At 68.2% G+C, this 54473-nt stretch carries 54 protein-coding genes (2 of these 54 running past the window's edge); 17 read left to right on the top strand and 37 right to left on the bottom strand.

Features of this window, described 5'->3' with window-relative positions; all coding sequences use genetic code 11:
• On the top strand, nt 1–2055 hold the 3' portion of the coding sequence (locus H8R02_RS02410; RefSeq protein WP_187079743.1) for a site-2 protease family protein. It extends 81 nt beyond the left edge of the window; the window shows 2055 of its 2136 coding nt (coding positions 82–2136); its start codon lies off the left edge, out of view; its stop codon occupies nt 2053–2055.
• A 41-nt stretch (nt 2056–2096) separates the two neighbouring features.
• Here the strand turns inward: H8R02_RS02410 and H8R02_RS02405 are convergent, their stop codons facing one another.
• Nucleotides 2097–3734, bottom strand: a complete 1638-nt coding sequence (locus tag H8R02_RS02405) for an AMP-binding protein (protein ID WP_187079742.1) — start codon at nt 3732–3734, stop codon at nt 2097–2099.
• Complete coding sequence (locus H8R02_RS02400) at nt 3731–4207, bottom strand: MarR family winged helix-turn-helix transcriptional regulator (RefSeq protein WP_187079741.1); 477 nt, start codon at nt 4205–4207, stop codon at nt 3731–3733. Before H8R02_RS02400 ends, H8R02_RS02405 begins: the two co-directional genes overlap by 4 nt.
• 144 nt (nt 4208–4351) lie before the next feature.
• Between H8R02_RS02400 and H8R02_RS02395 the strand changes: the two genes are divergently transcribed.
• Nucleotides 4352–5617: a class I SAM-dependent methyltransferase gene (locus H8R02_RS02395; RefSeq protein WP_187079740.1), complete on the top strand. Its 1266-nt coding sequence runs from the start codon at nt 4352–4354 to the stop codon at nt 5615–5617.
• Nucleotides 5617–5940: a DUF1840 domain-containing protein gene (locus H8R02_RS02390; protein WP_187079739.1), complete on the top strand. Its 324-nt coding sequence runs from the start codon at nt 5617–5619 to the stop codon at nt 5938–5940. The genes H8R02_RS02395 and H8R02_RS02390 overlap by 1 nt, the downstream gene beginning before the upstream one ends.
• Here the strand turns inward: H8R02_RS02390 and H8R02_RS02385 are convergent.
• The 9 genes from H8R02_RS02385 to H8R02_RS02345 form a co-directional block, all read right to left on the bottom strand.
• On the bottom strand, nt 5937–6923 hold the full coding sequence (locus tag H8R02_RS02385) for a Bug family tripartite tricarboxylate transporter substrate binding protein (RefSeq protein ID WP_187079738.1): 987 nt from the start codon (nt 6921–6923) through the stop codon (nt 5937–5939). The genes H8R02_RS02390 and H8R02_RS02385 overlap by 4 nt on opposite strands.
• Before the next feature lie 58 nt (nt 6924–6981).
• Nucleotides 6982–7971 (bottom strand): tripartite tricarboxylate transporter substrate-binding protein, encoded by a 990-nt coding sequence (locus H8R02_RS02380; RefSeq protein ID WP_187079737.1) that lies wholly within the window; start codon nt 7969–7971, stop codon nt 6982–6984.
• A gap of 111 nt (nt 7972–8082) precedes the next feature.
• On the bottom strand, nt 8083–9330 hold the full coding sequence (locus H8R02_RS02375) for a phenylacetate--CoA ligase family protein (protein WP_187079736.1): 1248 nt from the start codon (nt 9328–9330) through the stop codon (nt 8083–8085).
• A gap of 12 nt (nt 9331–9342) precedes the next feature.
• Complete coding sequence (locus H8R02_RS02370) at nt 9343–10146, bottom strand: ABC transporter ATP-binding protein (RefSeq protein ID WP_187079735.1); 804 nt, start codon at nt 10144–10146, stop codon at nt 9343–9345.
• A 16-nt stretch (nt 10147–10162) separates the two neighbouring features.
• Nucleotides 10163–11482: an ABC transporter substrate-binding protein gene (locus tag H8R02_RS02365; RefSeq protein ID WP_187079734.1), complete on the bottom strand. Its 1320-nt coding sequence runs from the start codon at nt 11480–11482 to the stop codon at nt 10163–10165.
• Nucleotides 11483–11510: 28 nt separating this feature from the next.
• Nucleotides 11511–12584 carry a branched-chain amino acid ABC transporter permease gene (locus tag H8R02_RS02360; RefSeq protein ID WP_187079733.1) on the bottom strand — a complete coding sequence of 358 codons (1074 nt, stop codon included), beginning with the start codon at nt 12582–12584 and terminating at the stop codon, nt 11511–11513.
• Between the two features lie 2 nt (nt 12585–12586).
• Nucleotides 12587–13516 (bottom strand): branched-chain amino acid ABC transporter permease, encoded by a 930-nt coding sequence (locus tag H8R02_RS02355; protein WP_187079732.1) that lies wholly within the window; start codon nt 13514–13516, stop codon nt 12587–12589.
• A 2-nt stretch (nt 13517–13518) separates the two neighbouring features.
• Nucleotides 13519–14358: an ABC transporter ATP-binding protein gene (locus tag H8R02_RS02350; RefSeq protein ID WP_255429183.1), complete on the bottom strand. Its 840-nt coding sequence runs from the start codon at nt 14356–14358 to the stop codon at nt 13519–13521.
• 5 nt (nt 14359–14363) lie between these two features.
• Entirely contained in the window at nt 14364–16298 is a 1935-nt protein-coding gene (locus H8R02_RS02345; RefSeq protein WP_187079731.1) for an AMP-dependent synthetase/ligase, read from the bottom strand.
• 106 nt (nt 16299–16404) lie between these two features.
• Here H8R02_RS02345 and H8R02_RS02340 point away from each other — a divergent pair, with 106 nt between their 5' ends.
• From H8R02_RS02340 to H8R02_RS02330, 3 genes are read left to right on the top strand one after another with little or no spacing between them, the layout of a single operon-like run.
• The gene (locus H8R02_RS02340) at nt 16405–17154 is read left to right on the top strand and encodes a Crp/Fnr family transcriptional regulator (RefSeq protein ID WP_187079730.1); all 750 of its coding nucleotides are present in this window, start codon (nt 16405–16407) and stop codon (nt 17152–17154) included.
• A 58-nt stretch (nt 17155–17212) separates the two neighbouring features.
• Nucleotides 17213–17980: a pseudouridine synthase gene (locus tag H8R02_RS02335; RefSeq protein WP_187079729.1), complete on the top strand. Its 768-nt coding sequence runs from the start codon at nt 17213–17215 to the stop codon at nt 17978–17980.
• 3 nt (nt 17981–17983) lie between these two features.
• Nucleotides 17984–18994: an ABC transporter substrate-binding protein gene (locus H8R02_RS02330; protein WP_187079728.1), complete on the top strand. Its 1011-nt coding sequence runs from the start codon at nt 17984–17986 to the stop codon at nt 18992–18994.
• Nucleotides 18995–19004: 10 nt separating this feature from the next.
• Here the strand turns inward: H8R02_RS02330 and H8R02_RS02325 are convergent, their stop codons facing one another.
• From H8R02_RS02325 to H8R02_RS02305, 5 genes are read right to left on the bottom strand one after another with little or no spacing between them, the layout of a single operon-like run.
• Complete coding sequence (locus H8R02_RS02325) at nt 19005–19874, bottom strand: spore coat protein U domain-containing protein (protein ID WP_187079727.1); 870 nt, start codon at nt 19872–19874, stop codon at nt 19005–19007.
• 4 nt (nt 19875–19878) lie between these two features.
• Nucleotides 19879–22257, bottom strand: coding sequence for a fimbria/pilus outer membrane usher protein (locus tag H8R02_RS02320; protein WP_187079726.1), 2379 nt, complete (start codon nt 22255–22257; stop codon nt 19879–19881).
• Nucleotides 22258–22267: 10 nt separating this feature from the next.
• Nucleotides 22268–22996 (bottom strand): fimbrial biogenesis chaperone, encoded by a 729-nt coding sequence (locus tag H8R02_RS02315; RefSeq protein WP_187079725.1) that lies wholly within the window; start codon nt 22994–22996, stop codon nt 22268–22270.
• Nucleotides 22997–22998: 2 nt separating this feature from the next.
• The gene (locus H8R02_RS02310) at nt 22999–23940 is read right to left on the bottom strand and encodes a hypothetical protein (protein ID WP_187079724.1); all 942 of its coding nucleotides are present in this window, start codon (nt 23938–23940) and stop codon (nt 22999–23001) included.
• A gap of 19 nt (nt 23941–23959) precedes the next feature.
• The gene (locus H8R02_RS02305; RefSeq protein WP_187079723.1) at nt 23960–24421 is read right to left on the bottom strand and encodes a hypothetical protein; all 462 of its coding nucleotides are present in this window, start codon (nt 24419–24421) and stop codon (nt 23960–23962) included.
• Nucleotides 24422–24726: 305 nt separating this feature from the next.
• Between H8R02_RS02305 and H8R02_RS02300 the strand changes: the two genes are divergently transcribed.
• The 3 genes from H8R02_RS02300 (at nt 24727) to H8R02_RS02290 (ending at nt 27175) form a co-directional block, all read left to right on the top strand.
• A complete protein-coding gene (locus tag H8R02_RS02300) occupies nt 24727–25392 on the top strand; it encodes a response regulator (protein WP_187079722.1) in 666 nt (221 codons plus the stop codon).
• Nucleotides 25389–26738, top strand: a complete 1350-nt coding sequence (locus H8R02_RS02295; RefSeq protein WP_187079721.1) for a sensor histidine kinase — start codon at nt 25389–25391, stop codon at nt 26736–26738. The genes H8R02_RS02300 and H8R02_RS02295 overlap by 4 nt, the downstream gene beginning before the upstream one ends.
• Nucleotides 26739–26884: 146 nt before the next feature.
• Nucleotides 26885–27175, top strand: a complete 291-nt coding sequence (locus tag H8R02_RS02290) for a DUF4148 domain-containing protein (protein WP_187079720.1) — start codon at nt 26885–26887, stop codon at nt 27173–27175.
• 58 nt (nt 27176–27233) lie between these two features.
• Here the strand turns inward: H8R02_RS02290 and H8R02_RS02285 are convergent, their stop codons facing one another.
• Nucleotides 27234–27482 (bottom strand): hypothetical protein, encoded by a 249-nt coding sequence (locus tag H8R02_RS02285; protein ID WP_187079719.1) that lies wholly within the window; start codon nt 27480–27482, stop codon nt 27234–27236.
• A 169-nt stretch (nt 27483–27651) separates the two neighbouring features.
• On the opposite strand from H8R02_RS02285, the gene htpG reads away from it, so the two are divergent.
• Nucleotides 27652–29535 (top strand): molecular chaperone HtpG, encoded by a 1884-nt coding sequence (htpG, locus tag H8R02_RS02280; protein ID WP_187079718.1) that lies wholly within the window; start codon nt 27652–27654, stop codon nt 29533–29535.
• 89 nt (nt 29536–29624) lie between these two features.
• Here htpG and H8R02_RS02275 read toward each other — a convergent pair whose 3' ends face one another.
• Genes H8R02_RS02275 through H8R02_RS02265 form a run of 3 tightly spaced genes read right to left on the bottom strand, consistent with a single transcriptional unit; the run spans nt 29625 to nt 32258 of the window.
• The gene (locus H8R02_RS02275) at nt 29625–30299 is read right to left on the bottom strand and encodes a molybdate ABC transporter substrate-binding protein (protein ID WP_187079717.1); all 675 of its coding nucleotides are present in this window, start codon (nt 30297–30299) and stop codon (nt 29625–29627) included.
• Nucleotides 30296–31267 carry a tripartite tricarboxylate transporter substrate binding protein gene (locus H8R02_RS02270; protein ID WP_187079716.1) on the bottom strand — a complete coding sequence of 324 codons (972 nt, stop codon included), beginning with the start codon at nt 31265–31267 and terminating at the stop codon, nt 30296–30298. The genes H8R02_RS02275 and H8R02_RS02270 overlap by 4 nt, the downstream gene beginning before the upstream one ends.
• Nucleotides 31268–31289: 22 nt before the next feature.
• A complete protein-coding gene (locus H8R02_RS02265) occupies nt 31290–32258 on the bottom strand; it encodes a tripartite tricarboxylate transporter substrate binding protein (protein ID WP_187079715.1) in 969 nt (322 codons plus the stop codon).
• A gap of 79 nt (nt 32259–32337) precedes the next feature.
• Between H8R02_RS02265 and H8R02_RS02260 the strand changes: the two genes are divergently transcribed.
• Nucleotides 32338–33210, top strand: coding sequence for a fumarylacetoacetate hydrolase family protein (locus H8R02_RS02260; RefSeq protein ID WP_187079714.1), 873 nt, complete (start codon nt 32338–32340; stop codon nt 33208–33210).
• On the opposite strand, the gene H8R02_RS02255 is transcribed toward H8R02_RS02260, so the two are convergent.
• The 10 genes from H8R02_RS02255 to H8R02_RS02210 form a co-directional block, all read right to left on the bottom strand.
• Nucleotides 33211–34212, bottom strand: coding sequence for a serine/threonine protein kinase (locus tag H8R02_RS02255; protein ID WP_187079713.1), 1002 nt, complete (start codon nt 34210–34212; stop codon nt 33211–33213).
• Between the two features lie 26 nt (nt 34213–34238).
• Nucleotides 34239–35678 carry a serine/threonine protein kinase gene (locus H8R02_RS02250; protein WP_187079712.1) on the bottom strand — a complete coding sequence of 480 codons (1440 nt, stop codon included), beginning with the start codon at nt 35676–35678 and terminating at the stop codon, nt 34239–34241.
• Nucleotides 35675–36427, bottom strand: a complete 753-nt coding sequence (locus tag H8R02_RS02245) for a metallophosphoesterase family protein (protein WP_187079711.1) — start codon at nt 36425–36427, stop codon at nt 35675–35677. Before H8R02_RS02245 ends, H8R02_RS02250 begins: the two co-directional genes overlap by 4 nt.
• Before the next feature lie 64 nt (nt 36428–36491).
• Nucleotides 36492–37577 carry a DUF2855 family protein gene (locus tag H8R02_RS02240; RefSeq protein WP_187079710.1) on the bottom strand — a complete coding sequence of 362 codons (1086 nt, stop codon included), beginning with the start codon at nt 37575–37577 and terminating at the stop codon, nt 36492–36494.
• 72 nt (nt 37578–37649) lie between these two features.
• Nucleotides 37650–38066 carry an organic hydroperoxide resistance protein gene (locus H8R02_RS02235; RefSeq protein WP_187079709.1) on the bottom strand — a complete coding sequence of 139 codons (417 nt, stop codon included), beginning with the start codon at nt 38064–38066 and terminating at the stop codon, nt 37650–37652.
• 40 nt (nt 38067–38106) lie between these two features.
• A complete protein-coding gene (locus H8R02_RS02230) occupies nt 38107–38565 on the bottom strand; it encodes a MarR family winged helix-turn-helix transcriptional regulator (protein ID WP_187079708.1) in 459 nt (152 codons plus the stop codon).
• Nucleotides 38566–38621: 56 nt separating this feature from the next.
• On the bottom strand, nt 38622–39068 hold the full coding sequence (locus H8R02_RS02225) for an SRPBCC family protein (RefSeq protein ID WP_187079707.1): 447 nt from the start codon (nt 39066–39068) through the stop codon (nt 38622–38624).
• Between the two features lie 9 nt (nt 39069–39077).
• Entirely contained in the window at nt 39078–39887 is an 810-nt protein-coding gene (locus H8R02_RS02220) for a crotonase/enoyl-CoA hydratase family protein (protein WP_187079706.1), read from the bottom strand.
• Nucleotides 39888–39894: 7 nt separating this feature from the next.
• Complete coding sequence (locus H8R02_RS02215) at nt 39895–40857, bottom strand: hypothetical protein (RefSeq protein ID WP_187079705.1); 963 nt, start codon at nt 40855–40857, stop codon at nt 39895–39897.
• A gap of 21 nt (nt 40858–40878) precedes the next feature.
• Complete coding sequence (locus H8R02_RS02210) at nt 40879–41727, bottom strand: 3-hydroxybutyryl-CoA dehydrogenase (protein ID WP_187079704.1); 849 nt, start codon at nt 41725–41727, stop codon at nt 40879–40881.
• 90 nt (nt 41728–41817) lie between these two features.
• Between H8R02_RS02210 and H8R02_RS02205 the strand changes: the two genes are divergently transcribed.
• Together H8R02_RS02205 and H8R02_RS02200 are read left to right on the top strand one after the other, a co-directional pair.
• A complete protein-coding gene (locus H8R02_RS02205) occupies nt 41818–43413 on the top strand; it encodes a GMC family oxidoreductase (RefSeq protein WP_187079703.1) in 1596 nt (531 codons plus the stop codon).
• 116 nt (nt 43414–43529) lie between these two features.
• Nucleotides 43530–44234: a hemerythrin domain-containing protein gene (locus H8R02_RS02200; protein ID WP_187079702.1), complete on the top strand. Its 705-nt coding sequence runs from the start codon at nt 43530–43532 to the stop codon at nt 44232–44234.
• On the opposite strand, the gene H8R02_RS02195 is transcribed toward H8R02_RS02200, so the two are convergent.
• The 4 genes from H8R02_RS02195 to H8R02_RS02180 are packed head-to-tail and all read right to left on the bottom strand — an operon-like array spanning nt 44231 to nt 47800.
• Nucleotides 44231–45562 (bottom strand): GAF domain-containing protein, encoded by a 1332-nt coding sequence (locus tag H8R02_RS02195; protein WP_187079701.1) that lies wholly within the window; start codon nt 45560–45562, stop codon nt 44231–44233. The genes H8R02_RS02200 and H8R02_RS02195 overlap by 4 nt on opposite strands.
• Nucleotides 45559–46047: a hypothetical protein gene (locus H8R02_RS02190; protein WP_187079700.1), complete on the bottom strand. Its 489-nt coding sequence runs from the start codon at nt 46045–46047 to the stop codon at nt 45559–45561. Before H8R02_RS02190 ends, H8R02_RS02195 begins: the two co-directional genes overlap by 4 nt.
• Nucleotides 46044–46877 (bottom strand): ABC transporter permease, encoded by an 834-nt coding sequence (locus H8R02_RS02185; RefSeq protein WP_187079699.1) that lies wholly within the window; start codon nt 46875–46877, stop codon nt 46044–46046. Before H8R02_RS02185 ends, H8R02_RS02190 begins: the two co-directional genes overlap by 4 nt.
• Complete coding sequence (locus H8R02_RS02180; RefSeq protein ID WP_187079698.1) at nt 46874–47800, bottom strand: ATP-binding cassette domain-containing protein; 927 nt, start codon at nt 47798–47800, stop codon at nt 46874–46876. Before H8R02_RS02180 ends, H8R02_RS02185 begins: the two co-directional genes overlap by 4 nt.
• Before the next feature lie 20 nt (nt 47801–47820).
• On the opposite strand from H8R02_RS02180, the gene asd reads away from it, so the two are divergent.
• Together asd and H8R02_RS02170 are read left to right on the top strand one after the other, a co-directional pair.
• Nucleotides 47821–48669 carry an archaetidylserine decarboxylase gene (gene asd, locus H8R02_RS02175; protein WP_187079697.1) on the top strand — a complete coding sequence of 283 codons (849 nt, stop codon included), beginning with the start codon at nt 47821–47823 and terminating at the stop codon, nt 48667–48669.
• A 65-nt stretch (nt 48670–48734) separates the two neighbouring features.
• Nucleotides 48735–49082 (top strand): hypothetical protein, encoded by a 348-nt coding sequence (locus H8R02_RS02170; protein ID WP_187079696.1) that lies wholly within the window; start codon nt 48735–48737, stop codon nt 49080–49082.
• Between the two features lie 9 nt (nt 49083–49091).
• On the opposite strand, the gene H8R02_RS02165 is transcribed toward H8R02_RS02170, so the two are convergent.
• Nucleotides 49092–50585 (bottom strand): AMP nucleosidase, encoded by a 1494-nt coding sequence (locus H8R02_RS02165; RefSeq protein WP_187079695.1) that lies wholly within the window; start codon nt 50583–50585, stop codon nt 49092–49094.
• A gap of 176 nt (nt 50586–50761) precedes the next feature.
• Between H8R02_RS02165 and H8R02_RS02160 the strand changes: the two genes are divergently transcribed.
• Entirely contained in the window at nt 50762–51019 is a 258-nt protein-coding gene (locus H8R02_RS02160; protein WP_187079694.1) for a hypothetical protein, read from the top strand.
• Here H8R02_RS02160 and H8R02_RS02155 read toward each other — a convergent pair.
• Complete coding sequence (locus H8R02_RS02155; RefSeq protein WP_187079693.1) at nt 51012–52943, bottom strand: FecR family protein; 1932 nt, start codon at nt 52941–52943, stop codon at nt 51012–51014. The genes H8R02_RS02160 and H8R02_RS02155 overlap by 8 nt on opposite strands.
• 81 nt (nt 52944–53024) lie before the next feature.
• Complete coding sequence (locus H8R02_RS02150) at nt 53025–53915, bottom strand: LysR family transcriptional regulator (protein ID WP_187079692.1); 891 nt, start codon at nt 53913–53915, stop codon at nt 53025–53027.
• A 106-nt stretch (nt 53916–54021) separates the two neighbouring features.
• Between H8R02_RS02150 and H8R02_RS02145 the strand changes: the two genes are divergently transcribed.
• Nucleotides 54022–54473, top strand: partial view of a glutathione S-transferase family protein gene (locus tag H8R02_RS02145; RefSeq protein ID WP_255429123.1) — the 5' portion only. The gene runs 163 nt beyond the window's last position; only the first 452 of its 615 coding nucleotides appear in the window; its start codon is at nt 54022–54024; its stop codon lies beyond the right edge, outside the window.

Raw genomic sequence — 54473 nt, 5'->3', positions numbered from 1 at the left:
GTGGGCACCTTCCACGACGGGTCGCCGCGCTACCGCATCCACGACGCGCTGCGCAACAAGTACTTCGAGCTGGGCCTGTTCGACGTGGAGATGCTTGCGCAGTGGCGGGCCGGCGACAACGCGGCCGTGGTGGCGCAGCGCACCAGCGAGCAGGTCGGCGCGCCGGTGGACCCGCAGGAGGTGCTGGTGCTGCGAGACTTCCTCGTGCGCCACCAGCTGGTCGACACCACGTCGCGCGCCGACTTCATGGTGCTGCAACAGATGTGGCAGCGCCGGCAGTCGCACTGGGCGATGTGGCTGCTGCACCATTACCTGTTCTTCCGGTTGCCGCTGGTGCGGCCGGACGCGTGGCTGGTGCGGATGCTTCCCGTCGCGCGCCGGCTCGTGTCCGCACCGGCCTTGGTGCTGCTGGCCGTCCTGGCGGTCGTCACGCCCTTCCTGCTCGCGCGCGAATGGAACGACTACACGGAGGCTTTCGCGGGCCTGCTCACGTTCAACGGCATCGTGGCGTCGGCGGCGGCGGCGTTCTTCGCGAAGATCCTGCACGAGCTGGGCCATGCTTTCGTGGCGCGGCACTATGGCGTGCGCGTGCCGGTGATGGGCCTCGCGTTCCTCGTGCTCTGGCCGGTGCTCTACACGGACACCAGCGACAGCTGGAAGCTGCAGGACCACAAGGCGCGCTTCCGCATCGCGGCCGCGGGCATCGTCACCGAGCTGGCGATCGCGCTGGTGTGCCTCTTCCTCTGGACACTCGCGCCGCCGGGCGGCTTGCGCAGCGCGCTCTTCTTCCTTTCGACCACGTCGATCCTCATCACGCTGTCGATCAACGCGAGCCCGTTCATGCGGTTTGACGGCTACTTCCTGCTGTCGGACGCGCTGGATTTTCCCAACCTGCACGAGCGCAGCGGCGACATGGCGCGCTGGTGGACGCGGCGGCTGCTGTGGGGGCTGCAGCGGCCGGCGCCGGAAAGCAACGGGCGCAAGCTGGACACTTTCCTGATCGCCTTTGCGCTGATGACGTGGACCTACCGAGCGGTGGTCTTCCTCGGCATCGCCGCGCTCGTGTACTACGCCTTCTTCAAGCTGCTGGGCATCCTGCTGATGCTGGTGGAGGTGGGCTGGTTCATCTTCCGGCCCGTGGTGTCCGAAGGAACGGCGCTATGGAAGTTGCGCAAGGAGCTGCATCCGCGCTGGCTGCGCCTGGCGGCGGTGGTGTGCGTGTTCCTCGGCGGCCTCACGCTCTTCGCGTGGTCGGGCGAGTCACGCGCGCCGGCCCTGCGCATCGCGGCGGAGGAAAGCCGCTTGTACGCACCGAGCCCGGCGCGCATCGGCGCCGTGCATGTGCGCCCCGGGCAGGGAGTGCAGCCCGGCCAGACGCTGATCGAGCTGCAGGCGCCGGACCTCGCGTATCGCGCGCAGGCCAGCGCCATCCGCATCGAGCGCACCAACGGCGAGCTCTCGCGCATCCCGGCGAGCGACCGCCAGCGCGAGCGCGCGCTCGTGCTGCAGGAAGAGCTCGCGCAGGCACTCGCGGAGCAGCAGGCCGTCGCGTCCGAGCTGGCTTTGATGACGATCCGCGCGACGCATGCCGGCCGTGTCGTGGACATGCCTCCCGATCTGGTCCCCGGGCGATGGGTCAGCCCCAAGCGGTTGCTGGGCCGTGTCGTCGACTCGCAGCGGGCGCAGGTTCGTGCGTGGGTGTCGGAGACGCAGGTGCGGCGGTTGCACGTCGGCGACGAAGTTTCGTTCGTGCCGCGCCATGGCGAGGAGTCGATCGAGAAGGGCCGCATCGTTCGCATCGACACGACGGGCTCGCGTGTGCTGCCGCACCCGCTACTCGAGGGTCGCCACGGCGGCGACCTCACGGCGACTGCTGATGCACGCGGCGAGTGGCAACTACGCGAGACGATCTACCAGGTGGACGTGCAGCTTGCGGGCCCGGCGCCGCAGCAGGTGGAGGCCGGCCGGCTCGTCGTGCCCACGGGCGTGTGGGAGTCGCTGGCGTCGGCGCTGCGGCACGGCATGACCGTGCTGGTGCGCGAGAGCAGCTTCTAAGGCCCGCAGACCGTCATTCCCGCGTTCGCGGGGATGACGGTTCAGCGCGCCATCTCGCGCAAACGGAAGCGCTGCAGCTTGCCGGTTTCGGTACGCGGCAGCACAGTCACGAACTCGATCTCGCGCGGGTATTTGAACGGCGCGATGATCGACTTCACGTGTTCCTGCAGCGCTTTCACCATCGCCGCATCGCCCGTGTTGCCGGGCTTGAGCACGCAGTAGGCTTTCACGATCATGCCGCGCTCCTCGTCAGGCTTGCCGACCACGCCGCACTCGGCAACCGCGGGGTGCTTGAGCAGCGCGTCCTCCACCTCGGGCCCGCCGACGTTGTAGCCGGCGGTGATGATCATGTCGTCGGCGCGCGCCTGGTAGATGAAGTAGCCGTCCTCGTCCTGCATGAAGGCATCGCCCGGATAGTTCCAGCCGGCCTTGACGTAGTTGGCCTGGCGCGCGTCGTCGAGGTACTTGCAGCCAGTGGGCCCGATCACAGCGAGCTTGCCGACCGTGCCGCGCGGCACTTCGTTGCCGTCGTCGTCCACCACCTTCGCGACGTAGCCCGGCACGACCTTGCCGATCGCACCGCGTTTCACATCGGCGCCGGCCGACGAGATGAAGATGTGGAACATCTCGGTGGCCCCGATGCCGTCGAGCATCTCGATGCCGGTCGCGTCCTTCCACAACTGCCGCGTCGCATCGGGCAGGCCCTCGCCGGCGCTCACGCTGATGCGCAGCGTGCGCAGGCCCTGCTGCTTCGCATGCGGGGCCATCTGCCGGTAGAACGTGGGCGCGGTGTAGCAGATCGTGGCGCCGACCTCGTTCATCATCTTCACCATCGCCTCGGGCGTGTACGGCGCGTCGGGGAAATACACCGAGCAGCCGGCCCACATCGGGAACACCAGCAGGCCACCCAGCCCGAAAGTGAAGGCAAGGGGCGGGCTGCCCACGACGATGTCGTCGGGCGCGGCGCGCAGCACATGGCGCGGCCACGCTTCGCACGCGGCGAGCACGTCCCGGTGGGTGTGCACGGCGGCTTTCGGCTTGCCCGTGGTGCCGGAGGTGAAAGCCAGCAGCGCGATGTCATCGGCGGCGGTCGGGCACGCCGCGAAATCGCCGGGCCTGGACGCAGCGCGTGACTCGAGAGAGTCGGCGCGATCCGGCGCATTGAATGCCACCACGGTCGCGAGCACCGGCCGCTCCTTGCGTGCGAGCTCCAGCTCGTCCAGCAGGCGCGCATCGCACAGCGCCACCACCGGCTGCGACTTGTCGATGATGTCGCCCAGCTCGCGAGCGCGCAGCAGCGGCATCGTGGCCACGGCGACGAGCCCCGCCTTCACCACGGCCAGCCACGCAAGCGCGAGACCGACGGAATTGCCGCCGCGCAGCAGCACGCGGTTGCCGGGCACGAGGCCGAGGTCTTCCACCAGCACCCGCGCGATGCGGTCGACGCGCTCGCGCGCCTGCGCGTACGTGAGCACGCCCGCGCTGGACCGCAGCATCGGCCGCTGCGCCCAACCCTTCTGCGCCGCCTTGTCGAGCAGCTCCTCGACGAGGTTGGCGCGCGCCGGCAGCTTCAGCTCCGGCCGGTCGAACAGCATGCGCGGCATGGCATCGGCCGGCGGCAGCCTGTCGTGCACGAAGGTGTCCTGCTGCGCCGAGGCAGCGTACTGCGCCGCGTTCATTCGTGCTCCTCCAGTTGGGCGCGGGCATGGTCCTTCACCTTGCCCAGCAGCTTGTGCAGGGTGGCGACCTCGCGATCGGTCAGCCCGGAAAACGCATCGACGATCCAGCTTTCATGCTGGCGCGCCATGTCGTTGAACTGCTTGCGGCCGCGCGCCGTGAGCCGCACGCGGTAGGCGCGCCGGTCGCCCTGCACGTCGATGCGCTCCACCAGCCCTTCGGTGACCAGCTGGTCGGTGATGCCGGTGACGTTGCCCCCGGTGACCATCATCCGCCGCGACAGCTCGTTCATCTTCAGCCCGTCGGGCGCGCGCTCGAGCTGCGCCATCAGGTCGAAGCGGGGCAGGGTGGTGTCGAAGCGCTCGCGCAGGCGCGCGCGCACTTCCTTCTCGACGATCTGGGTGCACGTCAACAGGCGCAGCCAGAGGCGCAGCGCCTCCGGGTGCTCGCTGTGCGCGCGGGCTTCCATGTCCATGGTTCGACCTTTGGTTGGGCCTAAATAGTTTAAACCTCAACAAAATGCTGTCAACCGGCGTGCCGCCTTGTTCCGTATCAAAGTGACGGTTTCGTCCTACACCGCTGCGTTGACGCGGCGCTCCGGCGGTGGCAAGAATCCCGCATGGAAGCGCTGATCGAGAAGAAACTCTCGGACCGGCTCGCGCTGCTGCCCGTGCCGGTGCGCCTCGACCTGCCCGGCGGCCGCCACGTCGGCCCGGAGAAGGCGCCGCTTCGGCTTTCATTTGCCGACTGGACCGCGCTGGCCATGCTCGCGCAGGGCCAGATCGGCCGGGTCGCGGAGGCGTACGTCGAAAAGCGCGCGGAGTTCGATGGCCGCATGCGCGACCTGATGACGACGGTGATTTCGCTGCTTCCCACGAGCCCCGTGGCCGCCGAGGGCGGCTGGTGGGCCCAGCTCAAGCGGCACGCCGCTTCGGTCGCGCAGCACACGCTGCAGAAGGACGCCGAGCAGGTCCAGTTCCACTACGACGTCTCCGACGACTTCTACGCGCTGTGGCTCGACCCGCGCCGCGTGTATTCATGCGCGTATTTCCGCGACGCCGCGATGCCGCTGGACGCCGCGCAGGAAGCGAAGCTCGACCACATCTGCCGCAAGCTGATGCTGCGCGGCGGCGATCGCTTCCTCGACATCGGCGCGGGCTGGGGCGGCCTGCTGCTGTGGGCCGCGGAGAACTACGGTGTGGATGCCACCGGCATCACGCTGTCGAAGAACCAGCATGCGTACGTGCAGGAGCTCATCGACCGCAAGGGGCTCGCCGGGCGCGTGCGCATCCAGCTGTGCGACTATCGCGAGCTGGGCGAGGCGCAGGGCTACGACAAGATCGCTTCCGTCGGCATGTTCGAGCACGTGGGCGCCGCCAACATACCGGCCTATTTCGGCAAGATCCGCCGCCTGCTCAAACCCGGCGGGCTGGTGATGAACCACGGCATCACATCCGGCCGGCTCGAGCCCGGCTCGCTGGGATGCGGGATGGGCGACTTCATCGACAAGTACATCTTCCCCGGCGGCGAGCTGCTGCACGTGCACCACGTGCTGCGCGAGATGGCGGCGGAGGGGCTGGAAATGGTGGACACCGAGAACCTGCGCCCGCACTACGCGCGCACGTTGTGGGCGTGGTCCGATGCGCTGGAGGCGCGCCTCGATGAAGCGCGCGGTATCCTGGTGCAGCAACTGGGCGAGGAGCGCGGCGAGAAGATCCTGCGCGCCTACCGGCTCTACCTCGCGGGGTGCGCGGTCACCTTCGAGCAGGGGTGGGTGTCGCTGCACCAGGTGCTCGCCACGCGGCCGGACGGCGAGATGTCGAGCGGGAAACTGCGGGGCGCGCAATCGGCGTATCCTTTCACGCGCGACTACATCTACCGCTGATGCTCTACAAATTCAAATCGAAAGCGGCCGGCGACCTGATCATGCTCGAGCCCAACGGCCGGCGCGTGCTCGAGATCATCGGCAAGGACCCCGGCCCCAAGGGCATCATCCAGGCCGCCGAGATACCCGGCGCCATCGCGAAGCTGGAACAGGCGATCGTCGAGGAAGAGGCCGAGCACAAGCGCGTCATCGACGAAGCGAAGGCGAAGGGCGAGGTGCCGCCGAAGTTCGATTCGGTGTCGCTGCGCCAGCGCGCCGTGCCCTTCATCGACATGCTCAAGCGCTGCGAGAAGGCCGGCGCGGATATCGTCTGGGGCGTCTAGTCGGCTTTCGCCCCCGACACCTTCACCACCTGCGCCCACTTCTTGTGCTCCGCGTCGATATGCGCGGCGAACTGCGCAGGCGTGTTTCCGCTCGGGATCGCACCCTGCGCAACGAGCTTCTCCTTCACAGCCGCCGTCTGCAGCGCCTTCGCCACTTCCTGCTGGATGCGGTTGACGATGTCGGCCGGTGTGCCGGCGGGCGCGAGGAGGCCGAACCATGACGTCGCGTCGAAGCCCTTCAACCCCGCCGCCTCCTCGATCGTCGGCACGTCGGGCAGCGCGACCGAGCGCTCGCGGCTCGTCACCGCAAAGGCCTTGAGCTTGCCGGCCCTGATGTGCGGCAGCGACGAGGGCAGGTTGTCGAACATCACGTCGGCCTGGCCGCCCACCATGTCCATCAGCGCGGGCGCGGAGCCGCGATACGGCACGTGCACCATGAACACGCCGGCCATGCTCTTGAAGAGCTCGCCCGCGAGGTGGATCGAGGTGCCGCTGCCGCTCGAGGCCATGTTCAGCTTGCCGGGGTGCGACTTCGCGTACTTGATGAAGTCCTTCACGTTGTTGATGCCCAGCGCCCTGGCCTTCTCGGTCTGCATCTCCATCACGTTCGGCACCCCCGCCACCATCGTGATCGGCACGAAGTCCTTGATCGGGTCGTACGGCAGCTTGTCGTAGAGCGCGCGGTTGATGCCGTGCGTGCCCACCGTGCCCATGAGCAGCGTGTACCCGTCGGCGGGCGACTTCGCCACGACTTCGGAGCCGACGTTGCCGCCCGCGCCGCCGCGGTTCTCCACGATGAAGTTCTGCCCGAAGGCCTTGCCAAGTTCCGGCGCAATGGCGCGCGCGAGGATGTCGGTGGTCCCACCCGCCGGGAAGGGCACGACGATGCGCACGGGGCGGGTCGGCCAGGCAGCTTGCGCGAACACATGCGGCGCGAGGGCGGCGCCTGCAAGGGCGGAGAGTACGGTGCGGCGGGTGGTCATGCGGCGAGCATAAACAAAAAGGCCGCCCTGAGGCGGCCTTTGCGGGAACACCCGAGGCTCAGTCGGCGTACACGCCCGCAGCCTTGATGATCGGGCTCCACTTGGCGATTTCGGCCGCGACGAACTTCTTGTGCTCGGCGGGGTCGCTGCGCTTGTCGGCCACGACCACGGCGCCCAGGCCTTCCTGCTTCTTGATGAAGTCGGGGTCCTTCAGGGCCGCCTTGAGCGCGTCGTTCAGCTTCTTCTGCACGTCGGCCGGCGTGCCCTTGGGCGCGTACAGGCCGTGCCAGATCGTCACTTCGAAGCCCTTCAGGCCGCTTTCCTGCAGTGTGGGCAGGTCCTTCAGCGCCGGGGTGGTCAGGCGCTTGGGCGTGGTGACCGCGTAGGCCTTGACCTTCTTGGCCTCGATCTGCGACGTCGTGTTGGTGGTCTGGTCGCACATGATGTCGATCTGGCCGCCGATCAGGTCCGTCATGGCCGGGCCGGTGCCCTTGTAAGGCACGGGGGTCATGTCGGTCTTGACCGCGTTCTGGAACAGCAGGCCGCACAGGTGCGAGGCCGAGCCCACGCCCGCGTTGCCCAGGTTGATCTTGCCCTTGTTCTGCGCGATCCAGCCCTGCAGTTCCTTGAAGTTGTTGGCCGGCAGCGTGGGGCGGCCGATCAGCGTCATGGGCACGTCGTTGATCATGCCCAGGTACTCGAAGTCGCTCTCCACCTTGAAGGGGATGTTGCGCACGAGGGTGGGCATGGTGCCCATGCCGATGTGGTGCACGAGGAGCGTGTAGCCGTCCGCGTTGGCCTTGGCGACCTTGTTCGCGCCGATGGAGCCGCCCGCGCCCGCCGCGTTGTCGACCACGACGCTCACGCCGCCCAGGGGCTTGCGCATGGCTTCGGCCAGGTCGCGCGCGACACGGTCCGTGGGGCCGCCGGCCGCGAACGGCACGATGATGGTGATGACCTTGTCCTTGGCCGGGAAGTCGGCGGCCTGCGCGCCGAAGGCGGCAGCCACGACGGCGGCGGAGACGATGGACTTGAGCAGGGTTTTCATTGGAGGCTCCTTGGGACGACTCGCAATGATAAAAACGTCTGCTCCCCTGCAAATCGCGGGAATTACGTAGCGACGGGGCCGGGTTTGACCCAGCTCAACGGCTGGCGCGGGCTATTTGTAGCTGCGCGCGTCCTCGATGACCTTGCCGTCGTTCGGCAGGCTGCCCGGCGTGACCAGCTCCACGTCACCCCTGAGCTTGGTCACGTCGCGGATCGCCTCGCCGATGCGAGCATCCAGCCCGTGCGGTATGGATGAGGCTTCCACCTTCAGCGTCATCACGTCGTTGGCCATCTCGCCGCTGACGACGAGCCGCGCCTTCACGATCTCCGGGAAGCGGCGGGCGATGTCGGCCACCTGCGCGGGGTGCACGAACATCCCGCGGATCTTCGTGGTCTGGTCGGCGCGCCCCATCCAGCCCTTGATGCGCATGTTGGTTCGGCCGGTCGGGCACGCACCCGCGAGCACGGCCGACAGGTCGCCGGTGCCGAAGCGCACCAGCGGGTAGGCGGGGTTGAGCGAGGTCACAACGACTTCGCCCACTTCGCCCTCGGCCACCGGGTCGCCGGTGCCGGGCCGCACGATCTCGAGGATGACGTTCTCCTCCACCACCATGCCCTGGCGAGCGCTGGTTTCGTACGCGATCATGCCGAGATCGGCCGTCGCGTAGCACTGCGCCACCGCGATGCCGCGCTCGCCGAACCAGTCGCGCAGGCTGGGCGGCAATGCCTCGCCGCCGACCATGGCCTTTTTCAGGCTCTCGATATCGGCCTTGGTCTCCTCGGCCTTCTCCACCAGGATGCGCAGGAAGCTGGGCGTGCCGGTGTACGCGTTGGGCTTGAGCTCGGCCACGGCCTGCAACTGCTGCTCGGTCTGGCCCACCCCGGCCGGGAACACGGTGCAGCCGATCGCGTGCGCGCCCGACTCCATGATGTAGGCGCCGGGCGTCATGTGGTAGCTGAACGAGTTGTGCACCAGGTCGCCGCTGCGGAAGCCCGCCGCGTAGAGCGCTCGGGCGCAGCGCCAGTAGTCGCGCGTGGCGCCCTCGGGTTCGTAGATGGGGCCGGGCGAGGCATAGATGCGCGGCATCTGCGGGCCGCGAACGAGTGTCGAGAAACCACCGAAGGGGTCGGTCGCACGCGCCGCCTTCTGCATCTCCAGCAGTTCGTGCTTGCGCAGCACGGGCAGCTTCGCCAGCGCCTCGCGCGACGTGACGCGGGCGGCGTCCACGCCTTCGAGGATCCTGCGCATCGCCGCGCTGTTCTTCTGCGCGTGCGCCACCTGCCTTGGCAGCGCGGCGAGCAATTGCGCCTCGCGCTGCTGCGGGCTGCGGGTTTCGAGGTCGTCGAAATATTCGCTCATGTCGATACTGCTTCAGGCCAGCCAGCGCTTGCGGCGCTTGTAGCTCTTCACGTCGCGGAAGCTCTTGCGCTCGCCGCCGCCGACGCCGAGGTAGAACTCCTTGACGTCCTCGTTGGTCGCGAGTTCGGCCGCGGGGCCGTCCATCACGATGCGGCCGCTCTCCATGATGTAGCCGTAGTCGGCGTACTTCAGCGCCATGTTGGTGTTCTGCTCCGCGAGCAGGAAGGTCACCTTCTCCTTCTGGTTCAGGTCCTTCACGATCTCGAACACCTCCTCCACGATCTGCGGCGCCAGCCCCATCGAGGGCTCGTCGAGCAGCACGAGGTTGGGGTTGGCCATCAGCGCGCGGCCGATCGCGCACATCTGCTGTTCGCCGCCGGACGTGTACGCCGCCTGCGACGTGCGGCGCGTCTTCAGGCGCGGGAAGTAGTTGTAGACCTTCTCCAGGTTCGCGGCCACTTCCTGCTTGCTGCTGCGCGTGTACGCGCCGGTCAGCAGGTTTTCCTCGATGGTGAGGTGGGCAAAGCAGTGGCGCCCTTCCATCACCTGCACCACGCCGCGCTGCACGAGGTCGGCCGGCGTGAGGTTCTCGATGCGCTCGCCGCGCAGCTCGATGGACCCCTTGGTCACCTCGCCGCGCTCGCCCTTGAGCAGGTTGGACACCGCCCGCAACGTCGTGGTCTTGCCGGCGCCGTTGCCGCCCAGCAGCGCGACGATGCGGCCGTCCGGCACCTGCAGCGAGACCCCCTTGAGCACGAGGATCACGTGGTTGTAGATGACCTCGATGCCGTTGACGTTGAGGACGATGTCTTTCATGCGCTCTCTTCCTGCTTCAGGACTGGCAGTCGGCCGGGGTGCGCGGCGACAGCTTCTTTTCCGCCGCGTACTTGCCGGCCGTGGTCTTGACCAGCGGCTTGATCACCTGCTCGTCGGCCTGCAGCCAGTCCGAGGTGAAGTTCCACTTGGAGCCGTCCCAGGTGTGGATGCGGGCCCAGGCGGCGCCCATGTGGTCGACGCACGACGTGCTGATCGGGCGCATCACGCCTGCGAAGCCCAGCGCATCGAGCTTGGCCTGCGTGAGGTTCAGGTTCTCCAGGCCCCAGCGCACCTGCTCGCCGGTCATGACCTTGCCCTTGCCGAATCGCTCCTGCGCCGCGCGGATGCCTTCGACACCCAGCATCGCGCTCATCGCGCCGCGCATGTAGAGCACCTGCCCCACTTCTTCCTTCGGGCCGGTGCCCTGGCCCTTGCCGTGCACCATCGCGAGGATGTCCTTCACCACCTTGGACTGCGGCTCGGCGCCGTGCTGCATGGTCACCGCGTTGTAGCCCTTGGCGCCGTCGCCGACGTCCTTCACGTCCGGCTCGGCGCCCGACCACCACACGCCGTACATCTTCTCGCGCGGGTAGCCCGTGGCGACCGCCTCCTTCAGCGCGGTGGAGTTCATCACGCCCCAGCCCCACAGCAGCACGTAGTCGGGGCGGCTCTGGCGGATCTGCAGCCAGGTGGACTTCTGCTCCACGCCGGGCGAAGCGACCGGCAGCAGCGACAGCTGGTAGCCGTGCATCTTCTCGCGCTCCTGCAGCAGCGGGATCGGCTCCTTGCCGTAGGGGCTGTCGTGGTAGACGAGCGCGATCTTCTTGCCCTTGAGCTTGTCCCAGCCGCCTTCCTTCTTGACGATGGCCTGCAGGATCGCGTCGGCCGCGACCCAGTACGTGCCGGCGATCGGGAAGTTCCACTTGAAGATCGTGCCGTCGGCGGCTTCGCTGCGGCCGTAGCCGATGGTCACCAGCGGGATCTTGTCGCCGGGCGCCTTTTCGGTGATCGCGTAGGTCGCGCCGGTGGACAGCGGCTGCACGAGCGATGCGCCGCCGTTCTTGCCCTTCAGGCGCTCGTAGCACTCGACGCTGCGCGCGGTGTCGTAGCCGGTCTCGCATTCCTCGAAACTGAGCTTCACGCCGTTGATGCCACCGCGCGCGTTGACGAGTTTGAGGTAGTCGACGTAGCCGTTGGCCCACGGGGTGCCGTTGGGCGCGAACGGGCCCGTGCGGTACGAAAGCACCGGGATGAACTGCTCCTTGGCCTGGGCGAAGGCGGTGCCCGCCACCGCGGCGGCCAGGGATGCGGCGAGGAGTGCGTAGCGCAACTTCATGTCTGTCTCCTTGTTGAAAATGCTGTCGTCAATGAGGGAAGGGCCACAGGCGCAGCTTCTGCTTGCCCACGGCCCACAGGCGGGCCAACCCATGCGGCTCCACGATCAGGAACCACACGATCAAAGCGCCGAAGACGATGAACTCGGTATGGGAGATACCCGCGGTGGAAATCGTCACGCCGACGAGGGAGCCCACCGCCGGCAGTGCCTGGTTCAGGAAGATGGGAAGGATGACGATGAAGAAGGCGCCGAAGAAACTGCCCATGATCGAGCCCATGCCGCCGATGATCACCATGAACAGCAGGCGGAACGACATGTCCACCGAGAAAGCCGCGGGCTCCCACGCGCCGAGGTAGACGAAGGCCCACAGGCCGCCGGCCACGCCGACGATGAAGGAGCTCACCGCGAACGCGGAGAGCTTGGCGTACATCGGCCGGATGCCGATGACCGCGGCGGCCACGTCCATGTCGCGGATGGCCATCCACTCGCGCCCGATCGCGCTGCGCACGAGGTTCTTGGCGAGCAGCGCCATCACCACGACGAAGGCCAGGCAGAAGAGGTACTTGCTCACCGCGCTCTCGATGGGCCAGCCGAGCACCTGCAGGTTCGACACGGCGACGGAGCCCGAGGGCGTGTCCATGGTGAACCACTTGATGCGCAGGAACATCCAGTCCGCGAAGAACTGCGCGGCGAGCGTGGCGACCGCCAGGTACAGGCCCTTGACGCGCAGGCTGGGCAGGCCGAACAGGATGCCGAAGACCGTGGCGCACAGCCCGCCCAGCAGCAGCGACGGCACCACGGGCATGCCGGTGCGCATGAAGATGTTGTACGCGCCGTAGGCGCCGACCGCCATGAACGCGCCGGAGCCCAGCGAGATCTGGCCGCAGTAGCCCACGAGGATGTTCACCCCGAGCGCCGCCAGCGACATGATCAGGAAGGGGATCAGGATCGCGCGGAACATGTAGTCGCTGGCCAGCCCCGGCACCACCACGAAGGCGACGACGAGCATGAGCGCGATCGCGACACGGTCCTGCGCGATCGGGAAGATCTGCTGGTCCGCGCGGTAGGTGGTCTTGAACTGGCCGTTTTCCCTGTAGATCATGTTCAGACCCGGTCGATGATTTTTTCGCCGAACAGCCCTTGCGGCCGCACGAGGAGGAAGCCCAGCGCCAGCACGTAGGCGAACCAGATTTCGATGCCGCCGCCCACCAGCGGCCCGATGTACACCTCGGAGAGCTTCTCGCCCACGCCGATGATCAGCCCGCCGATGATCGCGCCGGGCACCGAGGTGAGGCCGCCGAGGATCACCACCGGCAGCGCGCGCAGCGCCACGGTGGCCAGCGAGAACTGCACGCCGAGCTTGCTGCCCCAGATCATCCCGGCCACCAGCGCCACGACGCCGGCCACGCACCACACGATCACCCAGATCCGGTTGAGCGGGATGCCGATCGATTGCGCGGCCTGGTGGTCGTCCGCCACGGCGCGCAGCGCGCGGCCGGTGCCGGTCTTCTGGAAGAACAGGCTGAGCGCGATCACCAGCACCGCGGCGATGCCCGCGGCGATGACGTCCTCCTTGTTGATCAGGATGCCGCCCTGGAAGGTGCTCTCGAAGGCGATGAGCGGGTCCTTGGGCATGCCCACGTCGATCTTGTAGATGTCGCTGCCGAAGAGCGTCTGGCCGATGCCGTCGAGCAGGTAGGTGATGCCCAGCGTGGCCATCAGCAGCGTCGCGCCCTCCTGGTTGACCAGGTGGCGCAGCACCAGCCGCTCGACCACCCACGCCACCGCGAACATCACCACGCCCGCGAGGATGAAGGCCAGCACGTTGGCCAGCACCGGGCTGGAAAAGCCCAGCCACTTGGGCAGCCACTCGGCAAAGCGCGCCATGGCCAGCGCCGCGAACAGCACCATCGCGCCCTGCGCGAAGTTGAAGACGCCGCTGGCCTTGAAGATCAGCACGAAGCCCAGCGCCACCAGCGCGTAGAGCATGCCCGTCATCAGGCCGCCCAGCAGTGTTTCGAGGAAGAAGCCCATGGTCAGTGCTGCGTGCCCAGGTATGCGTTGATGACTTCGGGGTTGGCGCGCACCTCTTCGGGCGAGCCGTCACCGATCTTCTTGCCGTAGTCCAGCACCACCACGCGGTCGCTGATGTCCATCACCACGCCCATGTCGTGCTCGATGAGGACCACCGTCGTGCCGAACTCGTCGTTCACGTCGAGGACGAATCGGCACATGTCCTGCTTCTCTTCGAGGTTCATGCCGGCCATGGGCTCGTCGAGCAGCAGCACCTGCGGCTCCATCGCGAGCGCGCGCGCCAGGTCCACGCGCTTCTGCAAGCCGTAGGGCAGCTGGCCCACGGGCGTCTTGCGGTAGGCCTGGATCTCCAGGAAGTCGATGATCCGCTCCACGTATTCGCGGTGCTGGATCTCCTCCTTCTCGGCCGGGCCGATGCGCAGCGCCTGCAGGAAGATGTTGCTCCTGATGCGCAGGTTGCGGCCGGTCATGATGTTGTCCAGCACGCTCATGCCCTTGAAGAGCGCCAGGTTCTGGAACGTGCGCGCGATGCCCATCTCGGCGACCTGCCGGCTCTTCATGTGCGCGAAGGTCTTGCCGCGGAAGGTGATGGTGCCCTGCTGCGGCTGGTACACGCCGTTGATGCAGTTGAGCATCGAGCTCTTGCCGGCGCCGTTGGGGCCGATGATGGCGCGGATCTCGTGCTCTCGTACGTCGAACGAGATGTCGGTGAGAGCCTTCACGCCGCCGAAGGCGAGCGAGATGTTCTTGACGTCGAGGATGACGTCGCCGACCTTGCGGCCCGTGCCGGCTGGCGGCTGGGCAGGCGAGGGGGCTGCGTGGATACCGCCGGGGTCTCTCATGGTCTTCATGCCGCGGCCCTCACCGGCGCGAAGGTTCGGGCGTCCGTGATCTTCAGCGTCGCGCTCACGCTGCCGGTGCGCCCGTCTTCGAACTTCACCTGGGTCTCAATGTATTGCTCGGCCTTGCCGGCGTAAAGGGCATCGACCAGCACACCGTACTTGTCCGCGATGTAGCCGCGGCGCACCTTGTTGGTCCGCGTGAGCTCGCCGTCGTCGGCGTCCAGCTCCTTGTGCAGGATCAGGAAGCGGTGGATCTGGCTGCCGGCGAGCTTCTCGTCGGCGGCAAGGTCGGCATTGACCTTCTCGACGCACTCCTTGATCAACTGGTACACCTCGGGTTTCTGCGCCAGGTCCGTGTAGCCGGCATAGGGCAGGTTGCGCTTCTCGGCCCAGTTGCCCACGGCCTCGAAGTCGATGTTGACCATCACCGTGACCTTGTCGCGCCGGTCGCCCATGGCCACCGCTTCCTTGATGTGCGGGAAGAACTTGAGCTTGTTCTCGATGTACTTCGGCGCGAACATCGAGCCGTCGGCCAGGCGGCCGACGTCCTTGGCGCGGTCGATGATCTTCAAGTGCCCCTGAGCGTCCAGGAAGCCTGCGTCGCCCGTGTGGTACCAGCCTTCGGCGGTCTTCACCTCGCGGGTCGCGGCTTCGTTCTTGTAGTACTCCTTGAGCAGGCCCGGCGAGCGCACGAGGATCTCGCCGTTGTCCTGCACCTTGATCTCCACGCCCTGGATGGGGACGCCCACCGTGTCGGCCTTCACCTGGTCGTCCGGCTGCAGGCAGACGAACACCGCGGTCTCGGTGGAGCCGTAAAGCTGCTTGAGGTTGACGCCGATGGCGCGGTAGAAGCTGAAGAGGTCCGGCCCGATCGCCTCGCCGGCGGTGTACGCCACGCGCACGCGGGACATGCCGAGGTTGTTGCGCAGCGGGCCGTAGACCAGCAGGTTGCCGATGCCGTACAACACGCGGTCGGCGAAGCCCACGGGTTTGCCGTCACGCAGCGCAGGGCCGACGCGGCGAGCGACGTCCATCAGCGCGTTGAACATCCTGCGCTTGACGGCGCTCGCGTCCTCCATGCGGATCATCACGCTGGTGAGCAGGCCCTCGAACACGCGCGGCGGCGCGAAGTAGTAGGTGGGGCCGATCTCCTTGAGGTCGATCATCACCGTGGCCGACGACTCGGGGCAGTTGACCACGTAGCCGCACGCAAGCCACTGCGCGTAGCTGAAGATGTTCTGGCCGATCCACGCGGGGGGCAGGTACGCCAGCACTTCCTCGTCGCAGGTGAGCTTGTCGAAGTCCGCGCCGGCCTTCGCGCGATCGAGCAGGCTGCGGTGCGTGTGCACCACGCCCTTCGGGTTGCCGGTGGTCCCGGAGGTGAAGAACATCGCGGCCACGTCGTCGGCCTGCGCCTTGTCCACTTCCACCTTGAAGAAGTCGCGGTGGTCGCCGGCGAACACCTTGCCGGCGGCGATGAGTTCATCGAGCGCGGCGAGGCCTTCCTCGGTGTAGTTGCGCAGGCCGCGCGGGTCGTCGTAGTAGATGTGCGAGAGCTGCGGGCACTGCTCGCGGATCTCCATCAGCTTGTCGACCTGCTCCTGGTCCTCCGCGAACGCGTAGCGCACGTCCGCGTTGTTGATCGGGAACACGCATTCGGCCGCCACGGCGTCCTGGTACAGCGGGATCGGGATCGCGCCGAGCGCCTGCGCGGCGAGCATCGTCGCGTACAGGCGCGGGCGGTTCGCGCCCACCACCACCATGTGCTCGCCGCGCGTGAGGCCGGCCTGGTGCAGGCCGCACGCGATGTGCTCCACCAGCTGCGCGAGCCCCTGCCACGTGAGCGTCTGCCAGATGCCGTATTCCTTCTCGCGCATCGCCGCACTCGCGGGCCTTTGCTGCGCGTGGTGCAGCAGCAAACGGGGAAAGGTGGTGTCCATGGGGCCGCAATGTAGGACCCCCTTTGACGCCATGTTGTCTTTGCGCCGACAATCCTAGGGAAGGTCCTAGTAGGGCCTGACCCGAGCCTGACGAAATGACGTGCCGATGACAGAGCTCACGCTTCACCAGCGACGCCGCGACCCGACAGCCGACGAGCTCGCGGGCGTGCCGTGGCTGCGCGTGCTGCAGCCGGCGGAGTACCAGCGTGCAGCCGATGCGATCAAGGTGGGCGATGCCTTGCCGGGCGACTACGTCTGCCGCGTGGGCCGGCCCGTCACCTACTGGTTCGGCGTCGTCGAAGGCCTGCTCAAGATGAGCAGCGGCAACGAGGAAGGCCAGACCATGACCTTCACCGGCGTGCCGCCGGGCGGCTGGTTCGGCGAGGGCACGGCCCTCAAGCGCGAAACCTACCGCTACAACATCCAGGCGCTGCGCAAGAGCGTCGTCGCGGGCCTGCCCGTCGACACCTTCCACTGGCTGCTGGACCACTCCATCGGCTTCAACCGGTTCGTGATGAACCAGCTCAACGAGCGGCTCGGCCAATTCATTGCCGCGCGCGAAATCGACCGAATGAACAACCCCGACCTGCGCGTGGCGCGCAGCCTTGCATCGCTTTTCAACCCGGTGCTCTACCCGGGCGTCGGCCAGGTGCTGCGCATCACGCAGCAGGAGCTGGCTTACCTCGTGGGGCTCTCGCGCCAGCGCGTGAACGAGGCGCTCGCCGTGCTGCAGGCGCAAGGCTGCATCCGCGTCGAGTACGGCGGCCTGCGCGTGCTGGACCTCGAGGGCCTTCGCACCACCACCGGCCAGCGGCCCGCCGTGCCCGCCGCAACCACTCCGCGTGCCGTGGCATGAGCCGCGCACGGCCGCCCGAAGCGGCTCGCACCGCAGCGCGCAGCGCGGAGGTTTCCGAATGACGGAGGAGGGCAGCACCGTCCGCCTGAACAAGCGCATGGCCGAACTCGGCCTGTGCTCGCGCCGCGAGGCCGACGACTGGATCGCCAAGGGCTGGGTGCGGGTCAACGGCGAAGTGGCCGTCATGGGGCAGCAGGTGCTGCCCGGCGCGCGCATCGAGGTGGACCGCAAGGCGCAGGGCCAGCAGCAGCAACAGGTGACCATCCTGCTGCACAAGCCGGTGGGCTACGTGAGCGGGCAGGCCGAGGATGGCTACGAGCCTGCGGTGACGCTGGTGCAGCCGCGCAACCACTGGAAGGGCGACCCGACGCACATGCGCTTTTCGCCCGCGCACCTGAGGGGGCTGGCGCCCGCGGGGCGTCTGGACATCGACTCCACCGGCCTGCTGGTGCTGACGCAGGACGGCCGCATCGCGCGGCAGTTGATCGGCGAGGATTCGAGCGTCGAGAAGGAGTACCTCGTGCGAGTGAGCTACGGCCACACGTTCGAGGACGTGCAGCATGCCTTCCCGGGCACCGAGCTCGTGCGCCTGCGCCACGGGCTCAGCCTGGACGGCCGCGAGCTCAAGCCCGCCAAGGTGGACTGGCAGAACCCCGAGCAGCTGCGCTTCGTGCTGAAGGAAGGGCGCAAGCGGCAGATCCGCCGAATGTGCGAAACGGTGGGGTTGAAGGTGATGGGATTGAAGCGCGTGCGCATCGGGGGCGTTGTGCTCGGGCACTTGCCGCAGGGACAATGGCGCTATCTTGCGCCGAATGAAAGGTTCTGAACCATGAAGTACTGGATCGCAGCCATCGCCCTTTGTGCCACGGCGGCCCACGCACAAGGTGTGGTCAACGCCATCTGCAGCACCGACCAGCCCTGGTGCGAGCTCGCGGCGAAGGAGTTCACCAAGGCCACCGGCATCAAGGTGCAGCAGACGCACAAGCCCACGGGTGAGGCCCTGGCGCAGATCCGCGCGGAGTCCGCCAACCCCAAGACCGACTTGTGGTGGGGCGGCACCGGCGACCCCTACCTGCAGGCCGCCGAGGAGAACCTGCTGGACACCTACAAGCCGCCCAACATGAACCAGCTGCACATGTGGGCCGTGCGCCAGTACGGCATGACGCAGGGGCAGGTGGGCGGCTTCTACACCAGCGCCATCGGCTTCGGCTGGAACGAGAACCTGCTGAAGAAGAAGAAACTGCCGGCGCCCAAGTGCTGGAAGGACCTGCTCGACCCGCGCTACAAAGGCGACATCGAGATGTCGCACCCCGGCAGCAGCGGCACCGGCTACACCATCCTCGCGGGGCTCGTGCAGCTCATGGGCGAGGACGCCGCCTTCGATTACCTGAAGAAGCTGCACAAGAACACCACGCAGTACACCCGCAGCGGCCAGGCGCAGGCGCGCAACGTGGCCAAGGGGGAAGTGGCCATCGGCGTGAGTTTCATCTTCGGCTTCGACAACGAGCGGCTGACCAACAAGTTCCCGGTCGGTTCGGCGGCGCCTTGCGAAGGCACGGGCTACGAGGTCGGCGGCATCGCGCTGGTCAAGGGCGCGCGCAACAAGGAGCCGGCGCGCAAGTACTACGACTGGCTCATGAGCCCCGAGGGCCAGGCCATCGGCGGCAAGGCCAACAGCCTGCAGGTGCCGGCCAACCGGCTCACCCAGCTGGACCCGCGCATCCCCGACATGGACAACGTGCGCCTGATCAAGTACGACTTCGAGAAGTACGGCAAGGCGGCCGAGCGCAAGCGGCTGATCGACCGGTGGGTGAAGGAAGTGGAGTCGCAGCCGCGGTGAGGCGGTGCGGTCAGTAGGTGATCGTCACCGTCCGCGAGTCGTTGCCCACGCAGGTCGCACCGGTTGCGCATGTTCCGGCCTGGCCCGCGGGGATCGACCCTGGAACCTGGTAGGTGACCGTGTTGCCCGTGCCCGACTGGCTGTTCAGGTTCTGCGTGCCGACGCTCGTGAGGCCCAGGTTGTAGGTGAGCCCTGCGGCCGTGCCGGTCACGGCGTCCAGCGAGAGGGAAAACGACGTGGTGTTCGTGCACTGCACGACGAAGGTCCCGTTCGTTCCGGGTTGCGCGCTCGACTGGAACGACGTGTAGTTGAACAGCAGCGTGTTGCCGGTCGTCGTGAGGCACAGCGCATTGACCGTGCCCGACACCGACAAGGTTCCGGTTCCGTAGCTCGTGCCGCCGCCGCTGGCGGAGCGGATCGTGAGCGTCTCGGAGGCCGAGAACACGAGCGGTTTCGTCGTGTTGGCCGGCGTCACGCGCAGGCAGAACGGAATGTTGCTGAAGCTCGTGGTGCGGTCGCCGCCTGCCGTGAGGCTGTTGGCGACCGAGATGTCCGTGCCCGTGTTCTGCCATGCGGCGCTGCAGCCGGGGTAGGCCGTGAACAGCTGGTAGGCCAGCGTGTTGCCGCCGTTGGAGAGGTTGCGCGAACCGTTGGTACCGGAGGTCCCGATATAGAACGTGGCGGGGAATTTCGGGTCGCCCGCGGCGCGCGTGCAGGTGAAGCTGATCGCGCCGGACACGTCGATGTTGCCGCCCGCGAACACGTTGGTCACCGTCGCCGAAGCGCTGCCCGTGATCGAGCTGCAGCTGATTGCGGCACTCGCGGCGGACGCGGCGAACGCGAGCGACAGCGCGACTGCCCAACGAATGATCTTCTTCATTTGTTCACCTCTTGATGCCGGGGCACGTGAGCGGCCCCACCCGCGCGATCTCGTCGACCTCGCCCTTGGGGAGTTGCACGGCGAAACTGCAGCTGGCTCCCTTCCACTTCAACCGCAGTTCGTTGCGCTCCTGCAGGCCCGTGACGAACGCTTCGCCGCGCCTGGCCACGAAGAACTCGGCCTTGTCGCCGACGATCTCGATCTCCGCCCCCGCAGGAGCCGGCTCGCCGTCGTCGAACACGATCTTGATGAGCGCGCCGCGCCCGCTGCGCACCGGGAACGTCACGCGCACGCCGCTGCGCTCGGGCGGGATGACGACCTGTTCGATGTTGTCGATCTCGGCGCTGATCGGCAGTTCCTTCGGGTCGATCTGGATGCTGTTGGGCGTGAAAGGCATCAGGCCGGGCAGCAGCGCCTTGCCCTCGCTGTCCGTGCGCGCCTGCACCCGGCCGTGCAGGCCGACGCCCACGTTCGGGTAACCGGGGATCTCCACGAGCGCGAAACTGCTCTGCAGCCGCCGCGTCGCGAACAGGCTGCCGCCCATGAAGACCAGCGAGCCTTCGGCGCCCAGCCGCAGCGCCTGGAAATCCTTCGAGACGCTCGCCTCGGCGCTCGTGCGCAGGCGCGACCCCTCGTGCGAGACGCCGCCCTCCGCATAGGCGCCGCTCGAGCGCGTGCCGCCGAGGACGCGCCAGCCGAACCCACCCTCCGGCCCGACCGCCTTGCTGGCAGTCGCGAAGCCCTCGAACGAACCCGTGCGCGCGGTGGCGACACCGAGTGCGGTCACGCGGTCGTCCAGCGGAATCGCCAGGCTGGTGCTGACCGACGTGCCGCCGCCGGTCCCCTTCACGTGGGTCGCGCTCACGTTCAGCGACCACTTGTTGGCGAACTGGATGGAGTAGTTCACGCTGTAGGTCGTGAACGGCTCCTTGTCGTAGGGCACGATGCGTGCGAAGCCGAGCCCCACCGACCCGAAGCGTGCATCGCCATACGAGTAGCTGGCCGACATCTCCTTCGCATTTGGCAGCGCGCCCGGCTCCAGCGCGAACTCCGTGAAACCCCGCGAGGACGCCGTGTAGTTGAGCGAGACGCCATGGCGCAGGCTGCTGTGCTCCAGCCCGAGGACCCAGCGCTGCCCCGCCGAGCCGGCCTGGTGCCGGCTGCCCGCGACGCCCAGCAGCCCGACCATCTGCAGCGGCAGGCCGGCGACGACACCGGCGGCTGCAACCTGCCGGTCGCGGCCCAGTTGCGCGTTCGCGTCGAGCGTGAGCTGCTTGGAGAAACCGTATCGCCACAACGCGCCGGCGAACTTCTCGTCGTACCGGTCGGACTCGCTGCCGATGTCGCGCCGCACGGCGCCCGCGGAGAGGTGCCAGTCCGACAGGCCCTCCTCCAGCATGCTGTTGGTGCTGAAGAAGGACTGCACGACCACGCTCTCGCGGCCGAGGACGTCGCGCACGACGATCCGGGCCTGCCCCGACCCCGTCAGGAGCGGGTAGTTGTCGATGACGAAGGGGCCGACGGGGACACGCGAGGTCTGCCGCAGCGCGTCGTTCACGTAGAGTTCCACCGTGCTCGGCGCTGCAGCGGTGCCGCCGATGACCGGGACCGGCCTCGAAATGAACCCCGGCGCAAGGCCGAAGTTGCGGCCGATCTCCACGCCACCGAAGTAGGTCGGCCGCAGCACGATGCCCGTGCGGGTCGACGAGTCGCCGGCACGCAAGGTCAGGCCGGAGCTCACGAAGTTGTGGGTGAAGACGGTCTCCAGCCGGTGGAACGAGCGCGGCTGCGCCGGGTCGGACCCGTCGAGATGCCGTCCCACGAAACTCGTCGTCAGCACTCCCCAGTTGCTCGACCAACCCACTTCGCCCAGGACGCCGAGGTCCTGCTGCGCGCGGGTGCCGTTGCTCTTGTTGTAGGAGAGGTTGGTGTCGAAGTTGAGGAACAGTGCGGGTTCCGCGGGCACCGTCTTCGCGCGCTCCGCGGGGGTGGGCTCGGTGACGCGGCTCTGGATGAACGCAGTCGGCGAGAAGGACAGGTCGAGCGACTGCGTGGCGAGGTTCATCTTCACTTCGAACCCCGGCAGCGCGCTCAGCGGAAACCACTGCTTGCCCCGGTAGACATACGGCGTCACGCCGCCGCGCCGCGTGAGGCGCCACTCGTCGATGGCCTCCGTGGGCGCATAGAGGTTGCCTTCGCGCTCTAGCAGGACCCACGAGCCGCCGGGCGTCGCGTTGATGGTGACTTCGAAGGGGATCAGCCGCTCGCGGGGGCGCGCCGGCGAAGCGCTGGCCTCGGGCGTCTGCGCCAGTGCCGCGCCGGGCCCGGCGAGGGCCAGCAGCAGCACGGTGAGCGAACGAAGGGTGGGCCGTCCCAGCCGCATCGGGCGAACCTCAAGGGACCGCGAGGTCGATGAGCTGCGTCTTGCCGTCGTCCAGAACGAGCCTCACGCGAGCCGGCCCCGGTGCGATGTCCGCGGCGGCCGAGAGCGGCAGTGACCTTTGCGCGTTCGGCAGGATGTACGTCCCCGGGTCCCCCTTCGCCAGCACGGCGTCGCCGCGCTGCAGCGCGACTTCGAGGACCTGGATGTACGCATTGCCGGAATTGCGGCACACGGTGTCCACCGCCCTGGGACCCTTGCGCTGGAGCTCGCAATGCAGCTCGTGCTTCGCGGTGGGCGGCGTGATGAAGACGGGCAGGCTGAGCGCCAGCGAGATCGGCACCTGGACGGTGTTGTCCTTGGGCGCAAGCGCTTCGGGTACTTCGCGCACGATCATGCGGTAGGTCAGTTGGCGCGAAGCGTCGGCGGGCTTGGCGAGCGCCAGGCGAACGACCTGGCGGCTGTTCGGCGCGAGCTTGACGATCGGCGGGGCGAGGATCAGGTCCTCGGTGAGTTCGAGCCGGTCGCGGCCCTGGGCGTCCTGGCTCCAGACGTTGATGTCGGCCTGGATGACGAGCTCGCTGTCGCCTTCGTTGGTGATCGTGAGGGCGACCGCGCGGTCGCGCGGTGTCATGTAGATGCGCACCGGCGTGACGGTGAACGCGCCCGCAAGGGCCTGCCCGATGGTGCCGGCGAGAAGGGCTGCGACAACGGCCGGCCGGACCAGTTTGCGGACAGTCATGCTCAGAAGCTTACCAATATTTCCAGCAGCCCATCCGTACCGAGGTTCTCGATCTTCACGACCGTGAGGCTGCCGCCGCGGCCGTTCGAGCCTGCAGTACCGCGAACCAGCGTGATGTTGTTGGTGGCGACCTGCTCGCCTCGCGCCGCCGCGGGCGCCCCCATGCCGTTCGTGCCGTTGGTGCCGTTAGCAATGCCGGACCCGTTCACGCCAACCACCTGCGTACCCGGCAGCGCCTGGGGCCCGGTCGTGGACATGTCGTCGCCGGTGCTTTCCGGTGTACTGCCGCGCGAAGGCTCCGCGCCGAACTGGATCCGGTAGTTCTCGCTGTAGCCGGCGACCATCGTGCTGTCGAGCGGGCGGATCGTCACGAACTGGTTCGTCGTGCACGCCACCCGCACCGACGCCGCGGAGTTGCCGCCGCCTTGCGACAGGCTGGTGCAGGAGCTGCCTGCGACGGGGACGGAAGGCGTCGAACCGCCACCCGCGACCGGGGGCGAAGGCGGCGTGACGACTGGAACGTTGCCGCCGGAGCCGCCCGCAAAGGGCGGCGTCACGGCGCCGCCGCCAGTTCCGGTGCCGGGTGTGCCGGTGCCGGTACCGGGCGTGACCGAGCCGGTGTCGGTTCCGCCGCCCTGCGTCACCGGGGTCGTGGGAGTTGTCGGGGCAACCGGGCCCGTGGGCGTCCCCGGGGATTCCCCGGTGCTGCCGCCAGGGACGCCGCCGCCCCCGCCCGCGGGCGGGAGGGACCCGCCGCTGCCTGCGGGTGCCATCGTGAGGATGATGCGTACGGAGACAAAGCCGCTCGAGGTGGCGGCCGCGGTCACCGCCGATGCGGCAACGAGGAGCAGCCCCAGGAGCAGCCTGGGGGCGCCGAGGCGCCCCCGGTTCGGCGGGCGGTGCGCGTCACGACGACGCTTTTCGGATCGGATGGAACCGGCCATCACCGCACGCTACCTCGGATCAATAGTGGACGTAAAGCGTGGTGTTCTGGACCGTGCCGACGCAGCTGCCGCCCGTCGCGCAGGTGCCGGCCTCGTTGCCGGTCGTCGTGGCACGCACCGTGAATGCTGCGTCGTTGCCGTCGCCGGTACCGGTGGCGCCGGCCGTGATCGACAGCGTGTAGCTGATGCCGACGCTGGACGTGATGGCCGAAGGCGTGGTCGTGACCGTGTCGGTCGTGCTGTCCCAGGACAGCTTGTAGGGGCGGCTGTTCGTGCACTTGACCGCGCCGTTCTGGGACGCGTTGTTCGAGGCGGCGAACGAGGTGTACGCGATCGCGATGGTGGACGGCGCGGTCAGCACGCACAGGGGCGTGAGCGTGACCTGGACGGGCACGGCGATGTTGGCGGTCGTCGCTGCTTGCGACTGGGCGGTCATCATGGCGGCGAAAGCGAGCATCGAAGAGAGGATGAGCTTTTTCACGGGGTCTCCTGGTAAGGAAATTGGGTGTCGGGGCTTAAGCAAATTGCCTAACGTGGCCGAACTGTAGTCAAGCCAGTAACGTTTTGCAATGATTTCTGTGACGCAAAATCAATGAGTTAGCTCAAACCCGGCCGTTCCGTGATGGATTTGTCACTTCTGGTTACGGGTTCCATGACATTCGTCGCGACCGAATTGCGACAACCGGTCGGCACCTGCCGACCGGCGGCGCCTCGGGCCGCTCGTCGCCCCGTTTTGGCCGGATATCCGCTAACGATCCCCTAACAGTTTTTCCCTAAGCTCTCGGCATGCGAGTACTGCTGGTCGAGGACGACGAGATGATCGGGCACAGCCTGCGCGAAGCCCTGGGCTCGCAGGGCTGGTCCGTGGACTGGGTGAAGGACGGGCTGCTGGCGCAAAGCGCGCTGGCGGACGGCGACTATGCGTGCGTGCTGCTGGACCTTGGCCTGCCCAAGATGGATGGCGTGGAGGTGCTGCGCAAGGCGCGGTCGCTCGGCGACACCACGCCCGTGCTCGTGCTCACGGCCCGCGACGGCGTCGACGACCGCGTCGGCGGCCTCGACCTCGGTGCCGACGACTACCTGGTCAAGCCCTACGAGCTGCGCGAGCTGCTCGCCCGCATGCGCGCCATCATCCGCCGCCGCGACGGCAGCGCGCACTCGGTCATCGGCAACAACGAGGTGCAGCTGGACCTGACCACGCGCGAGGTCGTCGTGCAGGGCAACCGCTCGCAGCTGTCCGCGCGCGAATTCGCCTTGCTCCATGCGCTGCTGGAGCGACCTGGCGCGATCCTCTCGCGCGAACAGCTGGAAAACCGTATCTACGGCTGGGGCGAGGAGGTCAGCAGCAATGCCGTCGACGTCCTCATCCACGGCATGCGCCGCAAGCTCGGCCCCGACACCATCCGCAACGTGCGCGGCCTCGGCTGGCGCATCGCCGCCACCGCATCATGAAAGTCCACGTCTTCCCCAACGGGCCCATGTGCTCGATCCGGCGCGCCCTGATGATGTGGCTCGTGCCGATGTTCCTGCTGGTGGCGCTGGCTTCGGCGGTGTTCTCCTACTGGACGTACGGCCGCATGGTCGGCGCGTTCATGGACGACCAGATGGAGCAGCTCGCCCAATCGATCGGCGCGCGCGAGGACATCGTCGCGCCGCCCGCGGTGAACGCCGAGCGCGTGCACAAGTGGGGCGCCTACGTCACCCAGGTCTACGATGCCAACGGGCAACTGCTCGCCACCTCGTGGCCGCAGCTGAAGGTGTCCATGCTCTACCAGCCGGGGCTGCACGACATCCGCTTCGACGACGCGCAGTGGCGCGTGTACGTGCACCAGCACCCCGGCGGCCGCACGGTGCAGGTGCTCCAGAGCGGCAAGTTCCGCGCGCAGATCGCCGCGGAGAGGGCCGGCTCGGCGATCGCGCCGGTGCTGATCCTGCTGCCGCTGTCGATCCTGGTGCTGTGGAGCGTCGCCCGTGCGGTTTCGCTCGCGGTCCGCGACATCGGCAAACAGGCCGAGACGCAGGAGTTCCATTCGATCAAGGAGCTGTCGCTCGACAGGGTGCCCTACGAGATCAAGCCGCTGGTGGTGTCGTTCAACGGCCTCCTCACGCGATTGCGGGACTCGTTCGAGGCCAAGCGGCGCTTCGTGCAGGACGCGGCGCACGAGCTGCGCACGCCGCTCACGGCGCTGTCGCTGCAGCTGGAGAACCTGCGCCGCGACCTGCCGCCCGGCTCGTGCAAGGAGAGCTTCGGCCAGCTCGAACACGGCGTGCAACGTGCCTCCCGGATGGTCGACCAGATGATGAAGATGACCCGTGCCGACCAGGAGCCGGCGGCCGCGGAGCCGCGCGCCAGCGTGGACCTGCACGCGCAGGTGCGCGAGAGCATCGGCGCGCTCATCGCGCTGGCGGACCAGCGCAGCATCGACCTCGGCGTGAGCGAAGCGAGCCCCGCGTCCCCCGTGCCGCTGAAGTGCGCACCGGGCGACTTGCGCAGCGTGATCGACAACCTGATCGAAAACGCCTTGCGCTACACGCCCGAAGGCGGCGTGGTGGACGTGAAGCTGCTCACGGAGTCGGGCCGCCCCGCGCTGGAAGTGGTGGACACCGGCCCCGGCATCCCGCAGGACATGCTGCCGCGCGTGTTCGACCGCTTCTACCGCGTGCCGGGCACCGGCGCGCCGGGCAGCGGCCTGGGCCTCGCGATCGCGCAGTCGGCGGCCGAGCGCTGCGGCCTGCGCGTGACGCTGCGCAATCGCGGCGACCGCAGCGGGCTGATCGCGCGCGTCGAGCCCGCGTGATCCCTAATCCCCAGCTAAGACAGTCCTAAGGGACAGCTAAATACGGTTGCCTACAGTGAGATCACGGTGATGCCTCGCAGTCGAAAGCGAGGCGGCACCGGAAGAAAAACCGATTGCCAACCCTGAACTCACTGAAAGGTCCTGCCATGAATGCCAAGTCCCTCCTCGCCGTTGCCGCCCTCGCCGCCGCCTTCACGGGTGTCGCCCGCGCCGACGAAGCCGATGCGTCCCAGTTCGCCGTCCAGTTCCAGGGCCAGCGCACCCGCGCCGAAGTGATGGCCGAAGCGGCCACGGTGAGCGCCACCCGCAGCACCGAGCCCGCCGGCTCGCGCGTCGCCGCCCCGCTGAAGTCCACGGTGGACGCCAAGGCCGTTCGCGCCCAGGCCGCCGAAGCCCTGCGCCTGGGCAAGATCCCGTCTGGCGAAGCGTCCATCTGAGCGCCTCCGGAAAAGAAAAAGCCCCGCATCGCGGGGCTTTTTCTTTTGGGCAACCGGTTCAGAACGTGAGCGTCAGCAGCGCCGGCCGCGCGATCGGCAGCGGCGCGCGCGGCACGGTGTCGTTGGCCACGGGCTTGCCGTCCACCTCGATCTTCACCACGCTTCCCATCGGGCGCTCGCCCGGGGAGCGGGCCTGCGCGGCCGCCGGCAGGTGCAGGGTGAGGGTGCAGGACGTGCCGATCGGCCCGGCGGCGACGCAGGCGGCGTCGAACGCGAAGGTTTCGATCGGGAGCGAATTGAAGTCCATGGGTTTAAGGCGGAATCCTCTGTCGCTGTACTGTAACCACTTGTCACTTGAAGTCCAGCCCGCCCGACCCTACTTCGGCCGTCAAAGAACCCGGGCGCGTTAGATTTGTCACGTCCACCCTGCCTTCGTGACAGCCGCGAAGATCCGGGTTAACCCGCAAATTGACACCATGAGCCAGAAACAGACCCTTTCCTTCCAGGCCGAAGTCGCGCAGCTGCTGCACCTCGTCACGCACTCGCTGTACTCCAACAAGGACATCTTCATCCGCGAGCTGGTCTCCAACGCTTCGGACGCGTGCGACAAGCTGCGCTTCGAGGCGCTCGCCGAGGCCGCGCTTTATGAGGACGCGCCCAACCTCGAAGTGCGCGTCGAGTTCGACAAGGCCGCCCGCACGCTCACCATCACCGACAACGGTATCGGCCTGTCGGAAAAGGAGGCCATCGAGAACCTCGGCACCATCGCCAAGAGCGGCACGCGCGAGTTCATGAACCGGCTCTCGGGCGACCAGAAGGCCGATGCGCAGCTGATCGGCCAGTTCGGCGTCGGCTTCTACTCCGGCTTCATCGTGGCCGACAAGATCACCGTGGAATCGCGCCGCGCGGGGCTCAAGCCCGAAGAGGGCGTGCGCTGGGTGAGCGGCGGCACGGGCGACTTCGAGGTGGAGGCCATCACGCGCGAGAAGCGCGGCACCAGCGTCACGCTGCACCTGCGCGAGGACGCGGCCGATTACCTCTCCAACTGGAAGCTCAAGTCCATCATCGGCAAGTACTCCGACCACATCTCGCTGCCCATCCTGATGCGCAAGGAGGAGTGGAAGGAAGGCGAGGAGGGCAAGCCCGGCGAGATGGTGGTCACGGACGAATGGGAGACGGTCAACAAGGCCAGCGCGCTGTGGTCCCGCCCGAAGAAGGACATCACCGACGAGCAGTACAAGGAGTTCTACAAGACCATCGCGCACGACCAGCAGGACCCGCTCGCGTGGTCGCACAACCGCGTCGAGGGCAGCACCGACTACACGCAACTGCTGTACGTGCCCGCGCATGCGCCCTTCGACCTGTGGAACCGCGACAAGCCGCACGGCGTGAAGCTGTACGTCAGGCGCGTGTTCATCATGGACGACGCGCAGGCGCTGCTGCCGCTCTACATGCGCTTCGTCAAGGGCGTGGTCGACTCCGCCGACCTGCCGCTGAACGTGAGCCGCGAGCTGCTGCAGGAAAGCCGGGACGTGAAGTCGATCCGCGAGGGCAACACGCGCCGCGTGCTGTCGATGCTGGAGGACCTGGCCGCCAACAAGCCCGAGGACTACGCGAAGTTCTGGGCCGAGTTCGGCGCGGTGCTGAAGGAAGGGCTGGCCGAGGACTTCGGCAACACCGAGCGGCTCGCCAAGCTGCTGCGGTTCGCGAGCACCACGACGGACACGGTGTCCGTGTCCCTCGCCGACTACAAGGCGCGCATGAAGGAAGGCCAGGAGGCGATCTACTACATCACCGCCGAGACGGCGGCCGGGGCGCGCAACAGCCCGCAGCTGGAGGTGTTCCGCAAGAAGGGCATCGAGGTGCTGCTGATGACGGACCGCGTGGACGAGTGGGCGCTGAACTACCTGCACGAGTTCGACGGCACGCCGATGCAGTCGGTCGCGCGCGGCGCGGTGGACCTGGGCAAGCTGCAGGACGAGACGGAGAAGAAAGCCGCCGAGGAGGCTGCGGAGGCGTTCAAGCCGCTGCTCGCGAAGCTGAAGGAGGCGCTGAAGGACAAGGCTTCGGACGTGCGCGTCACCACGCGTCTTGTCGACTCACCGGCGTGCCTGGTGGTGAGCGAGGGCGGCATGAGCCTGCAGCTCAATCGACTGCTCAAGCAGATGGGGCAGAAGGCGCCGGAAGTGAAGCCGATCCTGGAGGTGAACGCGGAGCATCCGCTGGTGAAGAAGCTCGATGCGTCGCCGAGCTTTCACGACCTGGCGCACATCCTGTTCGACCAGGCGTTGCTGGCGGAGGGTGGTTTGCCGGAAGATCCCGCGGCTTACGTCAAGCGCGTGAACGCGCTGCTCGCCTGATCGGTTGTCACCCCGGGCTCGACCCGGGGTCCATGTTGGCGTACTGCCATGCCAACATGGATGCCGGGTCGAGCCCGGCATGACAACCTTTACGCAAAGCCTGCAAGCTTGCGCGCCGAAGCAGTTTCGGCGGCGCACATCCGTTCGATCAGCTCGCGCGCCTTGTCCGGCTGTGTCGCCTTCGTTGGCACGGCCGCCGTATACGTTGTCGCGAGTGAATACGGGGCCGGCAAAAGGCCGATCAGCTGGACGCCCGGCGTGATCAGGATCTCGGTCACCTGCGTGCAGCCCACCGCATCGGCTGCACCGGACTTCGCCAGCTCGCCCATCGCCGTGGCCCCATTCGGGAACGTGCGGAAGCGGCTCGCGTGCGTTTCCGCGAGCCCGAGCGCCGTCAGCACCTTCATGAAGTGGATGCCCGCCGTCGCCTTGGCCGGGTCGGGAAAGTAGATCTCGCTGGCGCTTTCCAGCAACTGCTTCAGCTCGACGCCCGACGCGATGCTGCGCGTCGCCGCGCGTTCCTTCAGCGCCACGCCCGTTTCCACCTTGCCGATCGCGCGCGCACTGCCGGCGCGCACGTGGCCGGCCGCTTCGAGCTCGCGGATGAGCGCTTCGGTGAGGATGAGGATGTCGCAAGGCTCGCCGCCCAGCAGCTTGTCCTTCATCGCACCGACGGCGCCGAAGTGGCCTTCCACCGGCAACTGCAACGCTCTCACAAGCCCTTGTGCGGCCCCGCCGCTGATGATTCGAACCGGTTCGCTCATTCGGGTTTGATGTTCGCGGACTTGATGACCTTCTCCCACTTGGCGATGTCATCCTGGATGTACTTGTCGAACACAGCCGGCGTCATCACCATCGCGGTCGCACCCTGCTTCGCCCAAGCCTGCTGCACCTCGGCCTGGCCTGTGATCTTCGAGATCGCTTCGTTCAGCCGTTGCACGACGGCAGCGGGCGTGCCCTTCGGCGCGAGCACGCCGAGCCAGATCGTCGCCTCGTATTTCGGCACGCCCGACTCGTCGACCGTCGGCACGTCCGGCAACACCGCGGAGCGCTTGAGACCCGTGGTGGCGATCGCCTTCACCTTGCCCGCCTTCACCTGCTCGGCCATCGTTGTCACGGCGTCGAACATGAAGTCCACCTGCCCGCCGATGACGTCGGTGCGCGCGCCGCTGCTGGTCTTGTACGGCACGTGCACGATGAACGTGCCGCTCATTGCCTTGAACAGCTCGCCGGCCATGTGGTACGGCGTGCCGGTGCCCGACGACGCGTAGTTCAGCTTGCCCGGCCTGTCCTTCGCGGCCTTCACCAGTTGCTGCACGTTGGCAGCAGTGACCGACGGATGCGCCACCAGCACGAGGTCCGAATAGTTGATCGGCGCCACGCCAACGAAGTCGCGCGTGAGGTGGTAGGGCTTGTTCGGCACGAGCGTCTCGTTGACGGTGTGCGTGTTCGACATCAGCAGCAGCGTGTAGCCGTCGGCCGGTGACTTGGCGACAGCTTCGGTGCCGATCACCGCGCCCGCGCCGGGACGGTTCTCCACCACGAAGGGCTGGCCCAGCGCATCGGGCAAGCGCTGCGCGAGGAAGCGCGCGTAGTTGTCCGCGGGCCCGCCGGCCGCGAAGGGCACGACGATCTTCACCGGCTTGTTGGGCCAGGCCTGCGCGAATGCCGTGCCGGCCGCGAGCGCGGTGACGGCGGCGACGGCGGCGAGGGTGCGGACGACACGCTGCATGTTCGCCTCCTTCAGCGGATGCTCACTCGACCTTGCCGATCTTCTTGACGACCTCCGCCATCCGGCGCACGTCGGCCTGCACGTACTTCTCGAAGTCCGGCGTGTCCTGGTACAGCACGGGGCTGCCGGCGTTGAGGATGACTTCCTTCACCTTCGGGTCGTTCGCGGCGGCGCGCGCGGCGGCGCGCAGGCGCTGCACGATCGGCTCCGGCGTCGCGGCCGGCACGAACAGGCCCGACCACTGCGCGTACTCCGCGTTGTAGCCGGCTTCGTGCAGCGACGGCACGTCCGGCAGCGTCTGCAGCTTCGCGTTGCCCCAGTGCGCGAGCACGCGCAGCTTGCCCGCCTTCACCTGCTGCAGCACGGTGGCCGGCCCGGAGGAGATGGCGTCGATCTGGCCGCCAAGCAATGCGACGACGGCCGGGCCCGCGCCGGTGTAGGGCACGTGCGTGAGCTTGATGCCGGCCTGCTGCGCGAGGATCTCCATGGGCACGTGCATCGTGCCGTAGTTGCCGGAGGAGCCGTAGTTGATCTTGCCGGGGTTGGCTTTCGCGTACTCGACGAACTCCTTCACCGTCTTCCACGGCGCATCCGCGCGCACGGCCAGCACGGTCGGGTCCGCGGTGAAGCGCGCGATGGGCTTGAGCGCGTTGATCGCGTACATCGGCGCGCGGCCGACGATCGCGTCCGCCTCGGGGATGACGCTGAACGACGACAGCGACAGCAGCACGGTGTACCCGTCCGGCGGCGCCTTGGCCGCCAGGCCCATGCCGATGCCTCCGCCGGCGCCGGGCTTGTTCTCGATGACGACCGGCTGGCCGAGGTCGCGCGCCATGGCTTCGGCGACGGGGCGCCCCACGATGTCGGCCAGCCCGCCGGGCGGGAAGGGCACGATCATGTTGATGGGCTTGCTGGGGTACGCGCCCTGTGCGATGGCAGAGGTGGCGGCAACGAGGGCGAGCCCGGCGGCGAGCAGGCAACGGCGATACATTCTGATTCTCCTGGGCGGACGATTTGTTAGCATGCTAAGCATCCAGCGTCACGCCCGCGAGCGAAAGAGAGTTTTCCCCATGAGAATTGCAGCCTACCGCCGCGCCGGCAACCCCGGCGTCGGCCTCGTTTCGGCCGACGGCAAGTCGGTGCAGCCCTTCGACCTTCCCGCGGCTGAGCTGGCCCTCGGCGCGCTGCCGCTCATCGAGCGTGCCGCGCGTGGCGAGGCGCTCCCGACGCCCGGCGCCGCGATCCCGCTGGAGAGCGTGCAGCTCACCGCGCCCATCCCGCGCCCGCGCCGCAACATCTTCTGCGTCGGCAAGAACTACCACGCGCATGCGAAGGAGTTCGCGGGCAGCGGCTTCGACAGCAGCGCCATGTCCGGCGGCGACATCCCCGCGCACCCGATCGTCTTCTCCAAGGTGCCCGAGTGCGTGGTCGGCCCGTTCGATGCCATCCAGATGCCCGCGGCGTCCGAGGCCATCGACTACGAGGCCGAACTCGCCGTGGTCATCGGCAAGGGCGGCAAGGGCATCCCGAAGGCCGACGCGCTGAAGCATGTGTGGGGCTACACGATCGTGAACGACGTCACCGCGCGCGACTGGCAGGGCCGCCATTCGCAGTGGCTGCTCGGCAAGTCCTTCGACACCTTCTGCCCGATGGGGCCGTGGATCGTGAGCGCCGACGAGTGCGACGGCACCGACACCGGCGTGCGCCTGTGGGTCAACGGCGAGAAGCGCCAGGACGCCACGACGAAGGACTTCATCTTCGACATCCCGACGCTGGTCGAGACGATCTCGGCGGGCATCACGCTCTACCCGGGCGACATCATCGCGACCGGCACGCCCGTCGGTGTGGGCATCGGCTTCAAGCCGCCGAAGTACCTCAAGGCCGGCGACGTGGTGCGCATCGAGATCGACGGCATCGGGGTCATCGAGAACCCGGTGCGCTGATCACGCCACGAGGGGCGGCTCCTCCATCGCCTCGAGCTGCTCCTCGAGCATGTGCACCTGCCCGCGCCAGTAGTCGGCGGTGCCGAACCACGGGAACGCCGCCGGAAATGCCGGGTCGTCCCAGCGCCGTGCCAGCCACGCGCTGTAGTGGATCAGACGCAAGGTGCGCAATGGCTCGATGAGCGCGAGCTCGCGTCGGTCGAACTCGCGCATCTGCTCGTAACCGTCCACCAGCGCGCCGAGCTGGTTCTGCCGCTGCGGCCGCTCGCCCGAGAGCAGCATCCACATGTCCTGCACCGCCGGCCCCATGCGCGCGTCGTCGAGGTCGACGAAGTGCGGCCCTTCGTCCGGTGTCCACAGGATGTTGCCCGGATGGCAGTCGCCGTGCAGGCGGATGCTGCGGACGTCGCCAACTGTCGAGAACGCGGCGCGCACAGCCGCCAGCGCTTCGTTGCAGCGCTTCGACCACTCGCCCTCCACCTCCAGCGGGATCCCGTCGTGCGTGAGCAGCCAGTCGCGCGGCTCCTCGCCGAAGCTTTGCACGTCGAGCGCGGGGCGCGTCGCGAACGGCTTCGCGGCACCCGTGATGTGCAACCGTGCGAGGAAGCGGCCGATCCACTCCAGCACCTCGAAGTCGTCCAGCTCGGGCCGCCGCCCGCCGCGGCGCGGGCTCACGCTGAAAGAGAAGCCCGCATGCCGGTGCAGCGTCGCGCCTTGCACCACGAGCGGCGCAACGGCGGGCACCTCGGCCTGCACCAGCTCCGCCGCAAAGGCATGCTCTTCCTCGACCTGCGCATCGCTCCAGCGGCTCGGGCGATAGAACTTGGCCACGACGATGTCGTGCCCCTCGAACGCGTCTTCGAGATGGACCTGGTAGACGCGGTTCTCGTACGAACCCAGTGCCAGCAGGCGGCCATCGCCGTACAGGCCCACGCTCGAAAGCGCGTCCATCACCACGTCGGGAGTCAGCGAGTCATACGGATGGCGCAGCGAATCGGGCATTCGCCATTGTGACCGTCACATGAGCGTCACGCCGCCGCTTCGCGCCCCAGCTGCGCAAACGGCGCGGCCTGCTTGACGAGCAGCACGCTGCACGGCGCATGCATCGCAACCTTGACCGGCACGGTCGCCACGAGCCGCTGCATGGCGAGCCCATGCGTGGCGCTGCCCAGCACGAGCAGGCTCACGTTGTTGCCCTCGGCATAGGCGAGCAGCGCGGCCGCGACGTCGCCCGATTCGAGGACGTGGAACGACACCTGGTGGCCGTGCAGGTCCAGCCCCGCGGCCCAGCGCCGCAAGCGGTCGAGGTGCCAGCGGTGCACCTGCGTCTCCGTCGTCTCGGTGGTGTCGGTCACAGGGTCGATCACGGTCACGCACGCGAGCCGCGCGCCCGGCCGGATGCCGAGCGAGCGACCGACGGCCTGGCGCAGCGCATAGAGCGTCGCGTCGGTCACGTCGTGGTGCGGCACCGCGACCATCACGATGGGCACGTCGTCGAGCCGCGCCGCGGGCAGCGGGCTCGGCTGGTAATGCATGCCGGCGGCCTTGATCCAGCGCCTCAGCTGCGTCGTCCACTTCGGCCCGGAGGTGCGCAGGCCGTCCCCGGTCACTTCCACCTGGTCGGGATGCGCGAGGTCGAACGCAAGCAGGGCCGCGGACTGGTAGCGCTGCGCCGCCTCGGGATGCAGGCACTTCATGATCACCTGCTGCAGCCATGGCGGCAGGTCGGGGCGCAGTGCGCGCGGCGGCGGCGGGCTCATCCACAGCCGCTGGCGCAGGCCGCCCTGCGTCTGCGGCTCGCCGAAGGGCAGCTCGCCGGTCGCGAGCTCGTAGAGGATCACGCCGATGGCGAAGATGTCGCTGCGCGGGTCGCCGCGGATCCCGACGATCTGCTCCGGCGCGATCCACGCCGGCGAGCCGACGGCCAGCCGCATTTCCTCGGCCAGCAAATCCGGGTGGTGCGCGTGCCAGCTCAGGCCGAAGTCCAGCAGCACCGCGTCGCCGTCGGGCTTGAGCAGGACGTTGCCGGGCTTGAGGTCCAGGTGCACCGCGTTCTGCTTGTGCAGGCTGTGCGCGGCAATCGCCATCGCGTTGCCGAGCCCGGCGATCTGGTCGACGGAGAACGGCTGGCCCAGCGCGCGCTTGTCGTCGATCACCTGCTGCAGGCTGCGGCCGGGCACGAGTTCCATCACGAGGTAGGGCACGCGGTGGATGTCGCCCGCGGCGACGAATCGCGGCACGTGCGTGCCGTCCAGCACCCGCAGCATCTGGTGCTCCACCTCGAAACCCACGATGTTCTCGGCGCCGTCGCCGCCGGCCATGCGCGGCACCTTCATCGCCATCGCGAAACCCGGGTCGGGCCGGCCGTTCGCGTACGACACGGCATAGACGTGCGCCATGCCGCCGGCATGCAGCAAGCCGCGCACGACGAACCCGTCGATTTCGCTTCCCTCGGCCAGCAACGTCATCTGCCCTCCTGCAGGCGCCGGGCGAACGAGTCCGGCAGGCCCGCGCGCAGCACGGCCTCGGCCGCGGCGGTGTGGTCGTAAGGTACGCGGTGGAAAACGAGGCGCGATTGCGCCGTGTCAAACAGCGCGTACATCGCGCGCGGGTCGCCGTCGCGCGGCTGCCCCACCGAGCCCACGGTCGCCACCCAGCTGCGGGTGGCGGGCACGCAGGCCGGCGCGGCCGTGACGGGCACGAAGGGCATCGGGTCACGCCCGCGGCCGCGGTAGAACATGCGCTGCTCGTGCACGTGGCCGCAGAAGACTTCGGTGACGTCCTCGAACTGCGCCGCGGCCTCGAGGCAGCGCGCGGCGCTGTGCGGGTTGTCGACGTAGTTCCAGCGGGCGGGCTCATGCGCGCTCGCGTGCACGAGCAACGAGCCGCCGATGCGCTGCGTGAGCGGCAGCGAGGAGAGGTAGCCGCGCTGCGCGGCGGTGAGCTCGCGGTGCGTCCACTTCGCGCTGGCGCCTTCCAGGTTCTTCGCGTGCGCGGGCGGCGTGACGGCCGCGTCGTCGTGGTTGCCGCGCAGGACGATGGCGCCCTGGGCGGCGAGCTGCATCACTTCGTCGACGACGGCGCCAGGCTCGGCCCCGTAGCCCACGATATCGCCCAGCACGGCAAACTGTGTCGCGCCCGCGTCGCGCGCGTGCGCGACACAGGCTTGCACGGCGCGCAGGTTGGCGTGCAGGTCGGAGAGCAGGGCCAGCTTCATGCCCGGCATCATCGCCGAGCGGCCGGGCGAAGAAAAGCACGGCGCCGCCGCGCCTTGCGCTGGCTCAGTTCAGCGTCAGCACATGCCCGGTGCGCGGGTCGTCGCCGCCGGCCAGCACCTGCCTGTAAGCGGCGACCACCGCGTCGGTGCCCTCGTGGCGACGCACCTTGAGCCAGGGCTTCGCCGCATTCGTCACCTCGTTGCGGAACGCGTGCCAGTCGGCCGCGAGCCGCCGCAGCAGCTCCGGCGCGCCCACTTCAGCGACGCGCTTTGTGCGCTGCGCCGGCGCGAAGAACAGCGTCGCGCGCGGCCCGGGCAGGTCCTTCGCGCCGCCGAGCTGTTGCACGTGCGTGCCGCCGATCGAGCAGCTGTACCTCAGGTTCTTGAAGCGCGTGTGGACTTTGCGGCGGAAATCGGCGTTGCCGGCGAAGTCGGTGTAGACGCACGAGGCCTCCTCAGGCACGCGGTCGATTTCCTCGTACGCCAGCACCTGGTCGTAGCAGCCGAGGCTCTCGCAGAACGCGCGGTTGCGCGCCGACGTGAAGCCGACCACGCGCACCTGCGGCCATTTCTTCAGCTGGTTCGCCATGCCGTACGCCGTCTTGCTCGAGGCGCTGGAGACGAGGACGGTGTCCGCCTCGAAGAACGCGTTGTCGGCGAGGAAGTCCTCCAGCAGCCACGAGGTGGCGAACAGCGGCCGCAGCAGTGCCTGCACGTCCTCCGTGTCGGGTGTGTAGAACGGGTCGGCGCCGGTGCGCTGGTAATGGTTGTAGACCTTGTGCAGCTCCTTGCGGTGCTCCGCGCCGTCGAGGAAGCCGTGCGCGTCCAGCTTCGCCGGCGCCAGCACCACGCTGCGCGCCATGGGCCAGTAGCCATACACGCGCTCGCCCACCGCCACGCCGGGGTGCAGCGACTGCACGACGGTACCGAAGCCCCACACGGGCACGATGCCCCAGCCTTCCTCGCCGGTCGGGAAGAACTGCCAGTAGTTCATCGCGTCGCCGAAGGCGGCGTAGGTGATGTTGTTGGCCGTCAGCGAGAAGCTGTCGATGCGCATGCGCACCTCGCCTTGGGCGAGCGGCTTGTCGTCGGCTTGCACGAGGCGCGTTTCGCCGAGTGCGCTTTTGCGCACCTGCAGGGTCGTGTTCATGTCACGACCATAAGCAAAACGGCCCGCGCGTTCAACACGCGCGGGCCGCCTTGGCGACAGTGACAAGTGCGATTACGCCAGCGTGATCTGCACGTCGATGTTGCCGCGCGTGGCGTTGGAGTACGGGCACACCTGGTGCGCGGCCTCGACCAGCTTCTGCGCCGTTTCGCGGTCCATGCCCGGCAGGCTGACCTTCAGGCGCGCGGCGATGCCGTAGGCGTTGGGGATCGGGCCGAGGTCGACTTCGGCGTCGATGGCGACGTCGGCGGGCACCGTCAGCTTCATCTTGCCGGCCACGGCCTTGATGGCGCCGATGAAGCAGGCGGAATAGCCCGCCGCGAACAGCTGCTCGGGGTTGGTGCCGGTGCCGCCCTGCGCCGGGGGCGAGAGCTTGACGTCGAGCTTGCCGTCGTCCGTGCGCGACGCGCCGTCGCGGCCGCCGGTCGTGTGGGCGCGGGCGGTGTACAGGACTTTTTCGAGTTGGGCCATGGTCGTTCCTTGGAAAGGGTTGGGGTGGAAGAAAGGGTTGTCAGGCAGCGGCTGCCGCGAGGCGGCCGCGCAGGTCGTGGAGCTGGCGCTTGAGCTGCACCAGTTCCGTCATCGAGCATTCGGCCGCTTCGCGGATGCAGTTGGGCACCTTCGCGGCCTTCGCCTTGAGCTTGCGGCCCTCGGCGGTCAGCGTGATGTGGACGCGCCGCTCGTCCTGCACGTCGCGCACGCGGGCCACGAGGCCGGCCGCCTCCAGCCGCTTGAGCAGGGGCGTGAGCGTGCCGGAATCGAGCGACAGGCGCTCGCCGAGCTGCGACACCATCTGCCCGTCCTGCTCCCAAAGCACGAGCATCACCAGCCACTGCGGGTAGGTCAGGCCCAGCTCGTCGAGCAGCGGCTTGTAGAACTTGGTCATGGCCAGCGACGCGGAATACAGCGCAAAGCACAGCTGGTTGTCCAGCAGCAGGCTGGCGTCGGCGGTGGCTTTGTTCGTCGGCATGGGGTGAACTGTAGCATCAAATTAAATTGCGTGCAAGTTATTTCGCGGAAGAGAGATCACAGGAAGTGGTCGTGCAGGTTCGAGAGGGCCCGCGCCGCCTGCCGCTTGAGCAGCCACCGCGCCAAATTGCCGTCGAGCAGCCGCCACGCGCCTTCGCTGTGGAACTCGCAGGTGCGCTCGAAGCGGCAGCCGGCGCCGAGCGGCTGCAACCGGTAAGTGACCGCCGAGGCGCCGTAACGCGTGGTGGTCTCGATCCGCCAGAGCGAGGGCCGGTCCCATTGGGTGACACGCCACACCGCCTCGAAGTTCCGGAAGCCCGCATGGATGTGCTCGGTCATCGTCTCGCCCAGCTGCAGCGGCCGGTTGGGCACGTCGCGCACGTTGCGCGTCGCGGGGTGCCACTGCTTCCATTGCGCGGCATTCGTGACGTAGTCGTACACCTCGGTCGGCGGTGCCGCGATCACCACCGCCTGCGTGAAGCTCTGGAACCGGCCGTCGGCCATGTGCGATCTTCAGCGCCCGGTGAAACGCGCCGGGCGCCGCTCCACGAACGAGCGCACGCCTTCGGCGGCATCCTCGGTGTTCGACAGGCGCGTCTGCACCTCCACGAATTCGGCCACCGCCGCCGCGGGCCCTTGCTCCACCGTCTTGAGCACGCTCTTGCGCGTCGCCACCACCGCGAGCGGTGCCTGCGCCGCGATCGCTTCGGCGATGCGCAAGGCCTCGTCCAGCTCCTGCCCCGCGGGCACGACCTTCTGCACGAAGTTCAGGCGCAGCGCTTCGGCGCTGCCGAACTCGTCGCCCGTCAGCAGGTGCAGCATCGCGTTGCCCACGCCGGCGCGCTCGGCCATGCGCAAAGTCGCGCCGCCCGTCGCCATGATCCCGCGCTTGACCTCCAGCTGCGAGAAGCGGCAATCGTCCGCGGCCACCACCACGTCGGCCGCCAGCATCAGCTCGATGCCGAGCGTGTAGGTGATGCCTTTGACCGCCACCACCATCGGCTTGGTGCGGCGGCGGTAACCGGGCGAGCCCAGGTCCGTCGGCTCGACGCAGCCTTCGGGAATGGCCTTCTCGCCGCGCCGCATCAGCGGCGCGATCGTGGGCAGGTCGAGGCCGGCCGTGAAGTGCTTGCCGAACGCATGCAGCACGCCGACGCGCAACTCGGGGTCGTCGTCGAGCAGCGAGTAGGCCTCGCCCAGTTCGCGGAACATGCGCGGCGTGAAGCCGTTGTACTTGGCGGGCCGGTTGATGCCGACCAGCAGCAGGGCGCCGCGCCGCTCGGTGTGGATGGTGCCTTCGGGGGGTGCTTCGGGTGTGTCCATCCGCGCATTAAAGCAGCGAATCGGCCACCTGTTTGGGCCTTGCGACCATGACCTCGTCGAGGACTTCGTCCAGCATCAGGATGTCGCGGTACACGCCCAGCGGCAGCAGCGGCGGGCCGGAGCATTTCTGGCGCATCTCGGGCTCGCCCAGCATCAAGCGCAGCACGAACATGCGCGCCTCGCGATAAGGCCAGAACTGCGTGAGCTCCTCGCACAGCTGCTTGTCGTCGGCGAGCGCCGCGTCCTCGTGCGACGCGGCCGCCCAGTGCGGCGCGTTCTGGCCGAAGCGCTTGCGGAAGGCGTCGCGCGCCACGTCCCATTCGTTCTGCCGGTCCAGCACCTTGTACAGCTCGCGCAGTTCGAGGAACACCCAGGGACTCGTGTAGCGGAAGTCCACGAGGTGCTGCTGCAGCAGCAGCACGGCGGCCACGTTGTCGCCGCGCTCGCGCCGCCGGCGCAGCTTGCCGCGCACCTGGTGCAGGTCGATCAGCGTGGCTTCGCGCCGCGAGTTGGTCTCGCCGATGGCGGTGACGTAGATCGCGCGCGCAGCTTCGGCGGGGTCGGGGCTGTCGGGCAGGATGTCGTCGAGGTTGCCGGCCGTGGTGATGATGGCCGAGTGGCCGCCCGAGGGCTGGACATGCGCCCAGAAAACCGAGTCCTTCTCCATCTCCAGCAGCCGGCGGCGGCGGCGTTCGAGCAGCCAGCCGAGCCCTGCGAGCACCGCGGCGCCGCCGGCGAGCACGTTAAGCGCGTTGCCGCCGGGCGGCTCGGGGAGTGGCGGCAGGCCAGGGTCCGCGGGTGCGGCGGTGGCGCGCGAGACGAGCGCAGGTGCTGGTGCGGGCGGCGAGCTCGCGGCGGCTCGTGGCGGCAAGGCCGGCAACTGCCGCAGCTCCGTCGCCGGCCGCAACGCCAGCGGCCCGCCCTCCGGCTCGGCCGGCGTGGCTTCGGGCGGCTGGGCGGTAGCGTTCACGCGCGGGCCGGCGCTCGCGCGCTAGTAGGTGTAGACGCCCCGGCCGGTCTTGCGGCCGAGGCGGCCGGCCGCGCACATCTCCTTCAGCAGCGGGCAGGGGCGATATTTCGAATCGCCGTATTCGCGCAGGTACACCTCCATCACGGCCAGGCACACGTCCAGGCCGATCATGTCGGCCAGCGCGAGCGGGCCGATCGGGTGGTTGCAACCCAGCTTCATGCCGGCGTCGATGTCCTCCGGCGTCGCCAGCCCTTCGGCGAGCACGAAGAAGGCCTCGTTGATCATCGGCACCAGGATGCGGTTGACCACGAAGCCCGGCGCGTTCTTCACGGTGATCGGCGTCTTGCCGAGGTCCTTGGCCAGCTGCTGCACGAGTGCATGCGTTTCGTCGCTCGTTGCAAGGCCGCGGATGATCTCCACCAGCGCCATCATGGGCACCGGGTTGAAGAAGTGCATGCCGATGAAGCGGTCCGCGCGCGAGGTGGCGGCGGCCAGCTTGGTGATGGAGATCGACGAGGTGTTCGACGCGATGATGACTTCGGGCGCCACCAGCGAATCCACCTGCTTGAGGATGCGCAGCTTGAGCTCCTCGTTCTCGGTCGCGGCCTCGATCACGATCTGCGCGCCATTGAGGTCCTCGTAGTTCGTGCTGCCCTTGATGCGCGCAAGCGCGGCGTCCTTGTCGGCGGCGGTGAGCTTGTCCTTCTTCACGAGGCGTTCGAGGCTGCCGCCCACCGTCGCCACGCCCTTGTCCACCGCGGCCTGCGCCACGTCCACCATCACGGCCTGCAGGCCGGCCACGGCGCACGCCTGCGCGATGCCGTTGCCCATGGTGCCCGCACCGATGATCCCTACTGTCCTGATCGTCATCCAGCTCTTCCTTTCGATGAGCGGCAATGGTACCCGTGCGCCGCCGGGGTGACTACCTTAGACTGCGCGCCAGGAAGAGACGGAGGAGACATGGACTACGTGATCGTGGGCGGCGGCTCGGCGGGCTGCGTGCTGGCCGGGCGCCTGAGCGAAGACCCGTCGGTGAAGGTGGCCCTGCTCGAGGCCGGCCCGCCGGACAGCAGCGTGCTGATCCACTGCCCGGCCGGGCTGGCGCTGCTCGCCAAGAACGGGCAGGCCAACTGGGCGTTCGCGACCGTGCCGCAGCCGGGACTGAACGGCCGCCGCGGCTACCAGCCGCGCGGCAAGGTGCTGGGCGGCTCCAGCTCGGTCAACGCGATGATCTACATCCGCGGCCACCGCAGCGATTACGACGCCTGGGCGGCCGCGGGCAACGACGGGTGGTCGTACGACGACGTGTTGCCGTACTTCAAGCGCGCGCAGCACAACGAGCGCGGGGCCGACGAGTGGCACGCCACCGGCGGCCCGCTGAACGTGATGGACCTGCGCAGCCCCAACCGCTTCGGGCCGATCTTCGTGGAGGCGGGCAAGCAGGCCGGCTATGCCGAGAACCGCGACTTCAACGGCGCCGAGCAGGAAGGCGTGGGCGTCTACCAGGTGACGCACCGCAATGGCGAGCGCTTCAGCGCGGCGAAGGCGTACGTCACGCCGAACCTGGGCCGGCCGAACCTGCAGGTGGTGACGAACGCGCATGCCACGCGCATTCTGTTCGAGAACGGCCGCGCGGTGGGCGTCGAGTACCGGCAGGGCGGCGAGACGAAGGTGGTGCGCGCCGAGCGTGAAGTCATCGTCAGCGGCGGCGCGCTGATGTCGCCGCAACTGCTGATGCTCTCCGGCATCGGCCCCGGCGAGCACCTGCGTTCGCACGGCGTCCCCGTGGTGCACGACCAGCCAGGCGTGGGCGCGCACCTGCACGACCACGTGGACGTGGTGCAGGTGGTGGATGCGCCCCATATCAAGGACCTGTTCGGGCTCTCGCTGCCGGGCATCGTGAATGCGGTGAAGGGCATCTTGGAGTGGCGCAACTACCGCAGCGGCATGCTCACCACCAACTTCGCGGAGTCGGGCGGTTTCATCCGCAGCAGCCCGGAGCAAGCCGTGCCCGATTTGCAGCTGCACTTCGTGATCGGCAAGCTGGTGGACCATGGCCGCAAGACGGTGTTCGGCCACGGCTATTCGTGCCATGTGTGCCTGCTGCGGCCGAAGAGCCGCGGCAGCCTGAAGCTCGCGAGCGCCGACCCGTTGGCCGCGCCGCTGATCGACCCGAACTTCCTCGCCGAACGCGACGACGTGGACCGCATGGTGCGTGGCTTCAAGCTGATGCGGGGCATCCTCAACCAGCCCGCGCTGGCCGACTGGCGCGGCCGCGAGCTTGCCTCGTCGGCCGCAGCGCAGACGGACGCCGAGATCGAAGCCTTCATCCGCGACCACGCCGACACCATCTACCACCCCGTCGGCACGTGCCGCATGGGCCCATCCGCGACCGATGTGGTGGATTCCCGGCTGCGGGTGCGTGGCGTCGAGCGGCTGCGTGTCGTCGATGCCTCCGTGATGCCGTCGATCATCGGCGGCAACACCAACGCACCGACGATCATGATCGGCGAGAAGGCCGCGGACATGATCCGTGCGGACGCCGCCGTTTTGTGACTTCGTTCACGTGGGCAGCGCCGTTAAGGTTTCCTTAGGGTTCCGCTAAGCAATTCTTCAGAACGCGTTGGCGCCTGCGTGCCGACACTTCGTTCCCGCACAAGGAGAACGAAGCAATGAACATCGACAAGCAGGAACTGAAGAACGTGGCCGAAGCCGGCACCCCGCGCATGGACCTCTACGGCGGCATCCACAAGGCGCTGCGCGCCCTGATGGCCGACACGCTCGTCGCGGTGGGCCGCATGGACAGCACCGACGACCTGGAGCTGGCCCGCACCACCGAGCGCGTGCTGGAGCTGCTGGACTTCTGCACCATGCACCTGACCAAGGAGAACACCTACGTGCACGCGGCGATGGAAGCCCGCGCGCCCGGCGCCAGCGAGGCCATCGCGCACGAGCACGAGGACCATGTGCGCCACATCGATGCGCTGTCGCACGATGTCGCGGCGCTGCGCTCGGCGCCGGCCGCGCAGCGGCATGCGCTGCAGCACGAGCTGTATGCCGATCTCGGCCTGTTCGTCGCGGAAAACCTGCAGCACATGCGTGTCGAGGAGACAGCGCACAACGCCGTGCTGTGGGCGCGCTACACCGACGCCGAGCTGATGGCCATCCACGACAAGATCGTGGCGTCGATCCCGCCCGATCAGATGCTGTTCGCGGCGCGCTGGCTGGTTCCGGCGATGTGCCCGGTGGAACGCGCGGGGCTGCTGGGCGGTATGAAGGCGCATGCGCCGGCACCGGTGTTCGAGGCGGTGATGGCGACGGTGAAGCCGCATTTGACCGCTATCGAGTGGGCCAAGCTCGAAAACGCGCTGGCTTAGGCTTCCTGCAATTCCACGGGGCGCTGCAGCACGATGCGAAAGCGGCCTCGCCCCGTCTTTTCCATCCGCAGGTCCGCGCTGTGCTCCGCCAGCCGCCTTTGCAGCAGCAGCAACCGCGCCTCCAGGTTGTCCGCCACATCCGGCAGGCCCAGCGCCGGGTCCAGCCGCAACTCGCGGTTGGTGAACTCGGTGCGCCCCAGCTGCCGGTGATCCCGCAGCAGCTTCCACAGGATGGCGCCGGCGACGCCCTTGATCAGGTACTGGTCGTTGATGAAGATGCTGTCGTTGGCCGCGAAGTGCCGCACCACGAGCGGTGTCCCGCGCGGCACCTCCGGCTGCGGCTGCGCGACGGTTTCGACGTCCGGCGCGGACTGCATCAGCTCCACCGCCGCACCGAGGTGTCCCGCGATGGCGACGAAGGCGTCCTCGTCCTCGTAACTGAATTTCAGGTCCTCGGGGCTCTCGGCGAACAGCACGCCGAGCACGCGCCCGCCGGAGAGGATTGGCACCGCGAGCTGTGAATGCGGCTCGGGCAAGCCGGGATACGGGATGTCGGTCACCGGCTCCAGGTCCGGCACGTTCGCCTCCATACTGCTGCGCATCGCCTGGCTGTAAAGGTAGGCGCTCGTCATGTGCCCGATGCGCACCGGCGTGCGCTCGCGCGCCGCCACGCCGATCACGCCGTCGCCCATCGCGATCTCCGAACCGACGCCGGACGTCGCATAACCGCAGCTCGCCACCGTGTAGAGCCGCTCGGTGCGCGGGTCCAGCATCAGGATCATGGCGTGGCGTACGTCGAGGAAGTCGGAGAGGCTCGCCAGCGCCGCGTTCAAGGCCTCGTCGAGCGACGCGCTGCGCGACAACCGCTCCGCCGCGCGCCGCACGGCACCCAGCAGCCCCGAGCGCGGCGGCGGCGCGGCCAGCGGCGTGCCGTCGAGCGGCTCGACTTGTTCCACCTCGTAGATGTCCGAGCCGAGCAACCGGAACACACCCTGCATGCCCGCGTGCGAGGCAATGCCCGCCAGCTGCGCCTTCATCCCCTCGAACAGCGGCCCCGCCGTCTCGGTGCGCTGGTAGCGCACGTGCAGCCGGTAGAACTGCGCCGTGCGCGGGTCGACCAGCAGCACCGTCGCGAACGGGTTGGCCAGGATGTTCTGGCGCGTCTTGTTGAAGAACTGGAACGACAGTGCCACGTGGCGCTCGTCCACGTAGTACACCTGCGAGATGTAGGCGACGTTCGGCACGCCCGCGTTGTCGCAGGTTGCCACCATCGAGGGGATGGCGCCTTCGAGACAGGCGCGGATGTCCGCGAGCGCGACGGGTTTCATGGGGCCGCACCCGTGAGCTGGGTGCCCGCGCGCGGGCCGGGCGTCTGGTCGAAGGCCTGCTCGGGCTCGAAGCTCACGGCCACGACGTCCTCCACACGGTGAGCGAGCAGGGCGCGCGTGATGTGCGGCGGGATGTGCACCTGCGCCAGCTCGTGCTCCATCGACGCCAGATAACGCGCGAGCAGCGGCTCGTCGGCGGCCGTCGCGTTGCGTTGCCGCGCCTTCGACGCCTTCAGCTGCAGCGAGCGGTGCGACGACGGCTCGCTGAACACCACGGCCAGCTGCCCCGTCGCGGCAATGTCCTGCAGCACCTGCCGGGCCTGCGAGCGGTTGATGAAGACCGTGATCGTCCGGCCGTCCTCGTCCACCTGGCTGCCCACCGCGCGCATCACGCTGGGCCGCAGGTTCGCGTCGCGCGAGCCGACGATCACCGACACGCCGCGGCGCATGAAGGCGAGTTGCTCGGGCGGCAGCTTGACCGTCATGCCGCGAACCTCTTGCGCGTCAATGCGAGCGCGATCCAGAAAGCGACAACGGCGTAAACCAGCAGCACCAGCAGGTTGCGCACCGGATGCGCCGGCCACTGGTCCATGAACATCGGCCGCACCAGCTCCACCGCGGCGGCCAGCGGCAACCAGTCGGCCACCGCGCGCACGGCCGCCGGCAGCTGCTCGCGCGGGAAGAACACACCGGAGAGGAACATCATCGGCGTGAGGAACAACGTGAAGTAGTAGGTGAAGAAATCGTAGCCCTTCGCCAGCGCGTTGAAGATCAGGGCGATGCATGAGAACGTGATGCCTACAGCCAGCAGCACCGGCCAGGCAACCAGCAGCTTCGGGCTGGCGCTGATGCCCAGCGCCAGCATGACGAGCAGGATGGCCGTCACCGAGAACAGCGCCTTGAAGCCGGCCCACAGCATCTCGGCCGTCACCACGTCGTCCAGCGACACCGGCGCGTTCATGATGCCGTCCCACGTCTTCTGCACGTGCATGCGGGAGAAGGCGGAGTAGAGCGCCTCGAACGACGCCGCGTTCATCGCGCTCATGCAGATCGAGCCGCTCGCGAGGAAGAGGATGTAGGGCACGGCCTGCCCGTTCACCTGCACCTGCCCGACCAGCATGCCCATGCCGTAGCCGAAGGCCACCAGCCAGATCAGCGGCTCGGCGATGTTGCCCACGAGGCTGGGCACCGCGAGCTTGCGCCACACGAGGAGGTTGCGCTGGAACACGGGCCACCAGCGCATCGACAAGGTCGGCGCGCGCCAGTGACCGGTGTCATTGCGGGCTTGACCCGCAATCCATGCCTCGTTCTTCATCCGTCCTCCCGGATCTGCCGGCCTGTGAGCTTGAGGAACAGGTCCTCCAGGTTCGCCGGCCGGTGCAGCGTGCGCATCTTCGGATGCTCCGCACCCAGCGTGTCGAGCAGCGGCTTCGCGTCGTGCGTGTAGAAGAAGACCGTCTCGCCGCTCACCTCGGTGCGCGCGGCGTACTGCCGCACCGCCGATTGCGCCAAGTCCAGCGCGCCGTTGCCGTACGCCTCCACCACGTCGGGCTCCAGGTGCTGCGCGATCAGCTCGCGCGGCTTGCCCTCGGCGATCTTGCGGCCATGGTCGAGCACGAGCAGGCGCGAGCACAGGCGCTCAGCCTCGTCCATGAAGTGCGTGGTCAACAGGATCGACTTGCCCTGCTGCAGCAGCAGTTGCAGCCGCTCCCACATGAGGTGCCTCGCCTGCGGATCGAGGCCGGTCGTGGGTTCGTCGAGCATGAGCAGCTGCGGGTCGTTCACGAGCGCGCGGGCGAGCGACAGGCGCCGCCGCATGCCGCCGGACAGCTCGCCCGGCTTGGCGTCGGCCTTGTGCGAGAGCGCCGCGAACTCGAGCAGCTGCGGGATGCGCGCACGGATGGCCGAATCGCGCATGCCGAAATAGCGGCCATAGACGAGCAGGTTCTCGGCGCAGGTGAAGTCCGGGTCGAGCGAGTCGAACTGGCTCACCACGCCCAGCCGCGACTTGATGGCCAGCGCGTCGCGCGGCATGTGCAGCCCCAGCGCGTGGATGTCGCCACTGTCGGGCACCGTGAGGCCCAGGCACATGCGGATGGTGGTCGTCTTGCCCGCGCCGTTGGGGCCGATCACGCCGAGGCACTCGCCGGGTGCGATGTCGAACGAAAGGTCCTTGACGACGGTGGCTTCGCCGTAGCGCTTGGTGAGGTGGCGGGCGTCGAACAATGCCGTGGTCATGCGGCCGCTATTATTTCGCGATGTTCCCGCCCCTCGCCATCCACACGCAGTACCTGCTGCCAAAAAAACTCCTCACGGTCACGATGGGCAAGCTCGCGGGGCTGCACGCGGGCGCGCTCACGCACTCGGTCATCCGCAAGTTCGTCGCGCACTACAAGGTGAACATGGACGAGGCCGCGGACCCGCGCATCGAGAGCTATCCCAGCTTCAACGAGTTCTTCACCCGGCCGCTGAAGGAGGGCGCCCGCCCGATCTCCGGCGCGGCCTTCGTGTGCCCGGTGGATGCGGCCATCAGCCAGTTCGGCCCCATCGAGCACGACCAGATCTTCCAGGCCAAGGGCCACAGCTATTCCAGCCGTGCGCTCGTGGGCGGCGACCAGCAGCTGGCGCACCGCTTCGACCACGGCCACTTCGCCACGCTCTACCTCGCGCCGCGCGACTACCACCGCATCCACATGCCTTGCGACGGCCGGCTCACGCGCATGATCTACGTGCCGGGCGACCTGTTCTCGGTGAACCCGCTCACGGCGCGCCACGTGCCGGGCCTGTTCGCGCGCAACGAGCGCGTGGTGTGCGTGTTCGAGTGCGCCCACGGCCCGATGGTGCTGGTGCTGGTGGGCGCCACCATCGTGGGCAGCATGGCCACCGTGTGGCACGGTGTCGTCAACCCGCCACGCACCCGCGACGTGCGGGAATGGCGCTATGAGGACCAGGAGATCGTGCTCGCCAAGGGCGCCGAGATGGGGCGCTTCCTGCTGGGCAGCACCGTGGTGATGCTTTTCCCGAAAAACGTGCTCACCTTTGTCCCCGATTGGGCACCCACCCGCCCCGTGCGATTGGGGGAGCCGATGGCCACCGTGCTGGGCTGACCCCTTCCCTTCTACAGGGGTTCTCGCGTATAAAAAGAGCTTCCCCAAGGGTCAGGAGCGCGCGAATGAACTACCGGTGCCCGCACTGCAAGGACAAGCTCAAGGTCGCCAAGCTGTTCTTCAAGGACATTTCCGCCTGCCCGCACTGCGGCCAGCGGGTCGTCCTGGGGGATTTCGTGGCCTTCCTCATGGCCTCGCTCGCCCTCTTCGTGGTGGGCATGACGGTGCTCTGGCGCCTGTCCCACTACACCAACGACCCCATCGTGTCCGCCGGCTATGCTATAGGCGCGGGGATCCTGACGGCCATCGTCGTGCTGGTGCTGCTGGGGCGCGCCAAGCCGTACCGGCCTATCCGGTTCCGGCAGACGACCAGCCGGGCGCCGCTGACCGACTCCGAAGGCAAGGCCGCCTGACCGGCCACCTTACTGGAACGCCACCTCGTCGAAGCTGCGCAGCTTGCGGCTGTGCAGCCGCTGGAACCCTTGTGACCGGAGGATCTCGATCGCCCGCATGCCGATGCGCAGGTGCTGGTCCACTCGCTCGCGGTAGAACTGGTTGGCCATGCCCGGCAGCTTGATCTCGCCGTGCAGCGGCTTGTCGCTCACGCACAGCAGCGTGCCGTAGGGCACGCGGAAGCGGAAGCCGTTGGCGGCGATGGTGGCGCTTTCCATGTCGAGCGCCACCGCGCGGCTCTGGCTGAATCGAAGCTGCGGCGTGTTGCCCGGCAGCAGCTCCCAGTTGCGGTTGTCGGTGGAGGCCACGGTGCCCGTGCGCATCACGCGCTTCAGGTCCGCGCCCGAATAGCCGGTGACGTCGGCAACGGCGCGTTCGAGCGCCACCTGGATTTCGGCCAGCGCCGGAATCGGCACCCACAGCGGCAGTTCCTCGTCCAGCACGTGGTCCTCGCGCACGTAGCCGTGGGCCAGCACGTAGTCGCCCAGCTGCTGCGAATTGCGCAACCCGGCGCAGTGCCCGAGCATCATCCACGCATGCGGGCGCAGCACGGCGATGTGGTCGGTGATCGTCTTCGCGTTCGCAGGCCCCACGCCGATGTTGACCATCGTGATGCCGCCGTGGCCCGGGCGCACGAGGTGATAGGCGGGCATCTGCGGCAGGCGCGGCGGCGGGGCGCCCAATGAATCCGTCGGTTCCGCCGCGATGCCGGTGCGCCGCGTCACCACGTTGCCCGGTTCCACGAAAGCGACGTACTCGCTGTCCGCCTTCGCCATCTCCTCGTGGCCCAGGCGCACGAATTCGTCGATGTAGAACTGGTAGTTGGTGAACAGCACGAAGTTCTGCGTCCAGTCCGGCGCGCTGCCGGTGTAGTGGCGCAGGCGGTGCAGCGAATAGTCCACGCGCGAGGCGGTGAAGAGCGACAGCGGCTGCGCGTCGCCCGGCCGGCGCAGCCAGGTGCCGTTGGCGATGCCGTCGTCCATGCCGTGCAGGTCCGGCAGGTCGAACAGGTCGCGCATCATCCAGCGCCGCTCCGGCGTGAGGTTGCCCTCGATGTGCTCGTTCTCGGCGAAGGAAAAGTGGATCGGGATCGGCTCGTGGCTGGTGCCCACTTCCAGCTCCACGCCGTGGTTGGCGTGCAGCAGGCGGAACTGCTCGCGGTAGTAGTTGGCGTACAGGTCGGGTCGGGTCAGCGTGGTCTCGTAGCGGCCCGTGCCGGACACGAAGCCGTACGAGAGCCCGCTGTTTTCGAGCACGGCCTGCGGCACCGCCGTTTCGGTGTGGATGCGCACGAAGGGGTAGCAGGCGCGCACGCGGTCGGTGAAGGTTTCGCCGGCCACGAAGCGCTGCATCGCGTCGCGCAAGTGCCGGATCTGCTGGTCGTAAATCGCCGCCACTTGGGCCAAGGCGGCGTCGGGATCGGTGTGGCGAGTCGGGGCAATGAAAGGCGGCATGTGCGGCATGCGCTCATTGTGCAACGCGAGATGAAACGGGCTGGCTGTAGCCGCTTTTCCCGCTCGGCCGTGCGAAACCGTCCTACAAGGCGCACCGAACTCACCTGACGTTACAAATCGGGTGGCTCGGCGACAGTCTGACGACCGCAGAGACACCGGCCAACGACATCAAGGAGTCCCCCAGAATGACAACAGCCGCAGCCGCCAACCCGTTTGCCCTGATGGTCGACCCGGCCGAAGTGAAGCAGATGGTCGACAGGTCCGAACAATTGAGCCGGCTCAGCCAGCGGCAATGCCACCCGCTCGATCGCTCGGTGATCCGCTGCGCCAGCGCGGAGATCGCCGCCTACGACGCGAAGATCGACCGCACCACCATCTACCTGCCGCCGGAAGAAGAAAAGCAAGTCCCGGTGGTGCGCACCTACTCGCGCCGGATCAACTGACCTTGCGGAACGGGATGCCCTGCGGCGCGGGCCGGTAGGGCTGGTTGATGATCAGGGGCCGCGCCGCATCGCGGCGGGCCTGTTCCTCGCGGCGCAACTGCTCTTCGCGGCGCGCCAGCTCCGCCTCCCGGCGGGCCTGCTCATCGCGCTTGGCCTGCGCTTCCTTTCTCTCCGCTTCGCGCCGCGCGGCCGTGCGTTCGGCCTGCTGCTGTTCGTCCTTGCGCGCGGCTTCCTGCAGGCGCGCGAGGTGAACGCTGCGCTGTTGCGCGAGCTGCTTTTCTTCCTCGGCGCGGCGCTTGGCCTCCACCGCTCGTTTCGCCGCCGCGATTCGCAATTCTTCCTTCGCCTTCTTCGCAGCGGCTACGCGCTGCGCTTCCTGCGCGCGCTTGGCGGCGGCGAGCTTGCGCTGTTCCTCGGCGCGCGACTTCGCTTGGGCGGCAGCAACGCGCTTCGCTTCGGCCTGCTGCGCCCGCTTGAGTTCGGCAACGCGCTTGGCGTCGCTCGCACGGCGGGTTTCCGCGATGCGCCGGGTTTCGGCCGCCTGGCGTGCTTCGTGGCGGCGGGATTCGGCGGCGTGCCTGGCAGCAGCTCGCGTCTGCGCGGCGACCTTGGGTTCCGCGGCACGCGCTTCGGCCAAGGCCTTCGCTTCCAGCGCCGCGCGGGCTTCGGCTAGCGCCTTGGCTTCCGCGGCTGCGCGCATTTCGGCCATCACCTTGGCTTCGGCAGCCGCGCGGGCTTCCGCCATCATCCGGGCTTCCGCGGCGGCCTTGGCATCGGCCAGCGCCTTCGCATCCATCGCCGCCTTGCCCTGCGCCTTCGCTTCCGCGAGCGCCTTCGACTCGGCGGCGGCCCTTGCTTCGGCCAGCGCCTTCGCCTGCGCGGCCGCCTTCGCGTCGGCGACCGCCTTGGCTTCCGCCGCAGCTTTCGCTTCGGCGGCGGCCTTTGCTTGAGCGGCGGCTCTCGCTTCGGCGAGTGCCTTCGCTTCCGCAGCTGCCCTGGCTTCCGCCAGTGCCTTGGCTTCGGCCGCAGCCTTGGCCTGCGCTATCGCCTTCGCCTCCGCAACGGCCTTGGCTTCCGCAGCCCGCTTCGCTTCCTCGGCGGCTTTCGCCTGCGCGACGGAGATCGGCGACTGCACGGGCTCCGTCGAAGGGGGCGTGTTCTTCTGCGAACGGGCGAGCGCCTGGGCAAAGCGCTTGTCCTCGGCCTGCTCGCGCGCCAGCTCCTCGCGGCGCTGCTTCGCAAGCCGGTCGGGATGCATCGCCGGCGCCGCCGCGGCAACGGCGGCCGCAGGCTGCTTCATGCGCGCCATGGTCCACTTGTCGAATTCGTCGGCAGCCGTCGCGAAGGGCGTCGGCGCGCGCGCGAGGTTGCGGGCGCTGAAGGTGATGCGCTGCCCGGCGCGCATCTCCACGACCTGGCCATGCTCGCCATACACCAGCACCACGCCGGACTGCACCTGCACGCGCGTCGTGCCCTGCTGGCGGTCCACGTCGACGCGCAGCGCGGCCGGCTGGCGAGCACGCACGGCGACATTGGGCGTGTCGATCTCGAAGTTCTCGTTCGGCGCGATCTGCGGCACGGTGGCCGCGACGGAGCCGTGCGTCACGCTGACTTGGGTCGCGCCTTCACCCGCGGCCTGCAGCGCCAGCAGCGTCTGCGCATCGAGCATCAGCGTGTGGACGCCGGTCTGCAGCTCAGCCCGTGCGCCGCGGTCGGTCCAGACCCGGTCCCCACGCGACAACGCGGTGCGCGGCTTGGCCTCGACCCATTCCTTCTCGCCCGGCGGTGAGTGCGAAAGGATGCCTTCGGCGTGGCTGACGACCGCCGCCGGCCCTTGCGCGAACGCGGCCCAACCCGCGAGCGACAAGGCGGCAGCAACGAGATGCAGGCGGACAGGCGCGCGCGCGCGGTACTTCGGGTCCATGGCGTATCAACGCACGCCGCTTCGAACGCATCGCAAAGCCGGTGTAAAGAAGAGCCAGCCGCCGGCTCGTCCGTGAATTTTTCACGCCCGGAATTGCGTGATGTCGCCGCGCAGGAACTCGATCAGCGCCCGCGTTCGCGCCGGCAGCAGGCGCGCGTGCGGGTAGACCACGCTGATCGGCCGCGGCGGCATTTCGAACTTGTCCAGCACGATCTTCAGCTGCCCCGCCGCCACGAACGGCGCCACTTGATAAGAGAAGAAGTGACCGAACCCCGCACCCGCCGCGCAGGCCTGCACCGCCGGCAGCACATGGTTGTACGCGAGGTTGCCCGTGACGTTGACGCCGAAGCGCCGGCCGTTCTCCTGGAAGTCGCCCCAGCTGGCCGGCCGCTCGATGCGCGTGATGCAATTGGCCCCGCGCAGGTCGCGCGGATGCCGCGGCGTGCCATGGCTGCGCAGCAGGGCAGGGCTCGCGACGACGACGCGCCGGATCTCGCCGAGCGGCTGCGCGACGAGCGACGAATCCTCCAGCGCGCCGATGCGCACGCCCAGGTCGAAGCCTTCTTCCAGCAGGTTCACGACGCGGTCGAACAGCACCACGTTGCACTTCACCTTGGCGTTCTTCTGCACGAAGCGCGTGATCGCGGGCGACACGTACATCTGGCCGAAAAGCACCGGCGCCGTCACGTTGAGCGTGCCCGCGGGGTCGGCCACGTCTTCCTTCAAGGCGCTTTCACTCTCGGCCACCGCCGCCAGCACGTTGCGGCAGCGCTCGAGGTGGTGGCGGCCTTCCTCCGTGAGCGAGATGCGCCGCGTGGTGCGGTTGAAGAGGCGCGCGCCGAGGTGCGACTCGTAAGCCGCGAGGCCGCGCACGACCGCCGGCAGCGAGGCGCCCAGCTCGCGCGCGGCGCCCGTGAGGCTGCCGGCGTCGGCAATCGCCACAAAAACCTGCATCGCGCGCAGCTTGTCCATGGCGGCGGATTATTACTGTGGCAAATGCAATAGTGAAGTACCGCTCAAGGCATTTATTGATGCGGCCGCCATGAACAGAATACGCGGCACAACCCTTGGAGAACCCATGATCAAGCTGCACGGCATGCGCCTGTCCGGCCACTCGCACCGGGTGGAACTGTTCCTGTCCCTGCTGAAGCTGCCGTTCGAGTACGTCGAGGTCGACCTGCTCTCGCGCCAGCACAAGACCCCGGAGTTCATCGAGATGAACTGCTTCGGCCAGGTGCCGGTGCTGCAGGACGGCGACGTGACGCTGGGCGACTCCAACGCCATCCTCGTGTACCTCGACGCGCGCTATGGCGAGCGCCGCTGGATGCCGCGCGACGTGCTCGCCGCTGCGCAGGTGCAGCGGTGGCTGTCCGTGGCCGCGGGGCAGCTCGCTTTCGGCCCGGCGGCGGCGCGCGTGATCCAGCTTTTCAAGCGGCCCGATGACCCGGCGCCCGCCATCGCGCGCAGCCACGCGCTGCTCGCGGTGATGGAAGGCGAGCTGGGCAAGCGCGAGTGGCTTGCCGCTCCAGA

Origin of the sequence: Ramlibacter albus (genome assembly GCF_014297445.1) — a bacterium.
Lineage (GTDB): Bacteria > Pseudomonadota > Gammaproteobacteria > Burkholderiales > Burkholderiaceae_C > Ramlibacter > Ramlibacter albus.
Note: the sequence above shows the minus strand (reverse complement) of the source record. Positions and strands in the feature narration are given on the sequence as shown.

What these genes read in the sequence shown, in the direction of transcription:
- H8R02_RS02405 (WP_187079742.1), bottom strand. Translation starts at nt 3,734, where the DNA reads ATGAACGCGGCGCAGTACGCTGCCTCGGCGCAGCAGGACACCTTCGTG.
- H8R02_RS02400 (WP_187079741.1), bottom strand. Translation starts at nt 4,207, where the DNA reads ATGGACATGGAAGCCCGCGCGCACAGCGAGCACCCGGAGGCGCTGCGC.
- H8R02_RS02395 (WP_187079740.1), top strand. Translation starts at nt 4,352, where the DNA reads ATGGAAGCGCTGATCGAGAAGAAACTCTCGGACCGGCTCGCGCTGCTG.
- H8R02_RS02390 (WP_187079739.1), top strand. Translation starts at nt 5,617, where the DNA reads ATGCTCTACAAATTCAAATCGAAAGCGGCCGGCGACCTGATCATGCTC.
- H8R02_RS02385 (WP_187079738.1), bottom strand. Translation starts at nt 6,923, where the DNA reads ATGACCACCCGCCGCACCGTACTCTCCGCCCTTGCAGGCGCCGCCCTC.
- H8R02_RS02380 (WP_187079737.1), bottom strand. Translation starts at nt 7,971, where the DNA reads ATGAAAACCCTGCTCAAGTCCATCGTCTCCGCCGCCGTCGTGGCTGCC.
- H8R02_RS02375 (WP_187079736.1), bottom strand. Translation starts at nt 9,330, where the DNA reads ATGAGCGAATATTTCGACGACCTCGAAACCCGCAGCCCGCAGCAGCGC.
- H8R02_RS02370 (WP_187079735.1), bottom strand. Translation starts at nt 10,146, where the DNA reads ATGAAAGACATCGTCCTCAACGTCAACGGCATCGAGGTCATCTACAAC.
- H8R02_RS02365 (WP_187079734.1), bottom strand. Translation starts at nt 11,482, where the DNA reads ATGAAGTTGCGCTACGCACTCCTCGCCGCATCCCTGGCCGCCGCGGTG.
- H8R02_RS02360 (WP_187079733.1), bottom strand. Translation starts at nt 12,584, where the DNA reads ATGATCTACAGGGAAAACGGCCAGTTCAAGACCACCTACCGCGCGGAC.
- H8R02_RS02355 (WP_187079732.1), bottom strand. Translation starts at nt 13,516, where the DNA reads ATGGGCTTCTTCCTCGAAACACTGCTGGGCGGCCTGATGACGGGCATG.
- H8R02_RS02350 (WP_255429183.1), bottom strand. Translation starts at nt 14,358, where the DNA reads ATGAGAGACCCCGGCGGTATCCACGCAGCCCCCTCGCCTGCCCAGCCG.
- H8R02_RS02345 (WP_187079731.1), bottom strand. Translation starts at nt 16,298, where the DNA reads ATGGACACCACCTTTCCCCGTTTGCTGCTGCACCACGCGCAGCAAAGG.
- H8R02_RS02340 (WP_187079730.1), top strand. Translation starts at nt 16,405, where the DNA reads ATGACAGAGCTCACGCTTCACCAGCGACGCCGCGACCCGACAGCCGAC.
- H8R02_RS02335 (WP_187079729.1), top strand. Translation starts at nt 17,213, where the DNA reads ATGACGGAGGAGGGCAGCACCGTCCGCCTGAACAAGCGCATGGCCGAA.
- H8R02_RS02330 (WP_187079728.1), top strand. Translation starts at nt 17,984, where the DNA reads ATGAAGTACTGGATCGCAGCCATCGCCCTTTGTGCCACGGCGGCCCAC.
- H8R02_RS02325 (WP_187079727.1), bottom strand. Translation starts at nt 19,874, where the DNA reads ATGAAGAAGATCATTCGTTGGGCAGTCGCGCTGTCGCTCGCGTTCGCC.
- H8R02_RS02320 (WP_187079726.1), bottom strand. Translation starts at nt 22,257, where the DNA reads ATGCGGCTGGGACGGCCCACCCTTCGTTCGCTCACCGTGCTGCTGCTG.
- H8R02_RS02315 (WP_187079725.1), bottom strand. Translation starts at nt 22,996, where the DNA reads ATGACTGTCCGCAAACTGGTCCGGCCGGCCGTTGTCGCAGCCCTTCTC.
- H8R02_RS02310 (WP_187079724.1), bottom strand. Translation starts at nt 23,940, where the DNA reads ATGGCCGGTTCCATCCGATCCGAAAAGCGTCGTCGTGACGCGCACCGC.
- H8R02_RS02300 (WP_187079722.1), top strand. Translation starts at nt 24,727, where the DNA reads ATGCGAGTACTGCTGGTCGAGGACGACGAGATGATCGGGCACAGCCTG.
- H8R02_RS02295 (WP_187079721.1), top strand. Translation starts at nt 25,389, where the DNA reads ATGAAAGTCCACGTCTTCCCCAACGGGCCCATGTGCTCGATCCGGCGC.
- H8R02_RS02290 (WP_187079720.1), top strand. Translation starts at nt 26,885, where the DNA reads ATGAATGCCAAGTCCCTCCTCGCCGTTGCCGCCCTCGCCGCCGCCTTC.
- H8R02_RS02285 (WP_187079719.1), bottom strand. Translation starts at nt 27,482, where the DNA reads ATGGACTTCAATTCGCTCCCGATCGAAACCTTCGCGTTCGACGCCGCC.
- htpG (WP_187079718.1), top strand. Translation starts at nt 27,652, where the DNA reads ATGAGCCAGAAACAGACCCTTTCCTTCCAGGCCGAAGTCGCGCAGCTG.
- H8R02_RS02275 (WP_187079717.1), bottom strand. Translation starts at nt 30,299, where the DNA reads ATGAGCGAACCGGTTCGAATCATCAGCGGCGGGGCCGCACAAGGGCTT.
- H8R02_RS02270 (WP_187079716.1), bottom strand. Translation starts at nt 31,267, where the DNA reads ATGCAGCGTGTCGTCCGCACCCTCGCCGCCGTCGCCGCCGTCACCGCG.
- H8R02_RS02265 (WP_187079715.1), bottom strand. Translation starts at nt 32,258, where the DNA reads ATGTATCGCCGTTGCCTGCTCGCCGCCGGGCTCGCCCTCGTTGCCGCC.
- H8R02_RS02260 (WP_187079714.1), top strand. Translation starts at nt 32,338, where the DNA reads ATGAGAATTGCAGCCTACCGCCGCGCCGGCAACCCCGGCGTCGGCCTC.
- H8R02_RS02255 (WP_187079713.1), bottom strand. Translation starts at nt 34,212, where the DNA reads ATGCCCGATTCGCTGCGCCATCCGTATGACTCGCTGACTCCCGACGTG.
- H8R02_RS02250 (WP_187079712.1), bottom strand. Translation starts at nt 35,678, where the DNA reads ATGACGTTGCTGGCCGAGGGAAGCGAAATCGACGGGTTCGTCGTGCGC.
- H8R02_RS02245 (WP_187079711.1), bottom strand. Translation starts at nt 36,427, where the DNA reads ATGAAGCTGGCCCTGCTCTCCGACCTGCACGCCAACCTGCGCGCCGTG.
- H8R02_RS02240 (WP_187079710.1), bottom strand. Translation starts at nt 37,577, where the DNA reads ATGAACACGACCCTGCAGGTGCGCAAAAGCGCACTCGGCGAAACGCGC.
- H8R02_RS02235 (WP_187079709.1), bottom strand. Translation starts at nt 38,066, where the DNA reads ATGGCCCAACTCGAAAAAGTCCTGTACACCGCCCGCGCCCACACGACC.
- H8R02_RS02230 (WP_187079708.1), bottom strand. Translation starts at nt 38,565, where the DNA reads ATGCCGACGAACAAAGCCACCGCCGACGCCAGCCTGCTGCTGGACAAC.
- H8R02_RS02225 (WP_187079707.1), bottom strand. Translation starts at nt 39,068, where the DNA reads ATGGCCGACGGCCGGTTCCAGAGCTTCACGCAGGCGGTGGTGATCGCG.
- H8R02_RS02220 (WP_187079706.1), bottom strand. Translation starts at nt 39,887, where the DNA reads ATGGACACACCCGAAGCACCCCCCGAAGGCACCATCCACACCGAGCGG.
- H8R02_RS02210 (WP_187079704.1), bottom strand. Translation starts at nt 41,727, where the DNA reads ATGACGATCAGGACAGTAGGGATCATCGGTGCGGGCACCATGGGCAAC.
- H8R02_RS02205 (WP_187079703.1), top strand. Translation starts at nt 41,818, where the DNA reads ATGGACTACGTGATCGTGGGCGGCGGCTCGGCGGGCTGCGTGCTGGCC.
- H8R02_RS02200 (WP_187079702.1), top strand. Translation starts at nt 43,530, where the DNA reads ATGAACATCGACAAGCAGGAACTGAAGAACGTGGCCGAAGCCGGCACC.
- H8R02_RS02195 (WP_187079701.1), bottom strand. Translation starts at nt 45,562, where the DNA reads ATGAAACCCGTCGCGCTCGCGGACATCCGCGCCTGTCTCGAAGGCGCC.
- H8R02_RS02190 (WP_187079700.1), bottom strand. Translation starts at nt 46,047, where the DNA reads ATGACGGTCAAGCTGCCGCCCGAGCAACTCGCCTTCATGCGCCGCGGC.
- H8R02_RS02185 (WP_187079699.1), bottom strand. Translation starts at nt 46,877, where the DNA reads ATGAAGAACGAGGCATGGATTGCGGGTCAAGCCCGCAATGACACCGGT.
- H8R02_RS02180 (WP_187079698.1), bottom strand. Translation starts at nt 47,800, where the DNA reads ATGACCACGGCATTGTTCGACGCCCGCCACCTCACCAAGCGCTACGGC.
- asd (WP_187079697.1), top strand. Translation starts at nt 47,821, where the DNA reads ATGTTCCCGCCCCTCGCCATCCACACGCAGTACCTGCTGCCAAAAAAA.
- H8R02_RS02170 (WP_187079696.1), top strand. Translation starts at nt 48,735, where the DNA reads ATGAACTACCGGTGCCCGCACTGCAAGGACAAGCTCAAGGTCGCCAAG.
- H8R02_RS02165 (WP_187079695.1), bottom strand. Translation starts at nt 50,585, where the DNA reads ATGCCGCACATGCCGCCTTTCATTGCCCCGACTCGCCACACCGATCCC.
- H8R02_RS02160 (WP_187079694.1), top strand. Translation starts at nt 50,762, where the DNA reads ATGACAACAGCCGCAGCCGCCAACCCGTTTGCCCTGATGGTCGACCCG.
- H8R02_RS02155 (WP_187079693.1), bottom strand. Translation starts at nt 52,943, where the DNA reads ATGGACCCGAAGTACCGCGCGCGCGCGCCTGTCCGCCTGCATCTCGTT.
- H8R02_RS02150 (WP_187079692.1), bottom strand. Translation starts at nt 53,915, where the DNA reads ATGGACAAGCTGCGCGCGATGCAGGTTTTTGTGGCGATTGCCGACGCC.